This window comes from Pontibacter arcticus, assembly GCF_003284895.1.
GTDB classification, from domain to species: Bacteria; Bacteroidota; Bacteroidia; order Cytophagales; family Hymenobacteraceae; genus Pontibacter; species Pontibacter arcticus.
The window spans coordinates 1-57671 of the sequence record NZ_QMDV01000006.1 but is presented as its reverse complement, the minus strand read 5'-3'; the positions used below and the strand labels follow the sequence as shown (position 1 = coordinate 57671).

49 protein-coding genes (1 of these 49 running past the window's edge) are annotated in these 57671 nt (G+C 44.2%); 13 read left to right on the top strand and 36 right to left on the bottom strand.

Features of this window, described 5'->3' with window-relative positions:
• The 15 genes from traM to DP923_RS16090 form a co-directional block, all read right to left on the bottom strand.
• A protein-coding gene (traM, locus tag DP923_RS16160) for a conjugative transposon protein TraM (RefSeq protein ID WP_112306931.1) crosses the window boundary here: on the bottom strand, window positions 1–1118 show its 5' portion. It extends 64 nt beyond the left edge of the window; 1118 of the gene's 1182 nt are visible here — the first part of the coding sequence; the start codon lies at window positions 1116–1118; its stop codon lies beyond the left edge, outside the window.
• A complete protein-coding gene (locus tag DP923_RS16155; protein WP_239021068.1) occupies window positions 1105–1491 on the bottom strand; it encodes a hypothetical protein in 387 nt (128 codons plus the stop codon). The genes traM and DP923_RS16155 overlap by 14 nt, the downstream gene beginning before the upstream one ends.
• Entirely contained in the window at window positions 1469–2077 is a 609-nt protein-coding gene (gene traK, locus DP923_RS16150; protein WP_112306929.1) for a conjugative transposon protein TraK, read from the bottom strand. The genes DP923_RS16155 and traK overlap by 23 nt, the downstream gene beginning before the upstream one ends.
• A 16-nt stretch (window positions 2078–2093) precedes the next feature.
• Window positions 2094–3089, bottom strand: a complete 996-nt coding sequence (locus DP923_RS16145) for a plasmid transfer protein (RefSeq protein ID WP_112306928.1) — start codon at window positions 3087–3089, stop codon at window positions 2094–2096.
• A 4-nt stretch (window positions 3090–3093) separates the two neighbouring features.
• A complete protein-coding gene (locus DP923_RS16140) occupies window positions 3094–3717 on the bottom strand; it encodes a hypothetical protein (protein ID WP_125047767.1) in 624 nt (207 codons plus the stop codon).
• 15 nt (window positions 3718–3732) lie between these two features.
• On the bottom strand, window positions 3733–4404 hold the full coding sequence (locus DP923_RS16135; RefSeq protein ID WP_007661346.1) for a hypothetical protein: 672 nt from the start codon (window positions 4402–4404) through the stop codon (window positions 3733–3735).
• Window positions 4379–6823 carry a TraG family conjugative transposon ATPase gene (locus tag DP923_RS16130; RefSeq protein ID WP_112306926.1) on the bottom strand — a complete coding sequence of 815 codons (2445 nt, stop codon included), beginning with the start codon at window positions 6821–6823 and terminating at the stop codon, window positions 4379–4381. The genes DP923_RS16135 and DP923_RS16130 overlap by 26 nt, the downstream gene beginning before the upstream one ends.
• Before the next feature lie 48 nt (window positions 6824–6871).
• Window positions 6872–7174, bottom strand: coding sequence for a DUF4133 domain-containing protein (locus DP923_RS16125; protein ID WP_112306925.1), 303 nt, complete (start codon window positions 7172–7174; stop codon window positions 6872–6874).
• A 3-nt stretch (window positions 7175–7177) separates the two neighbouring features.
• A complete protein-coding gene (locus DP923_RS16120) occupies window positions 7178–7471 on the bottom strand; it encodes a DUF4134 domain-containing protein (RefSeq protein ID WP_025603778.1) in 294 nt (97 codons plus the stop codon).
• A 24-nt stretch (window positions 7472–7495) separates the two neighbouring features.
• Window positions 7496–7906: a hypothetical protein gene (locus DP923_RS16115; RefSeq protein ID WP_112306924.1), complete on the bottom strand. Its 411-nt coding sequence runs from the start codon at window positions 7904–7906 to the stop codon at window positions 7496–7498.
• Between the two features lie 155 nt (window positions 7907–8061).
• Window positions 8062–8556: a hypothetical protein gene (locus DP923_RS16110; protein WP_112306923.1), complete on the bottom strand. Its 495-nt coding sequence runs from the start codon at window positions 8554–8556 to the stop codon at window positions 8062–8064.
• 71 nt (window positions 8557–8627) lie between these two features.
• On the bottom strand, window positions 8628–9257 hold the full coding sequence (locus tag DP923_RS16105) for a ParA family protein (protein ID WP_112306922.1): 630 nt from the start codon (window positions 9255–9257) through the stop codon (window positions 8628–8630).
• Between the two features lie 20 nt (window positions 9258–9277).
• Entirely contained in the window at window positions 9278–10855 is a 1578-nt protein-coding gene (locus DP923_RS16100; RefSeq protein WP_112306921.1) for a relaxase/mobilization nuclease domain-containing protein, read from the bottom strand.
• A 253-nt stretch (window positions 10856–11108) separates the two neighbouring features.
• Window positions 11109–11546 carry a plasmid mobilization protein gene (locus DP923_RS16095; RefSeq protein ID WP_112306920.1) on the bottom strand — a complete coding sequence of 146 codons (438 nt, stop codon included), beginning with the start codon at window positions 11544–11546 and terminating at the stop codon, window positions 11109–11111.
• 793 nt (window positions 11547–12339) lie between these two features.
• Window positions 12340–12621, bottom strand: a complete 282-nt coding sequence (locus DP923_RS16090; protein WP_112306919.1) for a hypothetical protein — start codon at window positions 12619–12621, stop codon at window positions 12340–12342.
• 609 nt (window positions 12622–13230) lie between these two features.
• Here DP923_RS16090 and DP923_RS16085 point away from each other — a divergent pair.
• On the top strand, window positions 13231–13755 hold the full coding sequence (locus DP923_RS16085) for a hypothetical protein (RefSeq protein WP_112306918.1): 525 nt from the start codon (window positions 13231–13233) through the stop codon (window positions 13753–13755).
• Window positions 13756–14306: 551 nt separating this feature from the next.
• Here the strand turns inward: DP923_RS16085 and DP923_RS16075 are convergent.
• The 7 genes from DP923_RS16075 to DP923_RS16035 form a co-directional block, all read right to left on the bottom strand.
• On the bottom strand, window positions 14307–14825 hold the full coding sequence (locus DP923_RS16075; RefSeq protein ID WP_112306916.1) for a hypothetical protein: 519 nt from the start codon (window positions 14823–14825) through the stop codon (window positions 14307–14309).
• 383 nt (window positions 14826–15208) lie between these two features.
• Complete coding sequence (locus DP923_RS16065; RefSeq protein ID WP_112306914.1) at window positions 15209–16150, bottom strand: ArdC family protein; 942 nt, start codon at window positions 16148–16150, stop codon at window positions 15209–15211.
• Window positions 16151–16394: 244 nt separating this feature from the next.
• Window positions 16395–16859, bottom strand: coding sequence for a JAB domain-containing protein (locus DP923_RS16055; RefSeq protein WP_025603952.1), 465 nt, complete (start codon window positions 16857–16859; stop codon window positions 16395–16397).
• Window positions 16860–18012: 1153 nt separating this feature from the next.
• Window positions 18013–19134 (bottom strand): hypothetical protein, encoded by a 1122-nt coding sequence (locus DP923_RS16050; protein WP_112306912.1) that lies wholly within the window; start codon window positions 19132–19134, stop codon window positions 18013–18015.
• 146 nt (window positions 19135–19280) lie between these two features.
• Window positions 19281–19442 carry a hypothetical protein gene (locus tag DP923_RS16760; RefSeq protein WP_165838219.1) on the bottom strand — a complete coding sequence of 54 codons (162 nt, stop codon included), beginning with the start codon at window positions 19440–19442 and terminating at the stop codon, window positions 19281–19283.
• A 71-nt stretch (window positions 19443–19513) separates the two neighbouring features.
• Window positions 19514–20137 (bottom strand): Fic/DOC family protein, encoded by a 624-nt coding sequence (locus tag DP923_RS16040; protein WP_112306910.1) that lies wholly within the window; start codon window positions 20135–20137, stop codon window positions 19514–19516.
• Window positions 20137–20547, bottom strand: a complete 411-nt coding sequence (locus DP923_RS16035; protein WP_112306909.1) for a hypothetical protein — start codon at window positions 20545–20547, stop codon at window positions 20137–20139. The genes DP923_RS16040 and DP923_RS16035 overlap by 1 nt, the downstream gene beginning before the upstream one ends.
• A gap of 522 nt (window positions 20548–21069) precedes the next feature.
• On the opposite strand from DP923_RS16035, the gene DP923_RS16025 reads away from it, so the two are divergent.
• Entirely contained in the window at window positions 21070–21324 is a 255-nt protein-coding gene (locus DP923_RS16025) for a hypothetical protein (protein WP_125047765.1), read from the top strand.
• Between the two features lie 466 nt (window positions 21325–21790).
• Here DP923_RS16025 and DP923_RS16020 read toward each other — a convergent pair whose 3' ends face one another.
• The 9 genes from DP923_RS16020 to DP923_RS15980 form a co-directional block, all read right to left on the bottom strand.
• Window positions 21791–22996 (bottom strand): DUF3800 domain-containing protein, encoded by a 1206-nt coding sequence (locus tag DP923_RS16020; RefSeq protein ID WP_112306906.1) that lies wholly within the window; start codon window positions 22994–22996, stop codon window positions 21791–21793.
• A gap of 78 nt (window positions 22997–23074) precedes the next feature.
• Window positions 23075–23764 (bottom strand): recombinase family protein, encoded by a 690-nt coding sequence (locus tag DP923_RS16015; RefSeq protein ID WP_112306905.1) that lies wholly within the window; start codon window positions 23762–23764, stop codon window positions 23075–23077.
• A 167-nt stretch (window positions 23765–23931) separates the two neighbouring features.
• Entirely contained in the window at window positions 23932–24774 is an 843-nt protein-coding gene (locus DP923_RS16010) for a tetratricopeptide repeat protein (RefSeq protein WP_112306904.1), read from the bottom strand.
• 55 nt (window positions 24775–24829) lie between these two features.
• Entirely contained in the window at window positions 24830–25465 is a 636-nt protein-coding gene (locus tag DP923_RS16005; protein WP_112306903.1) for a hypothetical protein, read from the bottom strand.
• A gap of 233 nt (window positions 25466–25698) precedes the next feature.
• The gene (locus tag DP923_RS16000; RefSeq protein WP_112306902.1) at window positions 25699–27282 is read right to left on the bottom strand and encodes an ATP-binding protein; all 1584 of its coding nucleotides are present in this window, start codon (window positions 27280–27282) and stop codon (window positions 25699–25701) included.
• A 4-nt stretch (window positions 27283–27286) separates the two neighbouring features.
• A complete protein-coding gene (locus DP923_RS15995) occupies window positions 27287–29284 on the bottom strand; it encodes an AAA family ATPase (RefSeq protein ID WP_112306901.1) in 1998 nt (665 codons plus the stop codon).
• Between the two features lie 5 nt (window positions 29285–29289).
• A complete protein-coding gene (locus tag DP923_RS15990; protein ID WP_112306900.1) occupies window positions 29290–29505 on the bottom strand; it encodes a DNA modification system-associated small protein in 216 nt (71 codons plus the stop codon).
• Window positions 29506–29515: 10 nt separating this feature from the next.
• The gene (locus DP923_RS15985) at window positions 29516–31855 is read right to left on the bottom strand and encodes a DEAD/DEAH box helicase (protein WP_112306899.1); all 2340 of its coding nucleotides are present in this window, start codon (window positions 31853–31855) and stop codon (window positions 29516–29518) included.
• 2 nt (window positions 31856–31857) lie between these two features.
• Window positions 31858–33831 carry a site-specific DNA-methyltransferase gene (locus DP923_RS15980; RefSeq protein ID WP_165838218.1) on the bottom strand — a complete coding sequence of 658 codons (1974 nt, stop codon included), beginning with the start codon at window positions 33829–33831 and terminating at the stop codon, window positions 31858–31860.
• A 359-nt stretch (window positions 33832–34190) separates the two neighbouring features.
• Between DP923_RS15980 and DP923_RS15975 the strand changes: the two genes are divergently transcribed.
• From DP923_RS15975 to DP923_RS15960, 4 genes are all read left to right on the top strand, one after another.
• Window positions 34191–35804: a hypothetical protein gene (locus tag DP923_RS15975; RefSeq protein ID WP_112306897.1), complete on the top strand. Its 1614-nt coding sequence runs from the start codon at window positions 34191–34193 to the stop codon at window positions 35802–35804.
• Window positions 35805–35898: 94 nt separating this feature from the next.
• On the top strand, window positions 35899–38085 hold the full coding sequence (locus DP923_RS15970; protein ID WP_165838217.1) for a TonB-dependent receptor: 2187 nt from the start codon (window positions 35899–35901) through the stop codon (window positions 38083–38085).
• Window positions 38067–38852: a DUF4249 family protein gene (locus DP923_RS15965; protein WP_112306895.1), complete on the top strand. Its 786-nt coding sequence runs from the start codon at window positions 38067–38069 to the stop codon at window positions 38850–38852. The genes DP923_RS15970 and DP923_RS15965 overlap by 19 nt, the downstream gene beginning before the upstream one ends.
• A gap of 135 nt (window positions 38853–38987) precedes the next feature.
• Entirely contained in the window at window positions 38988–39938 is a 951-nt protein-coding gene (locus tag DP923_RS15960; protein WP_112306894.1) for a hypothetical protein, read from the top strand.
• Between the two features lie 31 nt (window positions 39939–39969).
• Here the strand turns inward: DP923_RS15960 and DP923_RS15955 are convergent, their stop codons facing one another.
• The 3 genes from DP923_RS15955 to DP923_RS15940 form a co-directional block, all read right to left on the bottom strand.
• Complete coding sequence (locus tag DP923_RS15955) at window positions 39970–40944, bottom strand: nucleotidyl transferase AbiEii/AbiGii toxin family protein (protein ID WP_112306893.1); 975 nt, start codon at window positions 40942–40944, stop codon at window positions 39970–39972.
• Entirely contained in the window at window positions 40941–41657 is a 717-nt protein-coding gene (locus tag DP923_RS15950) for a type IV toxin-antitoxin system AbiEi family antitoxin domain-containing protein (RefSeq protein ID WP_125047762.1), read from the bottom strand. The genes DP923_RS15955 and DP923_RS15950 overlap by 4 nt, the downstream gene beginning before the upstream one ends.
• 1012 nt (window positions 41658–42669) lie before the next feature.
• Window positions 42670–43056, bottom strand: a complete 387-nt coding sequence (locus tag DP923_RS15940; protein ID WP_112306890.1) for a Fic/DOC family N-terminal domain-containing protein — start codon at window positions 43054–43056, stop codon at window positions 42670–42672.
• A 554-nt stretch (window positions 43057–43610) separates the two neighbouring features.
• Here DP923_RS15940 and DP923_RS15935 point away from each other — a divergent pair.
• Window positions 43611–44522, top strand: a complete 912-nt coding sequence (locus DP923_RS15935) for a HamA C-terminal domain-containing protein (protein WP_165838216.1) — start codon at window positions 43611–43613, stop codon at window positions 44520–44522.
• Between the two features lie 42 nt (window positions 44523–44564).
• Window positions 44565–47090 (top strand): DEAD/DEAH box helicase, encoded by a 2526-nt coding sequence (locus DP923_RS15930; protein ID WP_165838215.1) that lies wholly within the window; start codon window positions 44565–44567, stop codon window positions 47088–47090.
• A 157-nt stretch (window positions 47091–47247) separates the two neighbouring features.
• On the opposite strand, the gene DP923_RS15925 is transcribed toward DP923_RS15930, so the two are convergent.
• Window positions 47248–48258: a helix-turn-helix transcriptional regulator gene (locus DP923_RS15925; protein WP_112306887.1), complete on the bottom strand. Its 1011-nt coding sequence runs from the start codon at window positions 48256–48258 to the stop codon at window positions 47248–47250.
• Window positions 48259–48679: 421 nt separating this feature from the next.
• On the opposite strand from DP923_RS15925, the gene DP923_RS15920 reads away from it, so the two are divergent.
• The 5 genes from DP923_RS15920 to DP923_RS15900 all read left to right on the top strand — a co-directional run bounded on the left by DP923_RS15920 (window position 48680) and on the right by DP923_RS15900 (window position 57130).
• Entirely contained in the window at window positions 48680–49897 is a 1218-nt protein-coding gene (locus tag DP923_RS15920; protein WP_112306946.1) for a reverse transcriptase domain-containing protein, read from the top strand.
• The gene (locus DP923_RS15915; protein WP_112306886.1) at window positions 49869–52478 is read left to right on the top strand and encodes a sacsin N-terminal ATP-binding-like domain-containing protein; all 2610 of its coding nucleotides are present in this window, start codon (window positions 49869–49871) and stop codon (window positions 52476–52478) included. Before DP923_RS15920 ends, DP923_RS15915 begins: the two co-directional genes overlap by 29 nt.
• Window positions 52479–52492: 14 nt before the next feature.
• Complete coding sequence (locus DP923_RS15910) at window positions 52493–53317, top strand: hypothetical protein (protein ID WP_112306885.1); 825 nt, start codon at window positions 52493–52495, stop codon at window positions 53315–53317.
• A gap of 62 nt (window positions 53318–53379) precedes the next feature.
• Entirely contained in the window at window positions 53380–55626 is a 2247-nt protein-coding gene (locus tag DP923_RS15905) for an ATP-dependent DNA helicase (RefSeq protein ID WP_112306884.1), read from the top strand.
• The gene (locus DP923_RS15900) at window positions 55616–57130 is read left to right on the top strand and encodes a tetratricopeptide repeat protein (protein WP_112306883.1); all 1515 of its coding nucleotides are present in this window, start codon (window positions 55616–55618) and stop codon (window positions 57128–57130) included. The genes DP923_RS15905 and DP923_RS15900 overlap by 11 nt, the downstream gene beginning before the upstream one ends.
• Window positions 57131–57455: 325 nt before the next feature.
• Here DP923_RS15900 and DP923_RS15895 read toward each other — a convergent pair.
• A partial coding sequence (locus tag DP923_RS15895) for an ATP-binding protein (RefSeq protein ID WP_165838214.1) occupies window positions 57456–57671 on the bottom strand: 216 nt, incomplete at its 5' end.

Sequence of the window (57671 nt, the reverse complement as noted above, 5' to 3'; positions counted from 1 at the left end):
CGGATGGCTTTGCCTGCGGCGCGGGTGGTGGTCTGAGAAACCCTTTCCAGCATCGAGTAAAGCATTTGGCTGGCATTGTCAGGTGAATCCTCAAAAGTAAATGACTGACCACTGCTCACATTCCCGGCAAGCTCTTTTGTAAAGTCCCTGAACTGTGAATCCGGGACATATAGCCCAGCCAAGCCGTCGTTGTCGTAGATACTCAGGTCTACCGGGATGATTTGGTTGCCGTAGAGTATAGAGCGGATGGCTATCTCAATTCGTTGGGCACTGAAACCGGAAACAGTGCCGTAGAGGTAGCTGCCTTTCTTTATTTCGTAGTCCCGCACATAGATGTCATCCAGTAAGCGAATCCTGATCCTGCCGCCTTGCATCACCTTCAACCCTTCGTCCAGAATAGCTCTGATAAACTGCTCCTTACTGTCGGCTGTAATGGTATTGAAAAAGGCTTTATTCGTATTTTTGCTTTTGGTCACGGGTAACGGTGTCGGCTCTTGCTTCTCGGAAGCCGGTACATGGGCTTTCATCGGCTGTGGCCCCCTACGAGAAGGCACAGGTTCCTCTCCTACCCGGCTCAGGCTGTCAATAAACATCATCTGCTCCCGGAATAGCCGCATTTCCTCTTCATATGCCGATTCAACTTTTCGCATAGGTCGGGTTGACCGTCCAGGCACAGAGGCAGAAGCCGATGCATAGCGCTCTGAGCTGAGGCGCTGCCGCTGGCTTACCCGCTCCATAAACCCCTCCGGCTGCTGATCCGATAGGATACGGTTATTGAGACTGTCGAGCATCCGCCGCTCCTCATCCGTGTACACGCTGCCATAGGCAATGTCCCTGGGGTCTACCCTATCCTCCCCGATTTCCTGTATGGCCGAGTAATCGGTCCTATACTTAAACTCGTCCCGAAAAGCCGAGAACTTATCCTTCATTTCCCGCTTTCTCAGGTTAGCATCCGGAAGGGAGGTATTCAGGGCTGTTGTCTCGGTGAGTTCTACTTTCGCTTGTGCGGCGGTGGCCGCCGGTGTCATGTCCAGCCACAGGTAATTAAGCAGGACAAGGAAAGGGAGTATGATGAGCGGGATGGCATACCTGGGATGCCGAAAGTTAATTCTCTTCATGGATGATTCGGTTTAAACGCTGATCAATATCTTTGAGAAAAACACTGTCTTGGCCACGCAGGCTGTCAGGATCCAGCTGCCTGGCCGTGTTGTAGAGCTTTATCAGCTCCAGCATATCTGCGGTACTTGACCTGCCTATAGTCATCTTGTCGCCAGAAGTATCAAGCTGCCTGTACAGCTTGCCAACCGACACGGCATAGTTTCCCTGGTGCAGGTGCCGGACAACTAATAGCCCCATGACAGCCACAGACAGTAAAACCTGCATGGCTAGCACCACTGCTTTAGGATTCGAGGCACAGTAGTTCCTGACACTTTCCCTGAGGTATGCAAGCCTTTGCTTTATGTTACCGCTAAAAGGATTTCTTTTCGACATACTCCAAGTCCTTGTTCATGACCGTTTTCCAGTTCTTTATCAAAAGTCCATGGGGGTTGTTCTCTGTGCGCGGCACTTCCTCAAGATCCCCCTCTGTGACAAGAAGTCTTTTCATCACAGAGGTCTCCCGCTCAATGCGCTGTGTGGCGTAGTAGGTAAAGTGCCTGTTTTCGTCCACTTTAACGCTATCGGTTTTGATCGTCAAAACCGCAGAGCTTGCCAGGATCTGGTTATAATAGCCCTTCTCCTTCAAGTTGTTGTATTGTGCCAGACCGGATTCATCCACCAGGTACATGGCCTTGGAGATGTTATTCTTAATGTAGGCGTCATCTGGAGGTAGCGTGAAGAAGAGCAGGTGAAACATGTTCACGTGCGACTTGTACTCTACTGTCCGGTTTACCCCCAGCTCGGTCTGTTCCACCAAGAGCGGCACCGAGTGGTCGATCACATAGATCTTCTTCCGTTGCTCCTCGGCATAACGAAAGGCAAAGGCGCAAACCGTACCTACTATAATGATGGAGGTGATAAAGCAGCCGATACTCACGGCAAATGCCAGCTTCATTTTCTTTTCGAGGTTGTTTATCATAGCAAGCGCTTTAAGTTTATTTTAGAATTCCTCCGGCAGCCTTCGCAGCTCCTCCTGCCATTGTACCAATGGCATTACCCACACCCGTGGTGTGCACGATCCAAGTGGAAATAATGGGAATGGTCAGCATGGCCAATCCTCCCACAATCAAGGCGACGATGTAGAAACTGATGCCGCCCGAGGGAAAGGAAACGTAGGCAATGAACATCTCTTCGTTGCCCAGTACCGCTTTGAGGATATCAATTTCCTTCATCAAGCCATACTTGACCAGCACAAAGGAGATGGACATAATGATATAGCCAATGCCTGAGTACAGCCCCACGGAGATATAGCGGGCAATCCAGGTCAGGTAAGAGTCCCGAAAACCCGGCAGCACGCTAAGGGCAAAGGAAAACGGGCCTAGGATCACCAGGATGCCCGCAAAGATGATCTGTAGGAAATAGATAATGTAGGAGCATACCTGAAAGATGCTGATCACAATCCACTCCACCACCATCATCGCCGTAAAGTGCAGCTTGGCCATCAGCATCAGGTAATAGCCTTTCATTTTGTTAAACAGGGGTTGCAGGTCGATCCCCATGGTTTCGTACCAGCTCGCGTCACTGGCCTCGCTCTCAATCCGCTCAAACTCAGCGCTGCTCTCAGAGAGTTTTCGGGCCACACTGTCCACCAGCGCGAGGCGTTCCCGGTGCAAATCCTCCACCTGGTCTACCTGTGAGCCGTACATGCCTTTTGCCTGATCATTCACCAGCTGCAGCGGCAGGTTCACAGCGTCAATAAATCCTGGCCAGAAAACAATCACCAGCGTCAGGGCGAAAGGGCGCAGCAAGGGCATGATGCGAAGCGTTTCATCCCCGGCCATCATTTTGTAAGCCTCCAGGCCGAAGTACAGCAGCATGCTGATGGCGCAAAGGGCCTGCGCATCATACAGGAAAACACTCACCAAATCCTGTATATTGAGAAAGAGCCCGTCGAACAGGTCAAATATGGCTTTATCGATCAATTCACGCATGGCATCAGTCGGTTAAGTCCTGACTCGTTTTAAAGAGAGAGATGAGTCGCCTGAAATCATTCCTCAAGGCCGTAAGCTCTGAGATATACACCCGCAGCTGCTCCCCTTTTTTGGCATCGTCCAGGTAAGCGTCCAGGATGATCCCGATGTCGGCGTTAATTCTGTCCCGCTCGGCATGGATGGCCAAAATATAATCTGCCTGCACCCCGGCCTGCACCGCCTCAGCATTCATTCCCAATAGGGCAGTGTTAAGTTCATCGATCTTCTTTTTATACAGGAGGTGGTATCCTTTATTCAGGGACCTGTCGGCAAACTTGAACATCTCCTGCTCATATACCTGGCTTACTGCCTCCTCCTGCGCCTGGGCCTTCACCCTGTTCTGGTTCAGCAAAGCCATGGTAGGGGCAAGCTGCAGCATGTTCCGCCTGTCAGGTCCTTTCCTGTACTTGTTATGAAACAGAATAAAGTACCATTTCGGGTTGAACTTTCCCCAACGGGTAACAACCTCCCGCTCCAGCTGGTACCTTGTGTTTTTACTGTTAACTGGCTGCACGCCTTGCCCCAGGGCATCTGTAAAGAGCACAGGAAGCAGGGCCAGGCACAAAGCAGGTACACATAACGTCTTCATAGCAATAGAGATAATTTACTTCTTGATTGCCTTGTACTCATCCATCAAGGAGCGGATGATCGCCTGGCTGTTGTCAGGGTAGGCAAGTCCCATCGGGTTCATGGTCTTCAAAAGTCCCGCGTACTTGGCCACACGCATCTTGCGCGTAATGGAATAGGCCAGGCCCCGCATCACCCGCAGCTCGTCCACCACATGGCGGATCAGGGTGAGCCTGTCGGCATTGTTCATTAGGTTCACATCCGTGCCGATGACAGCTACCTGGTAGATATAGGTAAACAGGTCAGATGTCCGGTTGAGCAGCTCCAGCTCTGTCTTGGCAGCGATCAGGAGCAGTTCGTTATCACCGCGCGCCAGTTCCATCATTTGGTTTTGGTAGCGGCCTATGTCTGCGGCAATTTGGGAGGCATAAATAATGTTTTTACTCTGCCCGATAATGGATTGCACAGATTTAAGGGAGTTGTACATCTTTTCCTCCAGCTCCTTGATCTGCGTCATCTTCAGGCTGATGGTCGTCTGCAGGGCCGCAATCTTTCCTTCGTTTTCCTTAATGTCGTTTAAGGCCGCCTGCTGGGCCGTGTGGTTGACAACAAGTGTGGAGACGACCGCCGGGTCAAAAACAACCTGCTGGGCTAGTACATGACCTGTTACCAGGCTCATGAAGCTAAGCGTGTAGAGGTACTTTTTCATAGCTGCGTTGCAAAATCAGTTGAACAAATTCATTTAACTTGAGCCCCGAGGCCCTGAAGTCTGCGACAAACCTTTCCAGGGCTTCCCTGAAATCCCCATACTTGCTCAGGTACACTTGCATGGCCTCTTTTTCCTGGCGCTCGGTGGTAAAGGTCAAATACTCTTCCAGCGATACCTCCACGCCGTACACCTCACCGGTGGCCCCGCGCTTGATGTAGACTTCCTTGAAGCGGCCCCGCCCCTCTTTGTTGTCGAGGCTGTTGATGGTAAATATCTTCTTGCGCTCCACCTCATTGATAGAGAGCAGCGCGGCGATCTCATCGAAATTGTCCTTGAATTTGGTCTGGTCCAAAAGGCAGATGGTGTCGGAGTTGTTGATGATAGAATTCTTAACCACAACATTGCCGATGATATCATCCAGCTCCTGTGTCACGACCACGGCCTCTCCCCAGAATTTGCGGACCGTTTTATAGACGTAGAGGATATAGCCGGCCATCAGCGGAGAGGCAATGGCCTTCCAGGCCTCCTCGATGATGAGCGCCTTACGGTTCTTCTTGTGGCGCATCTTCTGAAGGAACACATCCATAATGATCAGGGTGGTGATCGGGAAAAGTACCTTATGCTCCTTGATGGCATCAATTTCGAAAACAATAAAGGGCTCATCAAAAAGGGTGGTATCCATCTCGTTGTTCAGGATCTGGCCATATGCCTCCCCTTTGCAGAACTTTTTGAGGATAAACCGATAACTAGTCAGGTCAAACTTAATGGACTCTTTTTGTGTGATCTCGTCGATCTTTCTGATGGAGAAGTCATAGAAGGACTGGAAGGAAAGGTAGCTGCTCTCCAAGCCGTTTTCAAAGTAGTATTGGTAATAGGAAGTGATAACGGAAGAGAGGACGCTGTCCTCAATTTGGCTGACAGTGCCCTCGGCACCTTTCCAGAGCAGGCCCACCAATGACTTGAGAAACTCCCGCTTCTCCTCGTTGAATTCGGCAGCAGAGATCCGGAAGGGGTTCATGGTGATAGGCTGCTCCTCGGAGTAGGTAATGTAACGGCCCCTGTAGTAGGCACACAGGCCGGAGTAACTGTGTCCGGTATCCACCAAAATAACATCTGTGTGCTGCAGGGCATACTGCCGGATCAGGTGGTTCATGAAAAATGACTTCCCTGCTCCCGAAGGCCCCAACACGAACTTGTTACGGTTATTCATCCGGCCTGAGAAGATGGGCCCATCACTCGTGTCAATCGTGATAGGAATCCCCTGCCGGTCCGTGAAGTATACCTGAAAGCTGGATGACTCACTTTGCAGCAAACGTTCTTTAAAAAGCAGACATAAGGCCGCGTCTGAAGTAGTCAAAAACTTATCATATACTTTAAGCTCCGAACTATTGCCGGGCAAGGCACACCGGAATAGCTCGAGTTGGTTATAGGCGTTTCGGGAGGGAATAATGCCAATGGAAAACAAAGCGCTTTCCAGATAGTTAGCGGCACGGTCTATCTCCTTTTCTCTGGCTGAAAGCAGCACGCTGTAATGTCCGTACACGAGCAGCTGGTTATCCTTGGCGATATCGGCCATCACCTGATCAATATCCTGTACACTTAAATCATTGGCCGGGTCAGGCATGGAGAGATGTTTTTTTCTTTTGGCCTGCAGCCTGGCCAATTCATGGCGCTGATCAGGGATTTGGATCACCTGGTTGTACACCAGGCAGTCACAACCTGGCACCTGGTGCAGAAAATGCATCAGGTCTACCGGGAGGCTGTACCCTATGTGAAGCGCTGTGTTTGGCTTAAGGTTGGACGGAAAGTTGATCTCATCTATGTCCACAAGCGAGATACATCGGATAACGCTATCACCGACTTGCAGGCCTTCATCTGAGGCAAGAAGGTTATTGAGCGCATAAACCTCATCGGAAAAGTTGAAGGCAAGCATGCGTGAAATAAACTTCTTCACCTCTATCTCTTTCAGAACATAGGGCTTGAAAAACCTGCTCTCCAGTATGTCCAGCACTTTGGCAACGTTCCGCTGGAATGCCTTGAAGTCTTTCTCGTCATATGTAAAGAAGCTGGAGCGCCGCACGTCCCTTGTTATAGTCAGGTATGTAGAGACGTCCAGGTACTCTCTTCCTGCAAATGTCTCCTGAAATTTCTGACTCAGGAGGTCATCCGTTTGCTTCGGCACATAGCACTTCCTGGCTAGTATGTCCGTTTTCTGAAGAGTGTAGCCTGCACCTATAATCTTGACGATGTTGGCAAAGGTCTGGTGGAAGAGATGGTAAGCCTCCACGTCTGCGCAGTACTGCAGGGCAGGATTTTGTACTTTGATGATAACCGAATAATCTCCGCGCTCATGATATAGAATATCATGGGCATGACGGTCTATGCCAATGTATGGCAGACCAAACCGCTGCTTTTTCATGGCTGAGAAAAGTGATGACGTTAAAGTTGTGCTGCCAGGGCCAGGCTCCTATCTTCGTGCAGAACGCCTCCATTGTGCAGGCATGATGTATACCCCTTTGGACTTCGCTTTATGATGCAACCCTTTCTTCTGCTGCATAGCCGTAAACCCCATACCGCCGAAAGTCACGATCACCAAGGCTACCAGACCTGAAAAGAAGTTGAGCGAAACAGATATAACAACTGCCGCAAAGAAGCCAGTTAGAACGGAGGCCAGACCCCAGTAGATATATCTACCTTTGAAGGATTTAAATACAAGGGGTTTTTGCAGCCCCTTGTAGACATTAAATCCTCTGTTATCTTCGGGAGCCACGGCTTACAAGCCGAAGAAGGCTTTGATCACTACCCCCACCACCATCAGGAATACGCAGGACCCCATCCATCCCATGACAGCCTTTTGTGTGTCCTGGTCCCCGGAGTTCCACTTGATGTACACCCTAACTCCCCCAATCAGGCCAACAATAGCTCCGATGACCAGGATTAGGTTGCCTACAGGGTCAATGTACGTTTGGAGTTCAGAGGCTCCGGCATCAATGCCTCCGGCCCCTTGAGCAAAGGAAGATGGGACAGCGAGGACTACCAACACGAGCATAGCAAGTAACTTTTTCATAATCTCTGTCATTGAGTTAAAAATTTATGAAGAAAAAGGTATTGCGTTTGAAAGTCGCCTGGCGTTCTGAAGGAACTCCTCTAGGGGTATCCCCTGCCCTATCACGGGCATGGCGACACTATTCTCAGAGGCCGTCTGGTGCGCAAAGGCATGCCCGTCGGCTGCAATAGGATATTCTTGGAGACCGCTATCCAAGGGTTGCTCCTCCTGCTCGTAATCCTCATAATTCTCCTCGAATTCTTCCTCCAGGTAATCCTCGTCCACAATGTCTTGGGGTGCCTCTGTAGTGTCTACTAAATCTGAAACACTGTATTGGGCCACCATATCTGCGGCTACGCCTTTTGCATTTCGAAGGTACAGGTCAAATAACAGGTTACCTGCATAATAAAGCACATAGAGTACTGCTACCGTAGTAAAGAAAACGCCCCAAGACATAGCTATATAATTTAAGTTAAAACATCGATTTACAAACTAGACATTCCTACTTTAACTATATAATCGATATGAAATACAGTTTTATACTTATACGTATATTTTAAGATTAGATTATTTATTTATATACTTTTTTTGCCTAATGTTATAGACTCAGTTTAGTTCAAGAACTTGTTATCTGTCCTATCACGGAGCCTTTGAATCTCCTCTTTATGCTCTTCAATGAATTTAGCAAACAGGTAGCTTGCTAGCACATTGATTTTAATCCCTCCTTTTTTCTTCAGCAGGTCTAGCACTTCATGTATATGCACGTCCACATAGACTGTTTTGGAGGTAAAGGTAAACTCCTCCTTCGCCTTATCGAGTTCAGCAAGAAGTTGCTCAAAGCTTAAACCTGACGCTGCTTTACCCGAAGCCTTTGCACCTGTCATTTTCGAGGAAGGAGCCTCCTGCTTTTTGCCTGCTGTAGCGTTAGAAGAAGCCTTAGGCTTTTCACCGGTTTTGCCCGATTTTGAAACTGCGGGCGCCGTCTCTTCTCTTTTCTCAGGAACTGGTTGAACAGCTTTCTCTTCTGCATTTTTCTGCTGGGGAGCCTGTCCTATGCTTTGCTTAAAGCTCTTGATGTCAAACTCTTTGTTACCTGCTGTAGACATGAATATTATACGTTATTTGATTATAATGTTTCAATTATTGAATATTAATATAAATTTATTTGAAGAATCTTCTATTTTGTCTCCAAATACTCATTATATATATACCCAAAAGACTTGTCGAGCACCCCTCGGATATCCGAAGAGATCGATACGGTATCTATGCGTTGAAATCCTACCCGGTCTGGCAGCGCCGGAGCTACAGTGCCGAACTGCGTCAGCTGCTCATCTACTGCAGCTTTCAATTCATAGTTCACGGAGGACTTCAGGCGGTTTGGCAGGAACACGATCTTTACCTGTGGGTTAACATGCTTGGCCACCTGAACAAAGAACATGGTGGACTCAAAAGTCATCTTCTCATAGGCGAACGGACAGACGATTACTTCAGCGTCCTGGTATACAGCAATGAGCTCGTTCGTATCCAGCCTGCCAGGCATGTCCATAATAACATGCCCCCCTTGCAGACTATCAATATGCACCTTGTATTTCGGGTACTCCTCTACCTCCATCTTGATAACCTCGTACAGTGGGTCATTGGCATATAGCTCCTTCTCCTTCTCCCATCTGGAGTAGATGGAGTCCTGAAAGTCCATATCCAGGATGATCACATTGTCCTTTTTCTCTAAGGCCAGATAGTTAGCCAGCAGTATACAGGTGGTGGACTTGCCTACCCCTCCTTTTTGGTTTGCTACTACAATTTTCATGTATTAATCGTCTATGTGTATTATCGTTTTCGTTGATTCTTTCTCTTCCTATTCTCTCCCTGATCAGACCCGAGGTTTGACTCCATAAGGTAAAGCATGGAAGCCGCCAGTTGACCGATGGCCCTGGAAGACTGGGTCCATGCGTCCTGCAGCCTTTCCTCTCTCGCCCGATCACTACCCTTATCAAGCTCAACAACCTGCACAGCTTGAAAGTCAGGCCTCTCTTTTGTCAGATCTGCCCAGGCATATACCCGTTTCTGCTGATGATCAACCAGGAAGTGCTTTCCGTCTGCATGAGCGATGCTCCAGCCGCAACTGTCCAGTATTTCCTGCAGCGGCCTGCCGCTGGCAAGGCCGCTGTGCAGCTTGGCGGCCACCACCTCCTTCTCCAGAGGGTCAGAAGCCTTCGCAACCGACAGATCCGACAGCTTTACAAAAAACAGCCTGGCAAGCAGTCTCATATCCCTATCGCTCGTCACAGCGTACTGCCGCGCCTCCTGCAGCCTTTCTTGATAAAGCAGCGCCCTGACATGCGCCTTATCAAGCACCAGAACAGGGATGCTGCCTTCTTCATCTCCCTTGATGCGGATCTCTCCCTTTTTGTTGACAAGGAGTCCTATTGTCTCCAGCTGTCTTTTAAAACCAGTGTAACACAGCCCCCTGTCTGTAGAAAGCTTGGCTATGAGTTCCCGTCCAGCCTGTATTTTCTCTTCTCTGTTAACACCGGAAAGCAGCTCGTCGAGCCTCATCACCTGGGAACCCTTCAGCACCTGTTTGCTGGCATGGTCGAGAATGGTGTAGCCATAGGGAGTGCTCTTCCCCTTTGCCTGGTGCACCACCAGCTCTATCCCGAGCTTTTCTTTTAATAGCCCGGAGAACTGCTCCACCGTTAGGCCTCGTTTATACTTGCGGAATATGGCTTTCAGCTGTCCTACACGCGTATCTGGTGCTTTATACTTCGCTATCCTGTCAGCAACTTCTTTGCTTGCAAAGACATGCACCACTGAACCGTACTTAATGAGCTGATACTGCCCATCCTTCTCCGTGACTTTCACGCCTTCTCTTTCGAACAGCAACTTAAACTGAGCTTCTGAGGAAAATCCATATGCCAGCGCTTTCGTCAAGTATGCTTTTACCTCGTATGCCACATCCTGCATCAGAATCTCCTGCATCACTTTCTGAGACCTCACGTTTTCATACTTGTCGTTCACCTTCTTCCCCTCTTTGCTTACCCTGGTAGACACCATGTGTACATGGTTGTGCGCAGTATCTGAATGAAAGTAGATAAGGTAGGGGTTATCATGGTACCCCATGCGCTGGAGGTACTGCTCCGCGACTTCCAGGAGTTCCCCCGCACCCTTCTCCCTTCCCTTGCAGGAAATAATGGCATGGAACTGGGACTTTAGCACGGATTCGTTAGTGTTTGCCACCAACGTCATGTACCTGATGTAATCCTCCTGCTTCAAGCTTCCCGCTGCCAGGTTCAAGAAACCGAAGTTCTCAGCCTTGAGCAGCTGAGCTGCACCCTGTGCTCTTTTCTCTTCATTGTAAACAACGCCATTGAACCCGGCAGCGGCAGAAAGGATTTTCACGATCATAGCCCACTCATTAACGCTTCAAAAATATAACAAATAATAACTTTAACATAAAAGTTACTATATATTATTTAACAATTTTAAACTATTACATTTTACTTAATAATCATTATTTGTTATTTATAATATAAAGCTTAAGAATTAATAGTTAATACTTATTAATTCTTACTTATTAATTCTTACTTATTAATTCTTACTTATTAATTCTTACTTATTAATTCTTACTTATTAATTCTTACTTATTAAATAATAAATATTATTTAAACTTTTTAAACCTTGCAGCAGCAATCCGAAGAAAAGAGCGAAGCGCCTTGACCAATTCTTTTTCTATGATACTAAACTCTATCATGTGTCTGTTAAAATCGGCAAGAAACTGCAGGTTTATCATATTGTTTGCCTTCAGGTAATTGACATACCTGGCTACCTGATTTATATTGTTGCCAACCCTGCTGATCTCTGGGCCGAGCCTATCCAAAACCGCGATTAACTCTTTAGGATTAGCAATAAAATCGTCAGGCTGCGCCAGCGCCTTCTTCCGCAGGTAAACAGACAATGATTCATGCCCTGCAGCCGTCACCTCAGCCTCCAGTTGCCTGTATTCGCTATCAGAAAAGGTCAGCTTTAACTGTCTGGCTCTCTTTAATTCAGGCGATAGTCTTGGACGCCCTCCCTTTGCTTTCTTAATATCTTCCATACATTCTTTGCTCAATAAAAGACACGAGTTGCGAGTGGATTTCCCCCTTGCTGATAGCTACGCTGAAAGCAAGGCAAGAGGTTTTGAGGGACTCAAAACACATCTTGCAATACAAAGCCCACCATACACCAAAAGAAAGAATTCTAGGCAAATAATACAAGGAGAAGGAGCTAGGAAGAGATAAGATTACAAAGATGGAGCATGGTGTAAGCTAGGGAGAAACAGGGGAGTATGGATCATAGCTACTCATTACAATAAAAAGCTCCAGGCGCTAAATTCAGCGACAATATATTTATTAACTATTATATATTATCTAAAGTTTAATAAGCAATAATTATCACATATTATCTAATACATATTAAATAATAATTATTATTTACGGCTGTTAATATTTGTCATTTTAAGGCAAGCAGCTTAATAGCCAAGTTAATGGTTTGAGACGAAAAGCAGAAAGAGTCAGAGAAGGGTAGACAGGTCAATAGGGGAGAGGTAAGGTTCCAGAAGCCTTCGGCTCTTAAAAGCCCGCACGTGGCAAATACTACTATCGCTATTACATGAACTTATCCAAACCTCTGCAAAAAAATCACCCATGTAGTATAGGCATACCTTGTACTCTCCATCAAGGCGGTTTGAAAGAAACTGCCCCTCATCCCATACCGCCTGTGCCCTGTCATTAAGTGAAAGAATACTATTGAACTCATATAGATTCATAGGAGAACAAGCTAGAAGTTGATTAATAGAAAAGTAGGCAATAAAAGCTTAGCATCTTGTGCTTTGTGAAGCTATCATTTAGTTATCCTTCAGCAGGTACCGATTTCTTGATCGTTTCTTGAAGTAAGGCAAAGAGCTTGATCGCATCGACATCCAGTAGTACCGCCAGGTCCAGCACCTCACTTACGCGGAAGGAACGGGGATCGTCAATCTTGTTTCGCAGTCGCTGGTTGTTTACACCTAGTGCTTTGGCCACGGGAGTATATGGCACGATATCAAACAGCTCAGAAAGGGAAGTCAGCTGCTCATTCTCGAGCATACGCTTACCTAACTCAAACTTAGGGCTCTTATCTTCAATTTGCATTGTCCTATAACTAACGAATACTGGTGGTTTATTTTAAGATAAAACATCTAAGGATAGATGCCTACAAATATATACGTAACATATACAATTTGATACTAAAAGTATTTGATAAGTTTATCGTCTATTCTTCTTGTACTTGTTCCTCAAGAGCAATCAAGACAATAGTAGTAGGAGGGAGGAAGATTAGATGCTCTTGTAAGCCACAAGTACTCTCAAAAAGCAACTGCAGTGTTCGTCAAGCCTTTGATAAGATTGGAGAAATGGGTAGAATAAAAACAAGCATATTTAGATAAAGTAGAGGTACAAATTCTCATAAGCAACTTTATGATAAACAGGAGCAGCTAAAAATATGTAGTCCACGCGTGCTAAATGTTTTACAACTCGCTTCGCTCAGCTAGAGGAAAGGTTATTTTAAGGAAAGGTGGGTATAAGCTGTTGACCTATCTGATCGGGTCCCAGCCAAAGTATCGCTACTCGTGTGTTTGATGAAAAGTTGCTACTTTATTTCCAAAGGTATCTAACTCTTTTTAATGTTTCTATATAGCCTATCACCAGGATTATATATGAATTGGTTTATATTTATATCTTAATATAACTAACTACTTTAGCATGGACTACAAAAACATTTCTACACTTATTCAATTTACATCGAGAGATATCGAGGAGATTAATACTCTTTCTGGTTTCAGAGAATATTTAAAACCTTATAACCTAGTTGTTGAAGAATTAGACTCAAGTAATTTTGCAGATATTCCAAGTCGTGAAGTGCCAAATAATGATGAATTATACTTCGCAAAGGTTCACTTTGTAGAGCTAAGGGGCCATAGACCCAACCCCTCAGCTCTACATAATTCTATCCGAGCTTTATATATGAGAACAGTTCATGGCCCATGGATAGCATATGAACTGGTTTCGGAAGGTTTTTCTAATCAAGTATATGATTGTACAATAGGCTTTAGAGCTTTTGCAGAGCCAGTAGATGATGGATACTTCAGGTGTAAGGCTAACGGTAATGTATTTAGGTTCTCTTACTATCCTGATCTTAATAATTATTTTGCAATTGTTGCAGCAAACAGGGAGGATATTGAGAACACCGGCTATTCATGGAATAAAATCATAGAATACTTTAACTAAAAACATATAGACATTGGGCAGCTTCCCCTCGTAGGAGATCCTAATACCTGTTGTGAGAACAATTATAACTGACATTATATAGGCGTTGTTCTAGGTTGAATTAATATAAGTTCAACTAAATTAACAGCTTATGACAGCGCAATGGAAATTCATTGAGAATTCGGACAGAGATCCAAACAGGGGGTTGGTAAAGCTTCTTAACCTGAGCAACAAAGAGAACAATTTGATGGGACTGCTTTACAACAGGGGTGATTGTACCTATGAATGGCAGATTTATGAGACTAGGAGAGGGTGTCTCCGGTACCCTATCATTGGAATTGCTTCGTCACTAGAGGAAGCTCAACAGGCCATCATGGATTACTGCTTCATGTGGCGCCCCTCCTACAGACTACTATTGAGAGAAGAATAGTAGACGTACTGCAAACAGAGCGTAGCCTAATAGGTTACACTCTGTTTTAAATATAACAGCCCTTAAAACGGGCTCTATCTAACATGATAGTAGTATAACGCAACGCTCCACACGCTGATATCAAAGAGGTCGGTTCGGGGAGCTAATTATTTTTAATATTACTTACCATAGCATTAATAAACATACTGACTTCTTTCATTGAAAGACCATCAATATCAAAGACTGATACTCTAACGTATGGTTTTCTATTCAGAAAGTCTACCATAATAAATGCAGAACCTGTTGAATTAGAAGGGAAGTTATGGTTTTGAAGCTCTGCTATTTTATCCCTTATCTCCATGATTGCAGAACCTATTTGAGCTCGAGAGTAATATCCAGATTCTGGCTGGCCATATATTTTGCCATTTTCTTTAAAAATATTAATCTTATACTGGTCAGTTACTTCATCATTATCATCTAGTTGTATTTTGAAAACTGACCAGTTTCCGGTTTCACCACATTCCTCACATTGGTGATTCTTGAAGTTGTTCATTTTGGAAATTAACTCATCACGAGTCATTTCATCAATCTTTATCGCCGACCAAAAATTTGTTGTTTCAGGGAGTCTTAAAGACTTACATCTTCTGCAGGCTATTTGATAAATAATATTGTGATAATACATAATTTTTGAAGTTTAAGTATCGCTTAACCATCGAATATAATATATATATAGTTACTATATAAAGAAGTGGGTAGATAATTTCCTGCCCTGCGAAAGTACCAAAACCTTACCCTTCGATTCCAGCGTTTGGGGCGGGTTTCTTCCATAACTGGTGTTATGTTAAAAAAGATAAGATTTAAGAATTATTAAATATTGCAGCTATAGGATGAGTAATCAGCTGAACTCATCCTTGCAATTAACCCAAAGATACTACAGCAAAAGGAATCCCGCCGAAGGCGGGTCGCCATGGCTGAATTTCGACTTCCAAATTTCTGCCATGGCGACCCGCTCAGTATTAAAAATGAAAGATCTTGCCTGGCTCCCAGACAAGATCTTTCTAAAGGCTATGCTGCCATAGTTGTTGCTTGTGCCCCCAGGTTACTTTCTGCCTGTAGGTTCAGGATATAGCTGGCCGCTTTAAAAGCCTTTGTGCTTGCATAGATGATCATGGTCTTATCGTCTTTAAACTTCTTCGCCCATCCCTGCAGGTAAGCCACCGAGTTTTCAAAAACCTCCGCTTTGATACCAGTAAAGGCGTTGAGGAAACTTGCTCCCATTTCGGCTATCAGTTCCTCCTTAGAGTAATTTATGTCGCCAAACCGGGCCGCCTTCTCTTCATCAGCAAAACGGTTAAGCCTGGTTTGATGGCCTGTAGAGTGAATCAGTTCGTGAAACAAAGTCGCGTGATAAGCTTGAGAGGAAACAAAGCTGCTCAGCTCCGGCATCTGTACCGTATCATTAAAAGGCGCATAGTAGGCCTGGGAGCCTCCGTGCAGAACGTTCGGGCGTGGCATAGGGTATTGATCCACCACCTCCTGACAAGCCTCTATTACCTGCAGATCGGTACGCTCATGAACAGAAGGGAGGGCAAACTCGATTCCTTCCACTTGATCAATATTGAATACCGTCCAAATAAAGGGGATAAATCTTCTCTGATACACCTCCTCTGTCTCTCCTGAAGTGCCTTTATCCTCACTAGTATCACTTTTGGCGTAAACTTTCCAGTAGATGATCTGGGTTCCTTTCTCTCCCTTCTTTACATGCCCGCCCAGCTCTTTAGCCTGTTTATAGGTAAGAAAATAGGGCGTCCTAAAGCTTTTCTTATCAGTCAGGTAGTTCAGAAAGAAAGCATTGAAGCCTTCATAATAGCGGCCAGATACATAGTTTTTAGGCAATCCGTAAGATGTCCATGGCTTTCTCCAGAATACCTGGCCTTGTTCTAATTGCTCGATGACCTCATTTGTTACCTGATCTGCCAGTTGAATGAATTTTTGATAAGCGTTCATAACTTTTAGCTTAAGAAGGTTAAACAAAACTTATATTAATATATACTAAATGTATACATTTAGTTACATTTCGTATTTAAAATTTATCCACAAAATAGAGTTTTTATTTCCCCTTATGTTAGCGCTAAATTGCTTGTATGGTATTGTAGAACAGGCATTACTACAGAAAGAAAAAAAGAAAACCCGCCGTCAGGCGGGCCGCTATGGTTGGTTTACAGCCGAGATTTGAAGGAGTAAGGGACTTTTATAAAAGTCCCTCGTCTGCAAAAGAATAATAACCCTCATTGGTAAGGATGATGTGATCTAGAACAGCAATATCAAGTAAGTTACCGCCCTCCTTCACCTTTTTAGTAAGGCTAATATCTGCACTGCTAGGCTTTAAGTTGCCCGATGGGTGATTATGAGCTAAAACGATCCCACTGGCATTGGCCTTGAGCGCAGCGACAAAGATAAGTTTGGGATCTGCCACCGTACCGGCCACGCCACCGGTAGAAACCTCAAATATTCCCAGCACTTTGTTTGCCCTGCTTAATAACATAACCTTAAATTGCTCGCGGAACTGTATGCTGCCCTCATCCCATAGCTGTAGGAAGAAAGTGTAACTGTCTTTAGAACTCGTAATCTGTGGGCGCTCGGAGGGCTTCACCTGGGGATGGTAGCTGAGCTTTACCTCTGCAATCTGGCTGACGGTTGTTGAAGTCTGTTCCATACACACAAAATTTAAAGGGGTTAATATAAAAGATATATTAATATATACGATATGTATACATAAAGTTACGTTGTGTATACATTATTTTTTATACTTTTAAATTAATTTTGGCAGCCCTGTATATGGAATCTTTAGGCTTCATAGCTAGTCATTAAAGCACTGTATATGTTTTATCCTTTTTTGTGAAGAAATTGTGTAATTTTCGCCGCACAAGTCTCTTTCTCTTCCCTTTTGTTAAATCTTTATTGTTCACGAACCCCTCCGACATTTCAAATTACTATCTATAAGGAAGTATATAGAAGTATATATATTTAGTGGCAATACTTGAACGGCTGCACGGATTAGAGCAAATGGGCTGCATTATGGGTGTGACAATACTTGAATGACCTACTACTACTGAGGCAATACTTGAACAGCTTTGGAAAAGCGTGGCAATACTTGAACGGCTTGAGACAATACTTGAGCAGGTAAAACAGCTATTATTGAGGGAAATAGCCAATTTGTGGCGATACTTGAACGACTTGAGACAATACTTGAATGGGTTGTGGCAATACTTGAACGGTTCCGGCTACTGAGGCAATACTTGAACGGCTCTGAAAGAGTGTGGCAATACTTGAATAGTAGATATTCCTTTGGCTTAAGAAGCCATCCATAAGGTAAAAGATCGATTCGATACATTAAACCCGCGGCTTCATATGGCTTGCAGTAACGCAACCTGTCCAGATACCCTCAGAAAGAACACCTGTAGCATGCTGGAGACATTCGCAAGGAATTTCTATCATCATTATTCAAGTGCCTTCATTAAGTCTCTGTACAGTAGAGACAAATCGTTCCTGCGCATAATGTCGATTCTCTCCACATTGCACGTTATAGAAGAATTGACTGCTCAGCTTGTCATACACTACTCCGATAACACTGCCTCTTTGGTCACCTAATCCTGTGAGCGTACCGCTTACTTCTACATCTTCTCCAAGCTTGTATTTTGCAAAAGTCATATCTCATCCATATATTAGATTGGCTCTTTATGTTTCGTATGCGTGGCAATACTTGAATAACAGGCTGGAACTCTTGCTTAAAGTCCTTCTGAGGACAATGTAGGGAGTTTCCATCCGGACTCTAGCTTTGCCCTGCGTGACAATACTTGAACAGCTTTTTAATTATCGTCGGAGAATAGACCTCCCCGAATAAGCTTTTTCGCCATTGCCAATGTGATATCCTTGTTGTGCACCTTAAAGTATGCTTTGCAAAGCTCATTTGCCTTGTGTGTCAGGTCTGCGTCCGAATTAGTCAGCCAACGCTGAAAAGTATCTTTCTCTCCTGTGATCTGGACATGATTCCCATATGTATGTTGGAAAAGATCCCGCATACGCTCCAGCAGAGCAATGTAAAAGTTATGATCCTCCTTCGCCTCCATCACCTCGTGGTATACGGAGAAGTCCAGACTAACCCAGTAGAGCTCCTGGTACTTTTTCGTTGGATCCCCCTGAACAAAGGTGTAGTCGAAAGGCAGCTTTCCCTTCTCCCGAATGTAGTCCAGCACCCTCTTCACACTTTTCTTCTTGAACCGAGGTTCCTCTGACTCAATATGGGCAACCGAGGCCAACAGATCTATAGGCAACTTCGTGATGCGTTTACCTGAGCTAAGCAGCTGGTGACGCGTCTTGTAAAGGAAAATGTACAGGCTCTTGCGCCCGTCGCCGCCACGCCCTTTTCCTACATGCTTATAGCCGTTGGTGTCGATGGTATAGTACCTGCGGAAAAACCCTTCCATAAGCTCATCCGATATTCGGACATCGTAAATCTTGATGGTGTTGGTATGTCTGTCGATGCTAACCTTAATATCCTTGAGAATGGCAAAGTTCTTCAGCTCTATCACCTTATCCTGATGCTTATACTCGTAGGAACGAGAGAAGATGATGTTATTGCTCAGCATGTGGAATAAGGCATAGTCAAAGGTTGTCTCAAACCTGTGACCGAAATATTCCGGCACTTCCGCTTTGGGGTTATTTTTGAACTTGGGGTGCACCTCACATAAAGTCTGCTTGTTACGTCCAGTCTCTTTGCAGAACTCCGAAAGCGTGAACCTCGTGAAACCGAAAAGGTCCTTTTTCATTTTCCTCGAAATGAAGACGATGAAATCTTTCACAATACCGGCATCTTCATCAAAGGACTTCTCAATGTCTCTGATGTTATCGGCTACGCTCCTGTCAATCCTACTCAGGAAGTAGGTCGGATCGCTTAAAAGGGCCTCAGAGGGTTTGTTCTCGTGTTGCATAAGTTACTAAAATACAGGTACGAATTGGCAACTCAGCCACTGGTACAGTCCTTCCTCGTCCTTATAAGGAACAGGTTGGTAAAAATCTTTGGGTAAGTTAAATTTTTTCAAAGTTAACAATGTACAAAATATAAGTCTTTACAGAACTAACCTTTCTCGATTCGGATGCTGTACCCGACCTTCTGCAGCGTTTCCTGGGCTTTGATAAGCCTTGCCAAAAAGGTTTGCCTATAGCTCCCCTTCCCACGGCCAACGCCCTCATCCAGCTCTGCCAACTTCTCCCAGGTAAGGTTTGTCTCCTTAAACATAGCCTTCACCTCTGCGCTGATGTGGGTCTTAGGATCACACGCTGCGCATGTCTCGCCTTGGTTGTTCTCACTCATAGTTTGAACCTGATAGATTGCTTATTTGATAACTCGACAGGCTCAAGGGCCTCCTTAAACAGCGGGTAAAAAGGGGAGGGGCCTTTGTTTCCTGCGGCAAAAGATGCCTGCTCTGCCTGTTGGTACTGCTGTGCCGAAACCTTGCGCCAGTCTATTTCATACCCCGCCTGTCGGGACAAAAGGGAAAAGAAAACCTTTAGTGTTCTGGTGTTTCCCTCGCGGAAGGGGTGAATGGCATTCAGTTCCTCAAAAAAATAAGATCCCTTCAATAGGAACTGCTCCCTATCCAGTCCCTTTAAATACCCCGCTGCCTTCAGCTCCTGGAGTAAGTGGTTGGCATAGGGCTCAATCATACGTGGCGCGGCATGTACAGCATTGCCTTTGGAGATCATCACACTCCGTAGCTCCCCTGCCCAGGGATAGACGGTGCCAAAGGTTTCCTTGTGGATCAGCTGCCAAAGCACTAAATTAAACTTTAGCTGGCTGGGCAGTTTACCAGGCAAAGCCAATACATTATGCCTCCAATGAGTGAGCTCTAATTTGCTTAACTTAGCTGCGTCCCTGATGTCAAAATGATTGATCAGCACACTGGTGCCGGGATAGCAGTACCTGTCGTTCATTACAGATACTTTAAGTTGAACACCTCATTCATCTCCTCAGGCGTAATTTGCCCGTTGATATACAGTTCGTCCAGCACCTTGTTGAGTTCCTCCTCCTCGTAGCCCTCGCAAGCAGCTATGTGGTTTGTCTGCCCGAGTTGCTCCCTCCGTTCCTGGCGAACCTTTTCCGATACCACAGGCCTGTCTCTGTACTGAGATAAAAGCTGCTGTACTTTCTGCTCCCTGACCTCCTGCTGCACTGTCTCCAGGCTTCTGATCAGTCCGTTGAAGTACTCTGCTATAGTTCTGTGATTGCGTTGGTTCGTGGCTTCTATGGCTTTGATGAAGTACATATCGTCCACGTTGCTCTGGTCATAGTTTTCCAGTATGATCGTGGTCCCGTTCTGTAAAATGCCTTTTACTCTGTTCATGCTAACTCAAGATAATGCCTGTACTGGTATACAAAATAGGCTTATCAAATGTAACATTATATTGTTACTTATACAAATTAAATTATCCTTTCACTTCTGTCTCAAATTCCTACATTTTCATAAGACCGCTAATCACTAACATATCTAAACTAGAGTCATCTAAGGCTGGAAGCAGTTCATCAAAAAAGGCACTTTGTTCATGTAAATAAGTTGATGCAAACTAAAGATAGCGGTAAATTATTCTGTTGTTAAATCTAACAGTGATACCATGAACTGTAATTGCATTAGGGAAATCAAAGAGCAGATAGAGCGGGAACTTACTATGAAAGGCAAGAATGTTGTGAAGGTGACTGTGCCAACAGAACTTCTCATATGCGAGAACGAGAGGGGGGTGCAAGAAGTCAAGGCGGTGACATTCTCAGAGTTACACGTTCATCTCAAGGGGTTGGAACAACATCAGCAAGCCATTTTTATACATTGCTACTGTCCGTATTGTGGTACCAAAATTCTGTGATACCAGAGATGCCAAAGATAAAGTTAGGCAAAAACACCCTACCCAAAGACGGACAGCATGTCAAATGGCTGGTATGGATAAATGACGTAGAGGCTATCTGGAAAGAAGGGGAGTACCTTGCAAAAGAGCAACTGTTCATCAGAGGGCCATTTAATGGGAATTACAGTTCATTATTAACCATAAGCGATGAAGACTTCGATTCCGCTTGGCACGTGCTGAGATGGGAGGCTGTGAACAGCAGCATCACAGTGCGAGGTAAGTAAGAAATATTTTCCAAAGGAGGTTTACGGAGACATTTTTATTCTCAAGGAAATATAAATTACATACCCAAAGAGTTGATCAATGTTCTGAAGGTCCGGCAGACTAACTTTATAATAGCGTTATTGAGTTCATACTAATAAAATTGCTTAAAACAGTTATTAAAAGGCAAGCAGACCTGATAGCTAAGACTCTTTGTCAAACCCTACAGTTCCCAGAAACAATGCGAAGAAAGTCTTCCTAATAACAGGAGGGAATCATTGCACCAATAAATCTTAAGCTATTATTAGACCACTGGCATTATACATTATAGTCAAGCATCTAAATAAAAGAAATAAATAATATTTATTATATATAGTTCAATATTTAATGCGTAATAATTATTATTCATTATCTATTAAATATTACTTATGTGCTTTGTCTCTAGTCTTGATGATAGTCACTGAACATAAGTAATTATATTATTGAGCCTTATCTAAACGAAAGGCTTCGCTGAGCCTCCATTAAAGAAGCATGCTTCTCCTTATCCAGTGTTTTGATCAGCTCATGCAAAAGCGAATAAGCAGAGTTTGATTGAAGCAGATCCACCTCCTGCACACTATTCACCATCAACTTTCGGTTACAGATATTGATGCGGTTAAGCATCGGAACAATGCTGTTGAGGTAACGGTTATAGAAGCCAGCAATATCTTCCACGCCGTCAGGAAGCTTATAGCCTGACTTACCTTGGATACTTGCGATCAGCACCCCGTTGTCGCGCAGGTGTTGGACACAAACCCGCAGCTGCTGCTCCGAAAAAGTCGGAAATCTTCTTTTTAGCTTATCGATGATCTCCCGTTTCTCGATGAGGCGGTCAGGAGCGGTGCGGAACATCAGGTACAGGTACTGCAACACGGCAAGCGCCTCCTCCGAAAGGCTGTTTCTGCCAGAGAGTGCCTCTTGTGCGGACTCCGAGGCTATTCTTCGTATAAGGTGGTTCTTCTGCCGGTCTTCGGGAGTAGGGGAGAGGAGATAGTCTGTTCTTTCAAAAGGGAAAAAATCAATGAACGTACGGTCGTGCAGCAGATCGAACAGGGCGGATGCCTTTTCATGGCTGTGACTGGTGCAGTAAATCTTGCCCAGGCAGCCAGAAAGAAAATCTGCCAGCTGCACCAGGGGCTCCTCTGCCTTATCCTCCACCAGGCGATAAGAGCGCTCCGGTGTAAACAGATCCCGTTGGATAACCTTAGTTTCAATGTAATGGTGCAGGCTGCGCCGAAACTCTGGCCAGCCAAGCTGATCGGCATGAATCGAAAAAGCAGTGAAGTTTTTGGGAAACTGCTTGAGAAAGATTCTGTTGAAGTATTTATAGAACACATCATTATAATCAAAACCTGCTCCCTCCAGCTTGCTCTTGTTGATGACCATCCCCAGCACCACAAAGTCCAACTGGCGCAGCTCCCTTAATACCTCCAATCTTTTTCGGAAGCCCTTCTCATCATTGGGGATACGGCTGGACTTGATGGGTTGGCCTTGGAAGAAGCGTTGGCTGATCGTATCCCTTAGCAGCCGGGCCTGCTCCAGCTTCGTCTCATCCAGGAGAACAGCTGTCAGAACAAAATGGGAGAAGGTACCGGCTTTATCCAGGTTTAGGCTGGCGTTTCCGAATTCGTCCAGAAAAATATGTACATGTTGCATAGGAGGAGGATAGGGTAATAACTCTTATGCCACATAAGATACAAAAGATGAAGCACTTTCAATATAAATATAGTAAGCCTAAACTACGCTGGTGAGGGCATCCGTTTGAAGCTGCCCTTGTCGGATGTGAAGCCGCTGAACGGTGATGGCAAAGAACTTCTTCCCCCTGCGGGTGGTGAAGCCATGGCTGTTAAGCCGGTCAGCAATTTGCTGATAGGTCATATCCTTTTCCCGATACATCTGGATCAGTTCCGTGGCCTGTCGGTTGGCTTTGTGCGATGCTGCGTTCTCCTGCCGTATCTGAAGTCCTTTTGTCCTGGCTCCCTGGGTCAGGTTCTCAGGCGTACCCAAGGCAAAGCCCTGTAGCTTCTTTTGCTGGAGCGCGGCTCTGGTCCTGGAGCTGATTAACTCCCGCTCATGCTGGGCCAATACGGCGAAGATTCCGATGGTCAGGGTATTGGCATCGGGCATATCCACAGCAAGAAAGTCCACGTGGCTGTCACGCAGCTTAAAGATAAACCCGGCGTTACGACTGAGACGATCCAGTTTGGCAATCAGCAATTGGGCCTGCTCCCGCTTGGCCAGGGCGATGGCCGCCTCCAGTTCCGGACGGTCGTTGCGCTTGCCGCTCTCCACCTCAATGTGCTCGGCAAGTAGTGTGTCGCCGGGCTTGAGGAAGCCCTTCACCATCTCGCGCTGTGACTCCAGACCCAGCCCACTCTGGCCTTGCTTCTTTGTGGAGACCCGGTAGTAAGCCACGTACTTCATCTTCGCTACTCCTTATTATATAGGTGAAACTCGGGTCAAAGTTAGTTATAACATTTTACAAACGGACATTTATAAAGTGTTATACACAAAAATTCACATAGATAAATGTGTTTTCATTTAAAAACTTGTGAAGCCCAAGAGGGGAGAAGGAGAGCTGAGATACTTTTTCATTTTTCAAATGACACCCCATACTTCTTCACGTGTTGCTCATTTAAGTGCTTGAAATCTGACATATCTTTACTATAGCCATCTGTATCCCCTAGCTTTTCTTTGGCTCTAGCGCTTAATGCATAGGACAAAGGGTGGCTCGGGAAAAGAGAGATTAATTTCGTGGCACCATCCAATGAGCCCTGAAAGTCATTTACTGCGAATTTTGCTTCTGCACAGCTTTTTAATGCACCAAATAGCATGGGCTTGTATGCTGGATCCCGCTTAGCTTTACTTTCTTCTATTTCGATGGCTTTTTCCAAATCTGCAATGGCTTCCTTAAAGTCATATAACTCGGCTTTGGCCTCTCCTCTAAATTGATAGGCATATGAGCTGTTATCATTTAAGGAAATTGCCTGACTGCAATCTTCTACTACACCGGTGTAGTCTTTGGCTTTCTTCTTGATAAGCGCTCTTGAGACAAAATTATCAGATGTGGGAGCAAGCTCTATCACTTTCGAATAGTCATCAATCTGGCCAATAAGATCCCCCAAAAGCCCTTTACAAAGCCCTCTTCTATAAAAGGCGTCTTCTAGCTTTGGATTGAGCTCGATCACTTTTGTATAGTAGATAATTGCTTCCTGATAGTTCTTAATATTGAGTCTGAGATTCTGGGCGTGATTGTTCAACGCCTCGATGTAATCTGGTCTCAACTGAATCGCCTTCAGGTAAGACTCGCTCGCTGCTGTATAATTCCTCTGCTTATACTGTAAGTCATTCCCTTCCTGGAAGTAGTGCTCTGCTTCCATTACATAGCGGTTGCTATCACCCTCTTTTAAGAGTACAAAATCATATATTCCCATGTTTCCTTCAACTATTTCCTAAAAGCTGGCACCCAGGCAAAAGCCGATCTTGTGCCTAATTATCCTCTACTTTTAAGACCTCCGTTTTTTGCTCTTTACAAGCTTGCTTTATTATATCCACAACCTGCTTATACTGCTCATCCCTAACAAACTCAAGTTTAGTCGATGCCAACAGAAAAAAGCCCAGATGGCGAAGCACCTCTGCTTTCATGATCCGCTGCTCAGGGTCATTATCATCCAAGATACCCTCCAGTAGGGCCAAGTTTGTTTTCCATATCCTCTCCTCCCGAGGTGAGTTCACCAAGGCTTTACCTCGGCGTACACGATCATTGAATCTCCACCACAACTGTCTCCTCAGGTATAGCTCATCTTCCTTACTGCGGCTAAGCTTCCTCCTTAGTGCTTTGTCGTAATCCGTAATGGATAGGAACCGCACTGAGGGAATTTCCTTTTCACCGGGAAGCAGAGGCATAGGAAAGTACTCGCCTACTTCTTCCGCTTCATCTATCCAGAACAATTCTTTACAGGCTGGGCACTTAGTGATCTGCGGGAGCTCCGGGAGCATCGGTGCTTCCATCTTTCCATCAGTATAGTAAGCAGCGCCAAAGGTATTGCCAGAGTAAAGGACCTGCTTTTTCATCTGGTTCCCACACTTGGGGCACCTGATAACAATGGGTAGGGAGGGCATCATAACATTCGCATTTTAACCTGGCAGCCAATACTGCTCCAGCTCCCAAAAACACTCCAGATCAAACCGATGTCTAAGGGAACTGATCAACGTGAAATAATCCGCTTCATTAGTTTTGGCTCGACCAAATAAGGGTAGGCTGTCGTATCCTACTATAAAACCGCTTTTATCTCTACTTCAATAGGAACAGGAAAACCTGTTGGCTGCCACTTGGTTAAATTGAGAAATCAGTATTCTTAAATAAGGTGACTTACTTTAATCTTTTTATACTTTTTGCCCATACCAAGCGCAATGGCAGTTGGGTTTTTCAGTAAGATCTCTCCCTTTTGAAGCCCGGATATGGCTTGCTTTATCTCCTGGAACTCACCACCAGACACCCCGAAAAGATCCTTTATAACCCCATCATTAATGGACTGCTGCTTCATGATGAGCGGGTACTGCGCATTGGCATAGAAGTCAAAGTGCTCGCTCTTAAAGCTATCCATGTTCTGTGTAGCAAGTATAATACTTAGTCCTTTGTTACGGCCAACCGCAATCAGGTCACGGAGAGGTTTGTTATCAAAGCCCAGCATGTAATGTGCCTCATCAATGATAGTGAAATGCCGAAGTTCCACCAGGTCATTCTCTACTGCCTGTTTGGGGAGTTTCTCATAAAGCGTATTAAGCTTCGAGATAATGAAGTAAACTATGGCTTTCGCAATAGGTCCCTCCTTTGGAAAGCCATCCATTTTGATAATCAGGCTTTCCTGCACCAGGTCTAGCCGATCCTCTTTTATGAAAAGGTTACTTCGGATCAGTTGTTTCAGCACAGAGCTGATACTATCATCTTCATCCTGCTTTTTGTCGGGGCGTAGGCTATTGTAGGCTTTCAGTATCTGCTCAAAATCAATAGGCGCATTGCCGTTCAATTTGTATGCTTTGATGATAGCCTCTGCCAGGCGGTTGTTCATATTGGCGCTGATACGAGCGCTATCAATGGCCATCAAGGCATTGGATAGTTCGGTAGAGTAGAGGTTGATCTCATTTTGTGTCTTACCCCTAAAATCTTTAAAAGGGTTGAAGGGTAGGGGAGATACGATAGGGTCCAGGATAGCTGTTCTGTCCACCTCAAAAAGCTGCAGCCAATCGTTGTTGGCCGGATCCGAAAACTCTCCTTTATAGTCGAAGAGCAGGAAATTAACCGGATAAGAAGTATCGATGGAAATAGAGCGGAGCTCGTGGATTAGCACCGCCAGTGTATTGGATTTTCCAGAACCGGTGGTGCCCGCAATCAAAATTTGCGTGTTGGCAATATTAGTTGAGTTAAGGTCCAAATGCGCCTCCAAGTCGTCCTCGTAATGGCCGATGTGTAGGCTTAGGCTTGGGATACTGCCATAGGCGTTCTGGCTATTCTGGTTTACTTGTGCGTTTAGCCAGTTGTTCAGGTTATCTCCGTGAAGCAAGAACTCCGCTCCGCGCTTTACCTCATAGTTCACAATTTTGCGCATCGTGCTGGGGTTCTCAATATCAATATCAGTTTGCTGATACCGCAGCTTGAGCACCGCCGACCACAGGGGTTGTAAGTTGTTACGCTGAAAGACCGTGTCATGCATGGTGCCGTTGGCAGTCAATTTCATGTCCAGTATTTCCTGCTCTTCGCGTTTGTCAGCCATTGAAAGGCCTGCGATGAAGCTGACACGCAGCAACATGTTCTGAGAGATTGACACAGCTTTCTGCTCATGCCACTTCTTTAGGCTAACCTGCTCCTCCACACGCTCTTTTAAGCTGCCTAAAAGCTCATGGATGCCTTCCGCTATTTTGATGTTATTAAATAAGATCATGGCCTTAGTCCTCTATTGTTTTCCCAAAGTAACCCTCTGAAATCTGCGTACACTGCTCTTCCCTGTCCCGCTGCAGCGTAAACACTTTCGAAACATAAGCCTCAATTTTAGCCAGATCCTTTTCAGGACGTATTTCGCTGTCGGAGCTCAGAAGGATTGTCTGGTGTGAAAGCTGTGGGAAGTAATTCTCCAGTAGCGTGGTGCGGCTTGTCTCGTCCAGTACGCCCATCACCGTGTCTATCATCACAGGCGGGTCGTAGTCACCGTATTCGTGCAAAGCTTTGAGTAGTACCTGTACCACTACTTGTTTCGAGGCAGTGTTCAGTTGATTTAGGTATATCTCGTTGCCAGCCTTGTGGTAAATTTTAAAGGTAAGGTCTTTCAGATTTTCCGATAGCTCTACTCTGTCAACCACATCACGGTAAGCGGCCAGGTTAAGGTTCAGGTCGTTTTTCATCTTTGCCTCAATCTGCTGCTTTTTAGCCTTTAGTAACTGGTTAGCCGTATCCTCAAAGAATGGACGTAGCTTTTGCAGGGTATCATATTTAGGGTCAGGCTCATGGCCCGTTTGGATGTCGTATTGGTGCAGGCGCTTTTCTATCTGCTTCAGCTCATCGCTTAGTTGTTTCTGTTGTAGCTCAAGTTGCTTGATACGGCCTTCGTTGTCTTCGTAGTGCTTCAGTAAAGTATAGTCGCTTCCGGCAATCTGCGCCTTCATTTGCTCAGCCTGGGTTTGAAACATTTCTATCTGAGGTATAGAAAGGTTTAGTTCGAGCTGCTGCTGAAATAGCGCGGGAAATGGGTTTTTATAAGGATTGTTAACCAGTTGCTCCAACGACTTAAGCTCTGACTGCTCCAGAAATCCATATTCGTTGTTTTCCGGGCTTACTTTTTCAGATGCCATCACATATCTCACCAAATCGCTGACAGACAGCGAGTGGGCCCATAGCTCCTGTTGCTGCAGGTAGTCGGCTACTTTGGACACAATTTTCTCAACCAGTTCGGGACTCGCCTTTTTACTAGGCTGCTCCGATTCAGTGTTCTTCTTAAAAATAAGCGCTATTTCCTGCTTCAGCGATGCTGCCAGCTTCGGAAGCGCCACATGAGACTCTATGTTTTTGACAAACTCATCTACCTCCGAGTGGTACAGGCTTTCCTTCCGGAGAATGGATTCCACCTGTGCCTTCGCCTGTTCAATTTTGCTTTTAAGCGTTTCTTCCTGGTTCATGCCTGTCTTCAGGCTCTCGTAGAGGTGTTTATTACTCACCGAATACTCCAGGGCCTGCTCCAACTGCTCCTGTAAACGCTGCCCCTCAGCTTCCTTTGCTTTCTTCTGCTCCAGCAGGGTCAGGTATTCCTTTTTCTCGTTCTCTATTTGCAGGCGCTGAGCGGTATACTGCTGTAGCAGGTTTTCAGACGCTCTGGACAGGCTCATGTATTTGTTAAAGCCCATCACGTTTTCGATGTTCTCCCGAATCACCCGGTTTAGCTGATCTTCCTTCAGCAGGTTCCCAGCCTCCATGGCATCAAACAGGAAGTATCGGCTCAGTTCTTTAGGGAGGTTGGCCTTGATGATCTTGTTTACCTGGGCTTCCTGCTCCATACGCTGCGCATAGGGGGTAGCCGTGCCGTATTGGAAAATGCTGCCGTTCATGTTCAACTTCACACTCTCTACTGGCTTCCCTTCGGGATTCAGGGCATAGGTGCGCGTGAGCACATACTGTTGCTCCTGGTTGATTACCAATCCGCTAAAGTGCAGTTCCAACGTAATACGCTCTTCCTCTTTGCCGATAGCACCGGCATTGAGCAGCTGTTTGAACTCTGTGGAGGTATTGATGTGCAGGCCGTACAGGGCACCATAAATAGCCTCGAAAAAAGTGGTTTTACCGCCTCCGTTCGCTCCCCCTATCAATATGATAGGCCTGTCTGGCTGCACAGCTATGTTCAGGTCCAGGTTGAGGTAGGTTTTATAGTTGCGGGCTTTGATACGCTTGATGAGCATGGCTTCTACAATTTAGCTAAGGCTTTCTCAATGATTTTCTCAATGGCTTTTTCGTCCATCTCCTTATTGCTGATCTTGCGATCGTGGAAGCTTTTGAGAACCTCCTCCTTCACCCAATCGAAATCGAGCTGATGCTCAGTACAAAGGGCTTCTATCATGTTTACATCCTCTTTGCGGATGCCGTAGTGCACAAATGTGGTATCTAATCCTTTTCGGGCCATCAGTTTAGGGTTATGCCAGTTCGGCAGGGTTTAAGAAATTCCAACCAGTTAAGTCATTTGTATCTTCTATTCTGTTGGAGCAGTACCGGAAGGTTATCACGCCGCCAAGCTCTTCCCGTATCAGGACACCACCAATAAGCTGGCGAGCTGGGTTGGTGGCATTTTCCTGCTCCATGTACGCCACCAAGGCATTGTGCTTGTTGGGGGCCTCCTGATCAGATCTTCTTGTTTTGGTGTCGAACAGGCCGATCTTACCAGACTTGAACTTGACGATGAAGTCCACATAGAACAGGGCGAGCTCCCCCTGTAGGTTGGTGTAAGGCACCGCAAAGTGCTCTTTCCCCTGGTCACCGTTTTTGTACCACCAGTCTATATTATTAGCATGCTGTGCCAGAAAATCTTTGAATTGCCGCTCCGGATCGGAGGCGTTTATGTACTCAAAGAAAGGCTCCAGGGCATGGTGCACCGCATCCGCGTGCACGTAAACCTCGCTGTAGTAGCGTAGCTCCGGCACTTCCCAGGCTTTAGTTTCCACCCGGCGATGCTCGTTTCCTCGTGCGGCCTGCCAAGCCTCAAAACGTTCGAGCGCCTGCGCAATGAGTGGCACCAGCAGGGCTTTGTTTTGCGGGTACAGGTAAAACTTGCGGGCATCCGTTTCAAAAAGCCCCAGGTAATACTCGGCGAAGTGCAGGAGTGTTTCGCGAAGCTTTTTCCAGCTCTTGGAGCGGTTCAGGCGGGTGATGTTGTCGTAGCAGAAGCGGTCGAACATAGTCTTGAACTCGGCCACGGTAATGGCAAAGCGCTGCACCTGGTTTGTCTCCAGCACAATAGCGTTGACCTCGTAAGGGTCCAGCTCAATATCGGTGGGTATTATGATCTGATGCTCATCTATATCAAACTCCCAGAGGTTCTGCCGGAATGCCTCCCTGTTGAGCAAAGTCTGCTGCTCAATCTGCTCCGCTGCCTGGGGCGTGAACAGGTCTAGGTCGGGAAGTTGCCTTACCCCAAAACGCTGCGCCATCAGGTTAAAGAACACCGTCTCAAAAGCAGAGCTCAGCACACCTTTGGATGGACGGTCGTTGATGATGGTAGCCGAAGCAAGCGTGTCAAAAAGCATATTTTCCTGTTTTACCCGCTCGGCATACTGCGGCAGAAAGAAATCGGCATCTGCAGGCACCAGGTTGATGCGGCTGCTCTCGATGTTGGTGTACACGTAGCCGTAGTTCAGATCGTCGTGCTGGTAATGGCGCTGGTGCGGCATACGCAGGATGCGGCCTACTGTCTGCACCCCAAAATCCGGGCTCTGCACGGTGCGATAGCTTACCAGTACGGCAGCACGCGGACAGTTCCACCCCTGGGCAATTGCTTGCTTAAAGATCAGCACATCCTGAAATCCGTTGGGCTCTTCTAACCCGTCTTTGTCTTTCTCGCCAGACAGCCACACAGCCAGCCTACCGTTGGAGGTACTGATACCATACTCCATGTCGAGCAGCCCCACCAGTGTGTCGCGTATAGATTTGTCTTCTGCGCTGAGGGAGGCGTTGTCGGAGGGGAGCTGAATGAGCAGGAGCGGGTTTAATTTGTTCGGCCCCAACTCGGCTTCATACAGCTCTTTGAGTTCTTCCTTCTTAGCCATAGCAGTGCGCAGCAGATGCACGTGCACGTTCTCGCCATTTTGCTGTTCGGGATCCAGGCCGATATTCAGGCGCACACCCTTTTTAATCATCTGCTCGTTTACCACTTCCTGCCGTGAGATAAACACGCTGCGCTGCGGGCGCGTGGCCGGTGTGGCCGTAACCAAGATTTCTATCTCCGCTTTGATGAGACGGCGCACCTGCACGGCCTGAGCTCCTGTAAAGGCGCTAAGGTGTGCTTCGTCAATCACCAGTATAATTTTAGTGCCGTTGGCACGGGTTTTCTCCAGCAGGGTTTCCAGGTTGGTGCTGGTCTCGTTCTCACGTCGCCATATTTTCTTCAGGCTGTCTACGCTGCTCCAGTTCACGAAGAGCAGGTCTTTGGGGTGGAGCACCGGACTGGCACTCAGGTTGCTCAGGTCGATGCAGTTGAGCTTGCTGGTATCGGCGTAGAGCTGCTGCAGGCTCTGGAAACTCTGGATGTGCAGCGTGTTAGGCGCAAACCAAATAAAGGCTACGTTGTCGTGCAGGCCGGGCTGCAGGGGCAGCTCATCGGTGAGCCGCTCCAGGAAGGAGGCCATCATGACGGTTTTGCCGGAGCCGGTAGGGGCCTCTAAAAGTATAGGGACTTGCCGGGCAGGCTGTCCCAAGGCCTCATAGGTATGGGAAAGCAATTTATCTACGGCCTTCTCCTGAAATTCTTTAAGGATATACATGCTTAGGCTTCGGCTTGGGTGGTGGCAAACAAATCTGCTTCGGCAGCCTCGACTACCGGTGCGGTAGGAGACTTTCTATCCAGCTTCAGTACCCGGAAAGTGGCTTTGTAGGCATTGTAAATAGCCTCTGGTAGCGGCACTGCCTCTATTTTGTCGGCTACCTCCCAGAAGTCTTCGGCCAGTGTTTCTTTCTCAGGACTGAAGGCATAGAGGCGCACAGGCTCAGCCAGGCTTTGCAGGCCTTTGATGTAGCCTATAAGCTGCTCGCATACTTCGGTTTGCTGGCGGCTGTGGTATACCACTGTCAGGTGCTTGCCTTTGCCGTTGCTGAACAGGCGGCATTGTGCCGGGTTAAAGCCGTTGGCCTCCGTTAGATCGATATAGCAGTCTTCTTTGATGCAAAGTAGCTCGGTGCTGTGCTGGGTAAGCATACGTTTATGAGGCTCAGTAACCATGCTTGGTACAAAGCCGCTCTTGTAGTAGCGAAGGTTGTTTTGGGTGAGCCCCGCCACCTCCTGGCCTTTAGAGTTGGTATAGCCTTGTATCACGCGCCTATTACGCTCATAGGTTACCTCCTCGCAAATGTTATTCTCGTTATTTGTAACAAGTATACATTGCCGCTTGCCGCCGTCTTCTGCGTTGAGCTGCATGGTAGCGTGCAATGTGGTGCCAGAACCTGCAAAGAAGTCAAGGATGATTTTGGGATTAGGATGGATTGCCTGTAAAAAGTATTTTGAGGCGCTAACAGGCTTTGGGTATGGAAATTCGATTTCTAAAGTTTTAAATAACTCGTCATCGCTTGAACCATTATTATATATCGAGGGTGTATTCTCGAATAAATTCTCTTCTAATAAATACTTTCTTCTTGGTTGTGTACTTTCATCATCTCCAAAAAGGATAAGATTTCTTTCGAGCAAACTTTCCATTGTCTTTGAAGGATTCCTCCACCCCCTCGAAGGAACAGGACATGCTCTTCTTGTAATTGGATGGGTTAATGGAATGTAATAATCATCTGGGGCTTGTTCTTTATTTGGCCAAGCCATCGACACAGATTGATATACAAAGCCGTTTTCGTCAATAAACTTATATGCTTTCTCACCTCCAGAAAAATCTTGTCGGTTAAGCCAGGATTGAAATTCTTTGTTAACAAGCTCTAAATCATAAGTGACTTTAAAATCATCAAGAGCTTCCTTAGAAAAGTTGAAGGGTTTTATTACTTCTTTTATGGCATCAGGAATTTCAGTTTTGCCAATTTTTGAATATAGTTTCTTCGCTTTATTAAGTATTTGTACAGCGTTAGGTTTTGACCTACTTAAAGCATTTTCAAGCGCAGTAAATGATTGCTTATCTTTTGCATATATGAGGACATATTCGTGCATCGTAGCAACTCCCTTAGCATCACCTTTGGGATTTTGCTTATTCCAGATAACAGCACCTAAAAAATCCTCTTCTGAAAATATCTCTGTCTCCAATAATAAGTTTAGTGCATCAAATTCATTTTCATCAATATGAATTACCATTACACCTGTTTTACTTAGTAACTTCTTGGCAATACTTAATCTTTTGGAGATAAAATTCAGCCATAAAGAATGTTTGAAAGGGTGGTCTTTCAAAATCCACTTATCATTATAGCGAAATTCGTTTTCCTTTCCGGTGTTGTAGGGCGGATCTATATAGATGACGTCTACTTTACCTTCGTGGGTAAAGGTAAGAGCCGTTAGGGCGTGCAGGTTATCGCCTTCTATGAGGATGTGGTTGGGGTGCTCTTCTCCGTTTACAATAGCTTTCGCTGCTACTTCCTCCAGTACAGGCAAGTGCTGGCGTAGCTGTTCCTCCACTGCCTCAGGCTTGTCTTCCCATACCAGTCCGTACTTTTTCTGGTTCAGCAGGTCAATTAGGTAGCTGCGCTCTTCGGTGCTCAAGCTTTCCAGGCTTTTGAGTTTGTTTATCAGCTTGTGTTTCTCTTCTTTTCTCATCAGGTATGTCCAACTTCTCGGTTTCCGGCGGGCTAGCCGGTAGCGGTAAATAAGTTTATGTTTTAGCAAGTATAGCCAGTGCCCAAGGCAGTAGCCCATGTTGCACCATCTGTTGCCAAATATAATGAATTATAAATGTTTTAGGGCTATGGGAGGTTGAAGTGCTTGGCTAAACCTGCAGTAAAGTTCTCCAGAGGCATTTCTTATATAATTACAGCTACTATGTACTAAGATGAGCAGTTTAAAATGAAACAATCAAAATTTTATATATAATAAATATAACATATTTTTGCAGTACAATTTAAATTGGCTGCTACATAGGCTCCATCTGATTGAAAACAAATCTTAATAAATACATAATGGTAACAAGAAAGCTTACGGCACTGGCACTCTGCTGCCTAGCCCTGTTCTCTAGCTGCGACAAAGACGACAGCAGCGCAGAGGTGGAGCAGCTCGAGAAAGAGCTGATCGCGGAGAAAGGGAAAACAGTTGTGGATCTCAGAAAAGAGGGAGACAACCTCATCATCGTTTACAGCAATGGCACAACCAGCACAGTCCCTTACACTGATGCCATGAAAGGCAACATCGGTGGGCAAGATGGTAAAGACGGTGTTGGCATTGAAAGCATCACCTACAACGAAGAAACCGGTATGCTCACCATTAAACTCACGAATGGAGAGGTAACTGCGTTTAAAATTACCGCCAATGGCACTGCATGGGATGCTGTGCTGGTGGGAGACACCAACGGCAGTCTGTTTATTACGGAGGCTTTAATGGGCTCTGTGCCAGTTTTGAAGGCTGAATACAATGACGCTTACCAGCTGACATACCTGGAGAGTAACCGCGCCGTGGATATGCAGACACGCAAAGCGTTTGATCTGACCAAAACTTATACTAACGGCACTCTGGATAAGCTTACGCTTAATAAGTATGCAACAGAAGACATAAAGGATCAACATGCCTACGAGTATGTATCAGAACGTTACAATACTCAGGTAACTTTTGCAGCGTTCAAGCAATACACCTTTAAAGAACAAAACGGAGACGGGACATTTGCATTCTACATGTATGATGGTGAGCGCAACGGGGAGCACCGCTATAGGAAATATGCCAAATGTATTTCCGTTCCGTCAAGTAGCGCAGAATATGATACATATGAGGTAATAAGAAAGCATAGCGACACCGAGTACTATTACTATCAGAGTGCTCACTCATCTTCAGAAGAGAGAATTTATGCCCTTAACCACATCATTACCATCCTGCCAGATGTGGCAGCCGGTGATCTTAGAGCCTCGGTTGTCAGTGATGTGGAAACAGACTCTCAAGGCCGCGTTATCAAAAGTTATGAAGGCAGCGCTGAAGGAAGCCAGTCGACTAAGTACATCAGCTATGAGTACAATGCCGCAGGCCTGGTAAAGACCTCAAAAACCTATCTGAGGAATGCACAGGGCAACTGGAGCACAACTGGGGAGATTGATAGCTATACTTATAATGCCGAGAATCGACTTACCTCAGTTACTCGCACCTTCACAGATGGTTCCACAGCAGAAGTGCAAAAAGCGGTATACGACAGTAATGGCAACCCGACAGCAGTTTGGGCATGGCAGCCAGCGGTGTATGACCATAGCTGGAAACTAGATGTCCCTACCGGACAGTGGGTGCCAACATCCAAACTAATCCGTGCAGCGGGCTTACACAAAGTGGCTGATATCGAGTACGAAACTGCTTATAAAAACTTCTTGGGTAACACCATCACAGCGCTGGTACCTGAGCTGGAAGGCTACAGAATTGTTAATGCTATTAAACGAGTTACTGTACCTAACTCCTACACGTTCGCAAACATAGAGTATAAGGATTTTAATGAGAATGGCTATCCGCGTAGAATGAAGATGGACGCTTCATACATTGAATCTGATGACACCTTCAGTATAAACTATGAGGTAGTGCTGAATTACAAAGTGAAGAGCAAGTAGCAATTAATAAAAGATGCCCTCTGCCATTAGGCAGGGGGCTTTTGTTGTTATGAGGGGTGCGGTATTATTCATTTTTTCTCTGTTCATCCCAGCCTTGCTGTATGGTCAGGTGAAGGGCACTGTTTACGATAGTGACACAAAACAGCCTTTGCCTGAGGTGTTGGTTAGCACCACAGTAGCCCATACAGTCAGTGACTGGAGGGGAAGTTTCTCCCTACCGGCCAGTGTGCCTGCCGATAGCAGCGTACTGCTTCGTTTCAGCCACCCCCGCTATCAAGACACCACTGTACGCGTTCACCAGCCTGCCACACTGAGGCTGTATCTGAAACCGGGGGCGATTAACTTGAACGAAGTTGAGATTGTCGCTGCAGAAGGTGTTGGACTTGAAACCGTTACCCTTGCCAGAAAAGAACTGGAAATCATAAACAAGCCACTCGGCGAAGCAGACCTGATAAGGGCACTACAGTATAAGCCAGGGGTGCTGCAGACGGGTGAGATGCAAACTGGCCTTTTTGTGCGAGGCGGTAAAAATTCTCAGACGGCCATGCTTCTGCAAGGCATCCCTATCTTCAATGCTGCCCACCTCCTGGGCATCAACAGTTCCCTTGATCCGGATGCGTTTGAATCCGTGACCCTCACCTCGGGAGGCTTTGCCGCGAGCGAGGGCGGCTGGCTGTCAGCTTACCTGAAGGCTGTGCCCCGCGCCACGGAGCCTCTTACCCATCAGCTGAAGGTTGGAGCTGGTGTGCTGAGCTCGGAGGTGAGCTATCAACGGCACCTGCCGAAGTATAAGACCAATGTGTTCGCGAAAGCAAAGTCATCTTACTATCAGCTGGTGGCAAAGGCTTATGAGCAACTTCACCGTAAGGACGAGCAAGATAACCCCCTGCCGGACTATGCCTTTCAGGATATGAACCTGCAGGTGCACACCACCTTGCCGAAAGGCAGCCTATCGGTGGCTTTGTTCGGAAGCCAAGACAGGTACGACGGCACTACAGACCGCTTCTCGCTTGCCTCTGACTGGGGCAACCGCCTGCTGACTGCCCGTTGGAAACACAGATTCGGGCCCACCTGGCTGGAGCTCACCCAAGGGTACAGCCAATATGCTTTCTCCATGGAGCACCGGCGACAGGAAACTCAGTTTCTCGACCAGACGACCTCCGGGCATTTCTCCAACCTGCTGTTTGGTCTGCCACTCAGTAGCCAGGGATTTATTGAAATGGGAGCGTTTATGCAGCATATGAAAGCCTCGATGCATTCACTCCAGCAAGACAGGGAAGGCCGCTTGCTGAATGAGACTGCGTTTAGAGAGAAACTGCCCATCAGCGGCCTTTTTGTACAGACGCAGACTACTTTAGGTAAGCTGACATATGCTGCCGGGGCACGTTTGTATCAGCATGAAGAGCAGCTATTGCCAGCACCGCGTTTGAAAATAGGGGTTGCTGAAGACAGTTGGACCGCTAGTTTCTACTATGACCGCACCTACCAGTTCCATCACCAGGTAAATGTGCTAGGCATCAACATGCCCTTTGACTTCTTCCGTTTCACTTCAGGTAAACTGCCTGTGCAGCGATCGGATCAAGTGGGGCTGTCTATCAGTAAACCTGTAAAGCAGCATAAGTTGGCTACAAGTATTTACCACCGTTGGCTTAAAGGCCAGCTCTACTATGCCAACGGAATGGATTTGCTGACTGACTTTGAGCAGCGCTTCCAGCCGCATGCAGGCCGGGCCTATGGTGCCGAACTGGAGCTGCAGGCCCAGTGGTCTCCGCTTGCAATAGATATTAGCTATACCTTAGCCTATGCTAAGATAGCACTTGAAGATAGACACGGTCGTAGGGAGTGGGTGTATCCGGTGCAAGATGTGCGACATCAGCTTTCAACAACGATACAATACAACCTTGGCAAAAGTTGGCAGCTTTCAGGGCAGTGGTTCCTGCAGACAGGCAGCCCCTATACTTTTCCGGTGGGCATCATCCCGGCGCAGGGCATGACGCCCGGAGAAGCGCCTAGAGTACTTCCTGCTTTCGAACGGTTTAATAACATAAGGACACCAATACGACACCGGCTTGATGTAGGGGTGACCTACAAAAAGCAGCATAACAAAAGCACCTCCGAATGGAGCGCCGGGGTGTACAACCTATATAACCGCGCCAACCCTTACTTCCTGTACTTCGACGTAGCCCGAAAGGAGGACGGCACAGGTAAAATCACCGCCAGGCAACGGTCCTTGCTTCCTTTAACACCAACCCTTCGGTATACATGCACATTCGACCTATAGCACTTATTCTATTTCTATTGATGACTTCCTGTGCCTTGAAGGAGGAGGCTGAGCTTGTGATGCCGGCAAGTCCGGCCAGGCTTTTCGTGGAGGGGTACCTTGTGCCTGGAGAGCCCATCAGGCTGAGCCTGATCCGTACCAGCAGCTTTCAGGAGGACCTGTCGCTGCAGCTGGTTTGGAATGCTCATGTAGAGTTGATGCTTCCTGATACAGTTATCCGATTGCAGAACATTTTCTACAAGGATAAAGTCAGCGGAAAAATGGTAAACTATGCCAGCCCTTACCGTTTACCTGCTATCCTTCCGGAAGACTCCGTTCGGCTACGCATCATTACTGTAAACAATGCCGATACACTTTATGCCGCCACTGAAACCGTAGCACCAGTTGTGATTACTGATTGGGTCTTTAACGGCACTCAGATCAGGCTGAGTTTTACAAATGGACCTGATGCCAGGCACCGCTTCTATGGCGTCTATCTGGAATATGAGCTAGCGGGGCAAACTATTAGAAAGTCGGAATATTATGATTATTCACTCTCCAGTGAGCCAGAACTGAGCATCCGTTTGGATGTTCCCGACGGGAAACAACCTTACCGTATTATACTTTACCGCATCACCCCTGACAACTATCATTTTCAGCGGGCGCTGCAGCAGGCTTCCCGCTCAAATGTTGATCCCTTCGAGCCCCCAGTTGTGCTGCCATCAAATGTTCAGGGAGGGCAGGGGATTTTTACCTACAGTACACAAGACACGTTGGTCATAGAATAAATTTATAACTGGTGCTTGATCATCAAGACACACATTGTTCCCTGACAAGACACTAACAGAGGAGATAAGATGAGCTACCCGCCTATCGAATACAGGCGAGAAGGTGTATTGATAAGCTAAACCTACTTTTACTGTATGCATATTATATATCTTGACCAGTTTGCAACAAGTGGAATGTTTGATTCAACAGGAATTCCAGAATGGGAAGAGATTCGAAGCTTGCTACATACTGGGGTAACGATGAATAAGATTATTTGCCCGATGTCAGTTGAGCATTACCTAGAGACATCTCAAAAAGACTCTGCTAGAGCCGCTCACCTTGACACTGAGTTTTATAAACTATCTATGGGCTATGCTTTCAAAGCAGAACCGTTTATTACCTCTCAACTGATGATATCCGCTGTTAGGAAAAACAACATAACAATCAGAACCTTTCTTCATGACAAGATTAAGAAGGGCATCTTAGAAGATGAGGGGAATTACCAGGCATTACACAGGCAAAAGATTGAATTCAATATGAAAGCTGCGGAAGCTACTGTGGTGGCGCATCATATAAGAAAGATTGCTAGACATAAAAAAGTCGACAGCAAAGTAGGTCAGAGCATTCTTGCAGCCTCCAGGTTCATCACCTTAAGTCACTTCCTTGAAAGGCTCAATGCCCTACTGGTGCATGGACATATTATTATTCGTCCTGTTTCCTTCCCTTCAGGCGACATTCCTAATTGGATAGACTCAATTATTTACCAACTAACCAACAGACACAGAATGACTAAAAAAGAGTTGAAGACTCTAATTTCACATTTGAGGAAATTTGAATTCACTAGAATTCCAACACTTGATATTAGAACATCTCTTAGCGGACTCATAGCTGTTAATAATAAGAATGAAAACCCGAATGATCAGATTGATATTGGCAGGATAGCAACGGGACTTGCTTTATCAGATATTCTACTAACCGACAGCCAACGTAAGAGTGAGATTCAAGAACTGGGGCTTGATAGTAAATACAGAACTAAAGTCTTTTCTGGGAAAAAGAAAGATCTGGAGCAGCTTATTGGGGAGCTTAAAAGTATAGTTGCCATGTAGCCGATCCGTTTGGCACTACATTAGGTCTGTTTTAGCTCTCCCTACTCCTAAGTATCTTGAGGCGTGTAGCGACTGTTTCCAAGTCAGCAATTACTGCCTCTGGGTCAGGAAGTGTGCCATACACGAGGGAGCGGAATTCCTGCTGGTAGGCCGTCTCTAAAGAATTCCAGGCTCCTCTTACATTGGCGAATAGCAGGCAGGCATCCAGCGGCTGCATGGCCCAGTCCCCTTGAAACTCGCTGTTGCGGGCATCATCGGCCTGTACAGCCTTGATCATTTGGAAGAAGTTCTCACTGTGCAGGAAAGCAGTCACTACAGGTGATTTTAGCATGGCGTGCAGGTCGTATACATGGCGGATCTTGCTACCTAACTCATCTACCGGTTTTTCGGCATAGGAGGCACGCACCAGGGCCAGTACTTTCTCTGTGAAGGTGCGCTCCAAGCTCACCACATTTACCTCAAAAGGCTCTAGCTCGTATTGTCGGATCATATCCAGCAAGCCACGTTGAGCCATAAACTGGCTGATGTAGGTCTTGATCGGCATCAGCTGGTGCGGATTGGGGCTGGCAAAGGAGTTGATCTCCACCAGGATCTTGTCGGTTGCCTGGCCGTAGTCTCCCTGCACTGAGGCCCCGTAGTCGTGCAGCGTTTTGCGGAAGCGGGAGCCTTTGCTGGTCCTGTGCGGGTCATCTACCTCCACCATGTCCTTTGTGATCTCTTTTGAGATTTTACGGATCAACTGCATGACCTGGTTGTTAGTCATGCCTTCGTCGGCATTGATGGCCAAGTCGATGTCCTCGGAAAAGCGCTCAATCAGGTTGTAGGCCTTGGATAGCGAGGTGCCGCCCTTGAAGATGGCTTGCTCCACGTAGGGGGAGTGGGCCAGGCGGTAAAGCACCAGCGTCACCCAATAGTCTTTCTCCACATATACGTCCCTAATCTGCAGGGCCTCTGCAGTGGCCGTAATGGCATCCCGAAACACCTCCGGGTTTTGGTGCAGGTTCATATAATATTCCAGTCTTTTCTGTTGGGCAAAATGCTCTCGCTAATGCCCAGTTTGTATTTAGTCAGCGGGTTTAGTGACTGCCTTAGTCTGTCTGCTTCCTGTGCGTAGCCCAGCTGCTCCAGTAGAGCTCCCAGCAGGGCACGGGTAGCGGGATTGTAGTCTAGTGCCAGCTCTATGAGCCGATCCATGTCGCGTTCGGCTAACTCTTTGATATACTTAAGCAAAATGAGGATAGTCTTCTCGCTGTTGCGGTCCGGAATCTTCTTGTAACCGCGCATTGCGTCCAGGACCTGAAGCTTGTCGATGTCAGACTCCTTGAAGCTGGTGGGGCTTTGAACATAACGGATTTTGGTTTTCCCGACGTTCGCTACCCGGCGCTGCTTGCGTGTCATCAGCGTCACCTCCTGGGGAACCTGCGTGGTCAGGCCCAGCTGGTTGTAAAGCCCCAAACCGCTCTCGTACCCTTTGACTTTGCCTTTGGAGGTGCTAAGACTCTTGATGATCTCTTTTTCGGATGGTCTCACTTTCCCGAAAACAGTTTCCTTAGGCTTATAGTAGCGGCCTTTTGCCAGCCGGTTGATCACCCCTTGCTTGGCCAGGCGGCTGAGCGCCGCAGCCAAGGCCTCCAGCTGGCTGTCGCTTACCTGAAAGTCGGCATAAGTCAGCAGCTGACCGGGCTGGGCCTGTTCAATTCTTTCCCGGACTTGCTGCATGATGCTCATAATTGTTTCTGCCTTATGCAATTCTTCTATAAAGGTAAATCTTGATGTCTACTTTGTCAAGTTTTTTTGTTATAAAACTTGACAAAGTAGACATCACATTGCAGTTACTTATATTTTAAATTGCAGTTTCTTATAAATGGTCTGAGTTATTGCTTAATTCTTTATTTGCAGTCTCTGTACTTGAACTTTTAGATTAATAATACCTACAGTAACCAGTTTATTGTATAAAGCGAAAGAAGGATGCACAAAAGCAGACACGGAACAAAATCTAACACTAAAGACTGAACAGCCCTGTAGGAGCTGTTGGAGAAAAGCCTGCTTAGTAAAGAAGGAGAGAAAAAAGCAACTATCTCTGTCTACAAAGGCCGGAATGTCGGATAAATGTCTGATATATTGAACATCAGCTTCAAAACACTGATAAATAACCAATTACTTATCTTTGACTACTAATCAAGATATGGGTTAAATAATTGTAAATCAATAATTTAAATACGATTTAATTCCCGAGTTCACGTTATATTAGGAAGATCGTCTACTAGAATGGAAAGCCTATGGGCTTGGTGCGGGACTATTATGCCAAGACAAATGTGCTGCAGTGAAACGGGAAGCTGGTAAGCGAGCGGCCAGACGTGCGGCAGGGCACCAGCATCTCCTATAACGATCAGGGGCAGAAGGTAGAGGAGGCGATTTATAAAGATGGCCAACTGACAGGAAGCGTGCGTTGCTGGGGAGATGACGGGAAGGAGATCCTTAGTAAAAAGATATATAGGACTGTGACGGTGCTAGAGCCGCAGGTGGGTTACCTGGTGAGCTACTATAACCCGGGCAACAGCAGGACCCTTATTCCTGTGACTCTCCCGGAGAACACCGTGCGCTGGTACTATGAGTTCACCGCCTATCGCAACAAGGCGGACGTGGAGGCGATAAGGAACACTTTTCAGCTTGCCTCAGACTATCTATATTCATTGATCAAACTGGCTTCCTGAAGCTGGCTACGGCCGCTCTAACGCCTCCTGCCGGCGGCGACATCTGCAACGTGTCCCTGATAGAGGATATGGCTTAAGCTTAGAATTTTATTTTTGCGCACTGCCTCAAAGCCTTCACGTAGAGCAGTGGCATAGTTCTGCACCTCCTTAGTAGCGGTACTGTAGGCATAGCCTGCCTGCAGTTCGGCTTTAAAGAGTTCATCCTGTGTGGTGATCATGTTCTCAATGGCTGTACTGTCCCGCGCTTCCTGTAGAGTAAGCGTGCTGATTAGTATCTGTTCGTTGGGAATAGTCGCGGTGCCCCCCTTCAGCTCGGCCAGATAGCGATGTGCTGTTGTTGCCTGCTTTACTACAGCTTTTGTCTCTACTTCAATGGGAACAGGTAAATCAGTTGGCTTCCACATGACTAAGTTGAGAAAACAATGTTCTTAAATAAGGGCGAATTACTTTTAACTTTATATACTTTTTGCTCGTGGCAAGTGCAAAATATTATAATAAGGAAAATATTTAGAATCAAATATAGAATTTCAGGTTCGATAAGCTTATAAACAATAACCAATAATTTAAAGATGCATTATCTAAACTAGCAAAACTTATCAAGTCCTATAGTTGAAAGACAAATTCATATTTAACAGTACAAGTATAGCTATGAAATCATATATTGCTCTATTAACACTTAGTGCAAGTGTTGTTGAGAGTAACACTTGGATTGTTAATGTGCACTGAAGTACTTGCCACAAATATGAAGAAGATCGTAGGAAAATCTAAATTCCTATTTTTAAATACAATGCAATAGAGAACATGAGCTTAGTGAGTTTTGAATTCAACATTCATAAACTCAAGGCAAAATAACAAATAACTTAAGCTATTATGGGTGATGATGAGAAAACTCATGCCCCTGGAATATTTACTTCTAAGATCTTTCATTCAGTCTGTTTCTAAATTCACCTTTCTAAATATGCCAATAAAAGAAGATACTATTCACGGATTGTTAGCAAGCACAAAGGCTCTTCTTAATAAGATGTATTTTATTGAAGATTCATTTGATCTGGGAGTTAACAATCGATGTATTGGAACTTGCATTAATTATAGTGACCTATTAGAAATGCAGGATGAGTTTATTGAAGAGCTTGTAGCTACAGTGCTGAGGTACGTTTATTCTAAGAGAAAACAAAATCAGATGAAAGCTCATCTGATTAATAACGAAGAAAGAGATGAAGACAATGCTTTCAGCATTCTACAAGCAAGAGCTAAAAGTAAGTTCAGAAAAGCTGATGTTAAAGGTCAAATCTCCGAGCTCCTAATTTACAACCTACTTCAACATCACTTCAAAGCTGTACCAATCTTAAGAAAAATGCCTCTTACCACCAATCCTGAGCTTGAAAGAAATGGAGCAGATGCAATACACCTAGGCGTTGAAGGTGGTAAAGTAAAAATCTACATTGGTGAATGTAAAACGTCAGATAGGGAAACCGGTGCTTTTAATTATGCTCTTACCGAGTCTATCAAGGATGTAATCTTACATTACAAGAGCCATAGAAACGAAATGAATTTGTATGTATATGAAGACTTTATCCCAGAAGAACTAGAAGACTTCGTTCAAAAATATTTAAATGGAGATATTACTGATGTTCAAGTCAATCTTGTATGTATGGTATCTTATGGAAATAAGGATACCATAACAGGCAATAGTAGAGAAGAGAAACTTGAAGATACTATTGAAAAGGTAAGGAATGCCGTACGTAGTATCAACCGTGACATTCTCCATAAAAAAATTGATTCTGCTCTCAAACCAAGAATTCATGTTTTAATCTTTCCCATAAATGAAATGAATTCATTACTTGAAAAATTTTCAAAAAAAATAGGCTAAATGGTATTGACTGAAAATGAAGTTCGGTTGATCAATCGAATCTTGACACATGACCTTGAGGCTTTCGCAGCAAAACTTAAGCTAATCAATAAAGAAATACCACAACTAGAAGAAAAGCTCGCGGTCCAACTTCTGAACCTTGCAGAAAGACTTTCTAGAAGAGCTATTGGTGATCAAGAAAGAAATATATGTTTAACTATTTGTGGGTTGGTATGGGAGCACAAAAATAAGGCTTGGGATAACTTACCTTCATTTCTTATGCAGGTACTTTCTAGACTTGGTTTAATTCCATCTGCTAGAATGGTTGATCTTAATTATAATATAGAAAATCAAGAATTTAGTAACCTTGGAAGTCTTATTGCACAATTTGCATTTGAATCAAAGCTACTAGAATGTGAAACACAGGTAATAGATGATTACTTTATTACACTCTCAACTTTTCAGAAGAGAATGTGGGACTTAATTGATCAAAAGAATAGAATCGGAATCTCAGCTCCCACTTCAGCCGGAAAATCATATGTATTAGCTAACAAAATTGTTCACCACCTCCATTTGCATGGTGGTAGCTGCATCTATGTTGTCCCAACGATTACTCTGATCAATCAAGTTAGCTCTGATTTAAGGAGGCTTATTAATGAACTAGAGTTAAACATTAATGTAGGGCAAACTTATTCTGAAAAGCATATTAGTAAGCAAAGTTCTAATATCTTAGTTCTTACCCAAGAAAGAGCACTCTCTGCAATAAGTCAAGGAGAAGATTTTTTTAAAAATTTAGAGCTTTTAATTATAGATGAAATACAAAATATTGAAAGGGTAGCAAACGAAGACAATGACAGATCAAGGGATCTTTATAATTTAATCAGAGAGTTTGAAGATAATCTAACTCCCAAAAAAATTGTTGTAGCTGGTCCTAGAATAAAAAACATTGACGAAGTAGTAACAGAACTCTTTGGCAAAGAGGCCCAATCGATAAATAATGATTTACCTCCAGTCCTTAATCTGTCATATTCATTCATATATCAATCTGGCAAAGTACTCTTTCGACAGTATTCAACAATATCAAAAAAACCTAAATCAATAATTGTTGATAATTTCCCTGTTAATCCTTTAAAATTCTTTAATAGTGTTCGATATAATGACTCTTCATTTACATTATTGAACTCTATACTAAATAATCTTGATCCAAACGAAGGGAACATAGTTTTTGCTCCTACAAAAGCATCTGCAAATAGTATTGCAAAAAATATTAATGGAGAGGCAAAACTAACAAAAGAGCTAAATTCATTAATTGAGTACGTCTCTAATAGTATTAGTCCCAACTATTCATTGGTTAGCTGTCTAAAAGGCTCAACCTGCTATCACCATGCTAATGTTCCAGGTTTCTTAAGAACTGTAATTGAAAAAGCTTTTTCAAAAAACATTATCAAAAATATAGTTTGCACCACAACGCTTATGCAGGGTGTTAACCTACCAGCTAAGAATATAATTGCTAGGAATCAAAGTTTAACAACACAATCACGAACTGGCGCTAAACTAACCCCTTATGAGTTCGCAAATTTAAGGGGACGTGCAGGTAGATTGATGAAAGACTTTGTTGGTAGAGCCATTGTGCTTGATGAAAACTCTTATGAAGCCTCCCAAGAAGGAGATGCAGTTCAAACAACTCTCTTTGAATATCCTGAAAAAAAGTTATCTTCTGGATATGGAGAAAGATTTATTGAAAGCAAAGAAGAAATTAAGCAGGCACTTTTAGCCGGCTCAAAGCCAGCCGATGAAAATTCATTTAACGACTTAACTACGCATATCAGGCATATGGTTCTCAGATATGGAGACAAAGTATTTTATATGTTAGAAAAGACCGGAATAACAATTTCATCCCCTGAATTTGACATTGTCAACACTCAATTAAGAGACCTTGCTATTCCTGCACATATTCTTATTAAAAATCCTCATTGGGATCCTCTCGTTTTAAATGATTTATTCCTTAAAATCTCTTCAAGTAACTTCAAACTTCCATCTTCACCTTTTGCTCATGACTTTGTAGATAGCTTAACTGAAGTACTTGAATTAGTAAAAGCTACCACTCCTTATTATTATAACAAATATACCAAGATTAGAAGCGACAAGGTTTTAAGAAAATGTTTGATTATTGCTCAAGATTGGGGCAAAGAAATTCCTATACGTACAATACTTTCATGGAAGGGAGAGCCTTCAGATGAAGATATTGACCATACACTTGACTTGTTAAATACTGAAATAACTTATCGACTTCCTAAGCTGCTGCACCCTACTTTTTCGATGCTAGAACAGGAGAACCCCTTGTTATCATTTATGGAACATGGAGCATATAAGCCCGAAACACGGAGACTAATTGAGTTTGGTATATCTAGGGAATTGGCAATTAAAATATCTTCTTTGCTAAAGATAGAAGGAGCACCAACCCAGAATAGTGAACTTTCAGATTGGTTTGTTAAGAGTGAGCTCGTTAGGATTTATGAAACTAATGCTTTAAACCATTGGGAGAACATTCAAATTGAGCCCCACATTGAAGGTGTTTTTTATCCCTAGATTTACTGATAATGGAAACAAAACGCTAAATTAGAACTGATTGTATTAAGGATGAATAGTCCAATTCGGTATTTTGCTTGAGAGCTCCTGCAAGATCATCTTTACGCCCCATTTAACATAAGGTAAATTATAAGACGACAAATATATAGCATTATTTTTAGCAATAAAGGTCTAATGCAGCTTTCAAGTTATCTGCGGTTTCATTTTTCAGCCACTCAGGGCTTACTACCTTTACGTCTTTGCCATAAGAAAGGATAAGGCGCTTAAACTCAAAGTTAATTACTAGATCTAGCTTCACCTCTAACAACTCAGGATCCAGCCATTTAGTGTGTTGCGATCCATGGATAGGCTTATTCACCACATACATTCCGGCCCTGCCTCTTAAATGCAGCACCACAGGCTCAGTAGTAGCTCCGACAGGTTTCGTTACGCCGATCATTTCATCAAAGTACTCAAACCAATCAATTTCTGTGTTGGGATGATACTTTCCGTCAGTCTCAGTGATGCCTACAATCCTATCAAGTGCGAGATTCCAGTTATAGAGTCCCTCATCAGGATTATAGCCGAACAAGAACCACCTATTGTTATACTGCTTCAGGTAATAAGGATGTAAGATAACATCATAAGGTGCATTATTCTCAAATGGCTGGTAACTCACACACAGCACCTTTTTATAGAAAATCGCATTATGCAGTTCCCCTAAATACTCAATACCTTTTAAATATTGGTTACTGTCAAAGTCAATGATTACTTCTTCTTGATCAGTTGTAATGCCTTGACTTAATTTAGGCAGTATTTCGTGCACAAATTCAAACTGCGGCATACCCTTAAATTGCGCCAAGATGGCCATGGCGCTACGTAGTTGATTTATTTCTACTTCATTTAAGGGCGAGTTGTCTATCGAGAAAGAGGGATTTGCATACCTATAGTATACCCTTTTGTTATCCCTGTGCTTTACTAAGTCTATACTCCATCCCTCTCCGCTTTCCATGAAGGCAACATCCTGAAAAATCTGCCTGCGGCTTATCCCCTTAGATTCTGGGTCAATCTCTAGGAGGACCTTGTTACATTCATCAATGAGATCCTGTATAAAATAGCGTCTGCCAGTATTACGGAAACATTTATCCAGCACTTTGTAACGGATCAATGCATTTTTATTAATAGCCATAGACTTCTGCTTTGAGTGCAGTTCGACTGCACAGGTACCTGTTCTCTTTGTGATGTAAATGTTTTACAAACCATCTGCAAAATAAAAATAAGACATTACATTTGTGCAGTTGTACTGCACAGTTTCATTGTTACTTTACAACATGTTCTTTGAATGCCTGCTCTAAGATTTTGATTTATGCCAGCTGTCGCGTAGGAGCAATCCTACGTGAAAATCGGCTGGTACCCTGTAGCAATATGGGGTGAAAGTTAGAATCGTCATTGTATCAGTCTGCATTGACATTTACTAGCTTTTTGAGTCCACTTATCATGACTTATATTTTATATTTATTATATAGGATTTATAAGCTGTTTTAAGTAGATTGTTAAATCATAAACAAAGAAAATACGAGCAGGCATTCAGGGGCATTTTAGCCAATCAGATGAAATTAGCAGAGGAAAAAAGCCAGCACATCCTTACAGCATTTAGCAACTTAAAATCCAAGGAAGATTTTCTTGAACTTTTAAATTACACAAAAATCATCATCTATGGTGACAAAGCTATTCCTTTCACGCTGAAGCAGGTTAATTACTATAGCAATCCCAGAATAAACATAGAACGTTACGCTGCTTTTACAATCAAAAAAAAATCTGGTGCTACAAGAGTTATCCACGCTCCGACAAAGGGATTGAAGGCTATTCAAAAATGCCTGAACCTAATCCTGCAAATTGTTTATGAACAGCACCAACATAAAGCAGCGACAGGCTTTATACCCTCTAAGTCTATTGTAGATAACGCTCTGCTCCATGTAAGAAGCATTTATGTTTACAATATCGATTTAAAGGACTTTTTCCCTAGTATTGATCAGGCAAGAATATGGGGCAGGTTAAAATTCCCTCCTTTCAATCTTAATGACAAAACCGGTAGGCTTGAAATTGCCAACATAATAGCTTCCTTATGCTGCCACGAGATGGAGGTTGAACGCATCAAACCAGATGGATCATGGCAAAAAGAGAAAAGAAATGTACTTCCACAGGGCGCTCCCACCTCTCCTACCTTAACTAACATAATTTGCCAGCAATTGGATTTCTACTTGACCGCTGTTGCCAAACGCTTCAACTTAAAGTACAGCCGTTATGCTGATGACATCACCTTTAGTTCGCATCACAATGTGTACCAAGAAGGAAGTATATTCTTGCATGAGCTACACCGGATTATAGCGGCCCAAAATTTTCATATAAAGCCTAGTAAGACCCGCCTGCAAAAGCAGGGGTATCGCCAGGAAGTAACAGGCATAGTGGTTAATGAGGATGTGAATGTACCCAAGCGGTTTGTAAAACAGCTGCGCATGTGGCTTTATTACTGGGAACAGTATGGGTATGAAAGAGCTTATACTTACTTTTTACAGCAATATAGTGCAGATAAAGGTCATACCAAGAAGGGAAGGCCTGACATGGCCAATGTCATTCTGGGCAAACTTAAATACCTTAAGATGGTAAGAGGTGCGGATAATCATATGTACCAAAAGCTGGCATATCGATTTGAGCAGCTTTCTAAAGAGAATTTAAATCAAGAGGACAGGCCTGCTCATTTAAATAAGGTACTAAGTATTCTAATTCATAAAGGATTAGATGAAGCAATGGATTTTTACAAAAGATAAACGACTTATGTCCACAGATTTTACTCAGCCGACTATCAAAGACCTAGTTCTGCAGAACCAAGAGGCAATAGCTATAAAGGCTATTTCTGAAAAAATCTATACTCTAATGCAAAACATTAGAAATGGGAGTTCTGATTCTGACTATCAGAGACGCTGGGTATGGGAACTGCTTCAAAACGCTATGGACACAACCAATAGCGAGAGGGATACAGTTGTTGAAATAGAAATTAACAAAGAAGCCTCCACCCTATCATTTAGGCACAATGGTAACCCATTTATGGTTGACAACATTACTTACTTAGTCAATCAACAATCATCAAAGCCTAGGAAGATCAGTGTGCATGAAAAGACAAGAACCATTGGGAAGTTCGGAACAGGTTTTATTACGACCCACCTACTTTCCGAAAGGGTAACATTGAAGAGTACCGTTAAAGCAGGTTCAAGTGGTCATAAAGAGTTCGAATTATTGTTAGACCGTTCTGGCAACAGTGAACAGGAACTCTATGACGGTGTAAAAGCAGCCATGAATGTTTTACTAACATTGGACACACTTCCTGATGTTACTGATTATAACCCGAATAAAACTAACACTGAATTTACCTATCACTTAGATGATAGTGGTACTGCAGTAGCCGAAGTAGGTATCAATGACCTCCGAGTATGTTTGCCTTACACCATGGCTTTTGTTAGAACAATAGCCAAAGTTTCTATCAATGAAGATTTAATCTTTAGCTATGCAGGAGCTATAGAACTAGATGAAGGCATATACCTTCATCAGATTCGTGTTTCTGATAGCGATACACAGAAGCAAATCCTTACCATTGAGAGCAATGAGAAAGATGCTACCATTGCGTTTGAGGTTGCCAAAGACGGTAATAAGATACAATTTATCGCCCCAGCTGAAGAATGCCCTAAGCTATTTTGTAATTACCCGTTTATTGGAACAGAAGAGTTCAACACTCCAGGAATTCTTAACAGCTCTAGCTTTAATATTTATCAGGAGAGAAGAAATGGTATCATTTTGAAAGATGCCGACACCCCTGAAATACACGAAAACAAGGAACTACTTAAAGAGTGTAATATCCTCTTTCTTAAACTCTTAAATTTCATTGACCAAAGCAATTACCAATTTCAGGACACTTTTGTATTAGCAGACTTTCAGCAACCTAAAGATTATGAATGGTTATCGAAAAAATGGTATGATACTGAAATCCTGAAGCCGGCTCATAATGCCTTGCTCAATGCTAATATTGTTGAGATAGAAAGAAACGGACTCGTTGAGAGAACCCCGATTATCAAAGATAAAGCTTATGTAGATTTCCCATACCATAAAGATGCAGAAGTAAGAGAGGCTATCTATGATCTTTGCAATGTTAATCAGTATTTTATTTTACCTTTAAAAGAGAACATTCATCATTGGCACAAGATAAACTGGTGGGAAGAGAAATACGACCTTAGTATAAAAAATCTTGTTAACTGGTTTTCTGCTTGCGGCCATATCAACAGTGTTCAAAAAACTCTTGGTCTCACAGAAGATAAGCTACAATATTGGCTTGACAGATTCTATACTCTAATTAATCGGGAGGAGAGCATCATTAATCTCGTTAACCAGAATAAACTCAAAATATATCCTAACCAAAACGGGGATCTATGTACTAAAAACGCCGTCTTCCTCGATGAAGGAGATATTGATCCGGAGTTGAAAGATATTTTACTTGCATTAGGGTATAATTGCAGAGCCTTCCTATTAGAAGAGAGCTTATTAATTCAAGGCGCTATTGCAATCGATAGAGAGAAGCTAATTGGAGCTAAATTCATTGCACAACAGATAAGAGAAAAGGTTGCAAAATTCAATGCAGATAAAGTAAAAGGGACATTTCTTTCTTCCGAGACTAAGGATGCCTTTAGAAGGCTGTTCACGTGGTTTGTTGAGAATCCTACTCAAGCCAGCGATCTGTTCGAAGACCTCTATCAGAATAAAGAACACAGATTATGTGACGAGAAGGATATCGCTATGTCGATGGAGCTTAGCATGAAAGCAACTAGTTTACTGGAGAAATATGGGGTTTCTAATTTTGAGGAGCTTGAGAAGATGATATCCCCAAAGATTAAGAAAGAGTCCTCGCCACTAAATCCAGACCACTTATTAATTAGTTTGGGAATTACCTCTGCAGAGGACTTAGAAAGGGCCAAACAGGAAAATGCAAATAATAAACCAATTTTAGAAGCTTTACAGCATATATCCGCTGCAGATATAGAGCGGTTTAAAAAGGTGATGGCGATCATAAAGAGAGCAGTTACAAACGTACAAAATCACTTGCAGTCACTTCAAGATTATGACTGTACTAACTGGAGCCAAGATAGCCTTACAACAGTGAGCGGTATAATGAAGAGTGGAAAGGAAATTAATTTAGTTATTCGACCAGCGGACGGAGGTCAGATTATCATTTTCTATCCGGAGGAGGTTCAAGCATTAGAAAAAGCAAACACCGAGCTTTGGTATGATGATGAAAAAGAACAAAATATTTACTCTTTTGGCAGGTTCCTTAAAAGGACTAAAGTAAATAAGTTACCGGTGTAAAGAGTAAATGACTTATGGCTACCAATAAAGATCAGCTACTTCAACTTATTGAATTTGTACAGGAGATTTCTTCTCAACCAGGGAATGAATGGTTTAAAGGTAAACTGATAGAAACTTTAATAGGAAACGCTACTCCCAATAACAACATAGAAAAAGAGGTTATTGCGGCTTTAAGCACGAACATTGAAAGTATTCATAAATATTTACTATTAGACGTTGTACCAATCATAGACTATTCAGCAGTAGAGGACGATATAATAAGGAACCAGTTATACCGTGACTGCTTAGAAATGCTTAAGTACAGATTAGGTAAAATCAATAACCACATTAATTTTGATGAGTTCTGTCGCTACGCACATTTACAAGCTGAAGAATTGATAAATTATTTTTTTTACATGAAAGTAGATGGCGATATAAGCCAAATCACTAAATTAATTAGCATTAATAAGGCTAAACCTGAGCCTCCTGAGCACTTAAGTCATATTGCATATTACACCAAATTGAATGCCTTTGCCAAGCTTAGTAAAATAGATAGTAAAACTAAAAGCACGCTTATCTTTATTAACAACCTACGGAACGAGATGAGTCATAGAAATTCGTTACAAATAGATAATGAAGATCAAATATTATGTGATTTCGAAATGAATAAATTATCTGGCTATGTAAATTTTTCATCCTTATCCCCAGCACAAACTGAATTATATAACAAGGGTAAATTTATTATAAATAAACGCTTACAAGATTACGATTCCATATATGATGCTTTGAGAGTACTGAAGGATAAAGTAGTTGCACTTCTAATTGATCAAAAGCTAAGCAAGAATGCTCAAGTTATCTAGCTAACAAGTATGCACCTCCACAGCACACTTGCTCCGCACTTTTGTTTTGTAATTAATAGAATATGAGCATTTTCCACCACTTCCAGCACCTTACACTTAGCAACGACCAGAGAACAGCCTTAGAGAAAATCAAAGATTTTCTTGATAGCGACACCCAAGTATTCATGCTGAAGGGCTATGCCGGCAGTGGAAAAACAACCATTCTAAAAGGTTTGGTGGAGTACCTCGGCGCAGAGAAGAAAAACTTCGCCTTAATGGCACCAACAGGTAGAGCAGCAAAAGTTATCCGGGAGAAAACTGGCCAGGAAGCCTTTACCATACACAAAAGCATTTACAGCTACGATGAACTGGAAGAGGTACAAGTGAAGGATGAAGACGGTGGACAGTCATTCCGCTACTTCTTTAAAATCAGAAACAACACAGATGTTGCTAATAAGGTCTTCATTGTAGATGAGGCCTCCATGGTGTCAGACGCCAAGAGTGAAGGAGAATTCTTCCGTTTTGGCACAGATCACCTGTTGTCTGACCTAATGACCTACACAGGTGTGGCCTCTAGAACTATCGGTGCAAAGGTTATTTTTGTAGGCGATCCCTGCCAGCTGCCTCCTGTTGGCGACAATAGCTCAAAGGCATTTGACGATGTCTATCTGAAAGATAAATTCAGGGTAAGCATTGATGGTGCTGAAATGAAGGAGGTAAAGCGACAGGGTGGCGATAGTGGTATCCTGAGAGCGGCAACCAAAATCCGCCAAAGCATCTCTTCTCAATTCTTCAATGATTTTAACCTGCAGGAAAACGGATCAGACATCCTTAACCCTACCTATGAGACGTTCCTGAGAACCTACTTCAGCACAGGTAATCCAAAAATTATTATTGTCAGCAAAAACAAGACTTGCTTAAAACTGAACCAGCAGATTAGGAAACACCGGTTTGGCAGCGAAGACTTACCCATACAGCAGGGTGATATTGTAATACTGGGTGCGAATAACTATCGTAAAAGCGTGTTTAACGGGGAATTCGCAGTCGTAAACCAGGTTAGTCCAACTCCTGTTAGCCGTGACCTCACCTTCTACCCTAGCAACAAAAACACAAAGTACCACAAAAGCCCCAAGGGTACCATAACTGTTACGCTCGCCTGGCGGCACGTCGAACTGATTTTTCCTGACGCGGAAAGCTCTAATAAAAATGTTTCGGGCATGGTGCTGGAAAATTTCCTGTACGGAGATAACTACCTTACGCCAGAGGAAACACAGGCACTGTACGTTGACTTCAAGAACCGGAATGCTGGCTTAAAGCCCAAAACCGACGAATTTAAAGAAGCTATTTTAAACGATGAATACTTCAACTGCCTTAAAGTAAAGTATGGTTATGCCGTTACCTGCCACAAAGCACAGGGCGGTGAATGGGATTACGTATTTACTGTATGGGACCACGATAATAGAGAGAACTTTAATTGCTATAGAGATCCTCAGATCAGGGCAGGCAAGTCTAATGAGCAGTTTTACCGCTGGGCTTATACTGCTATTACCCGCGCTTCCAGGAAGCTGTTCGCTGTTAACCCACCTAAGTTTAGTTCATACTCGACCATGGCTATCATGGGATTACCAGCTGTTTCTGCATTGCAGGAGTTAACGAATACCCCGGTAGCAGCAGAAGAAGAGATTGTTCTTGATGGAAGTATGTTGGCTAAACTCCAGCAGTTTAATCTTACCGATCAGCCGTTGCAGGTTCAGGACCACTTCCTGAAAGTGGATCATATTCTTGCTAAATACTTCATTAAGCTGACAGGGTGGCAAAGGAAAAATCTGGAAGTCTTCTACTTATGTGAAAGAGAAGGCAAAACCTGCGGTTTAAAAACATGGGTGAACCAACAACTCCTCTTCAACGGAAAGTATCAAAAACTGCCTGCCTATACCAACGATGAGTCTTTTTATAGTGAGGTAGAAGGTATACTGAAAGTCCTTCCCCCTATCACTGTAAAACGAAATAGTTCCGAGACAATTCTAAAGCGTCTTGAATTTGAATTTGAACTGGAAGAAACGTACCCATTTGTACGCATCCTATTTGAGGACATCGAATCGCTTTTGAAGCCAACCTCTGTTCAAGTAGAACAGATAGAGCATCTGCAATACAAGGAGCGCTATACTTTTAAACGCCAAACAGAAAAGGCAGTGCTTGATTTTGAGTACAATGCCGCCGGCTTTTTCGGCAGAGTAGTTCCCTTACAGAACCGCATCAACAGCCAGCGTCTGCTTCAGGAGATTACCACACTACTGCAATCACTAAAACAAGAGCAACATGCCTGCTAAAGAAATAAAAGAGTTACGCCAAACCGGAAGATTAGAAGAAGCTCATGCCATGGCTAAGGCTGAGTTAGAGGCTGAGCCTGATAATCTATGGGCAAAGCGCAACTTGAGTTGGGTACTGTATAGTCAACTGGACAAGGCTGCCAATAACCTCGACCAATTTCTGGCAAAACTAGAGGAGCTGGAAACACTGGAGCTGCCAGAAAGCGAGGAAATGCTGTATGACAATCTCTCAATTGTGATTGCTAAGGCTGTCCGCCAAATAACCGGGCAACAAAATGTAAATATGAGTAGCTTGGATGCGCTGTTTTCAAAAGTAAGTACACTTCCACTGGTAAAACCTTCCAAATGGTACTCTTCTCTATTCCAGGCATTCCATAAGGGCTACAAGGATACTGACAGATACATTGCTTTTGCTGACTGGTGGGGACTGGAAAACTTCAGAGAAGAAGACTATCAGAAGGAGAAGATGCCTGATGGCAAAGAGATGATGGCAATTGCTGAACAGGCGTATATTGCCTACTCCAAACAACTCTTACCAAAGCATACTATGTTTGGAGAGGTGATCTTTGACAAAGAGAAGGTAGAGGTATTCATGCCCAAACTGGATCAGGTAGTGGAGAGCTATCCAAACTATGTCTACCCTGCTTACTATAAGGCTAAATTACTGCTAGCCTTAGGAGATGAAGAAAACCTGCTTTCTGCTATTCTTCCCTTTGCTAAAAAGAAAAGGAATGACTTTTGGGTGTGGGATGTATTAAGCGAAGCCTTCAAAGACGATGAGGAGAAGGTCCTAGCATGCTACTGCCGTGCTCTGACATGCAATAGCCCCGAAGAAATGCTTGTGAGTCTCCGTCAGAAAATGGCTACCATCTTTATTAATAAAGAGCTTCATAATGAAGCCAGAACCGAGATAGAGAAGATCGTGGCTGCGAGAACTGCGAAAGGCTGGTCTGTTCCTAGTGTACTTACTGGCTGGCAGAATACCGAGTGGTACAAACGAGCTACGATAAAGAAGTCGAACTACGACTTCTACAAGAGGTATGTTGATGTTGCAAACAGCTTACTGTATAGTGATGTTGAGGAAGAAAGCGTGCTTGTATCTTTCGTCAACTCAGATAAAAAGATGCTGAATTTCATAGCCTCCGAGGACAAGCAGGGCTTCTTTAAATATGAACGTCTTTTAGACAAGGTATATGTTGGAGACATCCTAAAAGTACGTTTCCAGGGTGGAAGCAAAGACGGGCTGCACAAAGTACTCACTGCCTCAAAAGGCACTAATGAGAGTCTAAAAAAGAAGTTCTGCAAAAAAGTGGAGGGAGAGGTAAGAATATCAGAGGGTAAGGAGTTTGGCTTTGTAGGAGATGCATTCCTTCACCCTACAGTTGTGAGTAAAAATAAGCTTGCTTCCGGCATGATTATAAAAGGACACGCAATGAAAACCTTCGATTCTAAAAAGGGACAGTGGAGCTGGAAGTTAGTTAATATTGATAAAGATATAGCTTGATAAAAGCTACGTTTCAGCACCTTTAATTACTAATATATTTAGTAATTAATTTTAATTATCGGAATAAAAATCCTAAAGTTGCGTACTAGCTAATAATATTAGTAATTATGCAACATGAATAGAGATTTACTATCACCCTCAGAAAGGATAAGCTTTATTCTGCTTGGCTATGACACTGAAACAAAGTTACCCCTCTTCGGGGCACGTGTCCCGGCGGGCTTTCCCAGTCCGGCAGATAGATATTCCGGTGATGCTGACCCCCAATCCGGTGATACTGACCCCCACGAGATAGGTTTTGTTTTTAGCGTCCGATGGACTGACAATTTTACTGCTTTTTTCTCAGACTTTCACCTCTTAGCTCGATTCTGTAGGAGGAGTGTACCAGGCGGTCGAGAATGGCGTCGGCTATGGTTTCTTCTCCAATCACATCATACCAGCTGGCCACGGGCAGCTGACTGGCAATAATGGTAGAGGCTTTGGCATGGCGGTCTTCGATGATCTCCATCAAATCCAGGCGCTGTTGCTGTTCCAGGCGCGTCAG

What these genes read in the sequence shown, in the direction of transcription:
- DP923_RS15980 (WP_165838218.1), bottom strand. Translation starts at nt 33,831, where the DNA reads ATGAGAAAAGAAGAGAAACACAAGCTGATAAACAAACTCAAAAGCCTG.
- DP923_RS15990 (WP_112306900.1), bottom strand. Translation starts at nt 29,505, where the DNA reads ATGGCCCGAAAAGGATTAGATACCACATTTGTGCACTACGGCATCCGC.
- DP923_RS16130 (WP_112306926.1), bottom strand. Translation starts at nt 6,823, where the DNA reads ATGAAAAAGCAGCGGTTTGGTCTGCCATACATTGGCATAGACCGTCAT.
- DP923_RS16010 (WP_112306904.1), bottom strand. Translation starts at nt 24,774, where the DNA reads ATGGGAATATATGATTTTGTACTCTTAAAAGAGGGTGATAGCAACCGC.
- DP923_RS16155 (WP_239021068.1), bottom strand. Translation starts at nt 1,491, where the DNA reads ATGTCGAAAAGAAATCCTTTTAGCGGTAACATAAAGCAAAGGCTTGCA.
- DP923_RS16105 (WP_112306922.1), bottom strand. Translation starts at nt 9,257, where the DNA reads ATGAAAATTGTAGTAGCAAACCAAAAAGGAGGGGTAGGCAAGTCCACC.
- DP923_RS16760 (WP_165838219.1), bottom strand. Translation starts at nt 19,442, where the DNA reads ATGTTTAAGGAGACAAACCTTACCTGGGAGAAGTTGGCAGAGCTGGAT.
- DP923_RS15955 (WP_112306893.1), bottom strand. Translation starts at nt 40,944, where the DNA reads ATGAACCTGCACCAAAACCCGGAGGTGTTTCGGGATGCCATTACGGCC.
- DP923_RS16040 (WP_112306910.1), bottom strand. Translation starts at nt 20,137, where the DNA reads ATGAACGACAGGTACTGCTATCCCGGCACCAGTGTGCTGATCAATCAT.
- DP923_RS16035 (WP_112306909.1), bottom strand. Translation starts at nt 20,547, where the DNA reads ATGAACAGAGTAAAAGGCATTTTACAGAACGGGACCACGATCATACTG.
- DP923_RS15915 (WP_112306886.1), top strand. Translation starts at nt 49,869, where the DNA reads ATGAAGCAATGGATTTTTACAAAAGATAAACGACTTATGTCCACAGAT.
- DP923_RS15910 (WP_112306885.1), top strand. Translation starts at nt 52,493, where the DNA reads ATGGCTACCAATAAAGATCAGCTACTTCAACTTATTGAATTTGTACAG.
- DP923_RS15940 (WP_112306890.1), bottom strand. Translation starts at nt 43,056, where the DNA reads ATGTGGAAGCCAACTGATTTACCTGTTCCCATTGAAGTAGAGACAAAA.
- DP923_RS15905 (WP_112306884.1), top strand. Translation starts at nt 53,380, where the DNA reads ATGAGCATTTTCCACCACTTCCAGCACCTTACACTTAGCAACGACCAG.
- DP923_RS16090 (WP_112306919.1), bottom strand. Translation starts at nt 12,621, where the DNA reads ATGCAAATTGAAGATAAGAGCCCTAAGTTTGAGTTAGGTAAGCGTATG.
- DP923_RS16140 (WP_125047767.1), bottom strand. Translation starts at nt 3,717, where the DNA reads ATGAAGACGTTATGTGTACCTGCTTTGTGCCTGGCCCTGCTTCCTGTG.
- DP923_RS16110 (WP_112306923.1), bottom strand. Translation starts at nt 8,556, where the DNA reads ATGTCTACAGCAGGTAACAAAGAGTTTGACATCAAGAGCTTTAAGCAA.
- DP923_RS16115 (WP_112306924.1), bottom strand. Translation starts at nt 7,906, where the DNA reads ATGTCTTGGGGCGTTTTCTTTACTACGGTAGCAGTACTCTATGTGCTT.
- DP923_RS15995 (WP_112306901.1), bottom strand. Translation starts at nt 29,284, where the DNA reads ATGCTCATCAAGCGTATCAAAGCCCGCAACTATAAAACCTACCTCAAC.
- DP923_RS15920 (WP_112306946.1), top strand. Translation starts at nt 48,680, where the DNA reads ATGAAATTAGCAGAGGAAAAAAGCCAGCACATCCTTACAGCATTTAGC.
- DP923_RS16020 (WP_112306906.1), bottom strand. Translation starts at nt 22,996, where the DNA reads ATGCAACATGTACATATTTTTCTGGACGAATTCGGAAACGCCAGCCTA.
- DP923_RS16095 (WP_112306920.1), bottom strand. Translation starts at nt 11,546, where the DNA reads ATGGAAGATATTAAGAAAGCAAAGGGAGGGCGTCCAAGACTATCGCCT.
- DP923_RS15960 (WP_112306894.1), top strand. Translation starts at nt 38,988, where the DNA reads ATGCATATTATATATCTTGACCAGTTTGCAACAAGTGGAATGTTTGAT.
- DP923_RS15925 (WP_112306887.1), bottom strand. Translation starts at nt 48,258, where the DNA reads ATGGCTATTAATAAAAATGCATTGATCCGTTACAAAGTGCTGGATAAA.
- DP923_RS16145 (WP_112306928.1), bottom strand. Translation starts at nt 3,089, where the DNA reads ATGCGTGAATTGATCGATAAAGCCATATTTGACCTGTTCGACGGGCTC.
- DP923_RS15950 (WP_125047762.1), bottom strand. Translation starts at nt 41,657, where the DNA reads ATGCAGCAAGTCCGGGAAAGAATTGAACAGGCCCAGCCCGGTCAGCTG.
- DP923_RS15965 (WP_112306895.1), top strand. Translation starts at nt 38,067, where the DNA reads ATGCACATTCGACCTATAGCACTTATTCTATTTCTATTGATGACTTCC.
- DP923_RS15975 (WP_112306897.1), top strand. Translation starts at nt 34,191, where the DNA reads ATGGTAACAAGAAAGCTTACGGCACTGGCACTCTGCTGCCTAGCCCTG.
- DP923_RS16100 (WP_112306921.1), bottom strand. Translation starts at nt 10,855, where the DNA reads ATGATCGTGAAAATCCTTTCTGCCGCTGCCGGGTTCAATGGCGTTGTT.
- traK (WP_112306929.1), bottom strand. Translation starts at nt 2,077, where the DNA reads ATGATAAACAACCTCGAAAAGAAAATGAAGCTGGCATTTGCCGTGAGT.
- DP923_RS16135 (WP_007661346.1), bottom strand. Translation starts at nt 4,404, where the DNA reads ATGAAAAAGTACCTCTACACGCTTAGCTTCATGAGCCTGGTAACAGGT.
- DP923_RS16005 (WP_112306903.1), bottom strand. Translation starts at nt 25,465, where the DNA reads ATGATGCCCTCCCTACCCATTGTTATCAGGTGCCCCAAGTGTGGGAAC.
- DP923_RS16075 (WP_112306916.1), bottom strand. Translation starts at nt 14,825, where the DNA reads ATGTATTATCACAATATTATTTATCAAATAGCCTGCAGAAGATGTAAG.
- DP923_RS16065 (WP_112306914.1), bottom strand. Translation starts at nt 16,150, where the DNA reads ATGAACGCTTATCAAAAATTCATTCAACTGGCAGATCAGGTAACAAAT.
- DP923_RS16055 (WP_025603952.1), bottom strand. Translation starts at nt 16,859, where the DNA reads ATGGAACAGACTTCAACAACCGTCAGCCAGATTGCAGAGGTAAAGCTC.
- DP923_RS16000 (WP_112306902.1), bottom strand. Translation starts at nt 27,282, where the DNA reads ATGATCTTATTTAATAACATCAAAATAGCGGAAGGCATCCATGAGCTT.
- DP923_RS16050 (WP_112306912.1), bottom strand. Translation starts at nt 19,134, where the DNA reads ATGCAACACGAGAACAAACCCTCTGAGGCCCTTTTAAGCGATCCGACC.
- DP923_RS16120 (WP_025603778.1), bottom strand. Translation starts at nt 7,471, where the DNA reads ATGAAAAAGTTACTTGCTATGCTCGTGTTGGTAGTCCTCGCTGTCCCA.
- DP923_RS15935 (WP_165838216.1), top strand. Translation starts at nt 43,611, where the DNA reads ATGCCAATAAAAGAAGATACTATTCACGGATTGTTAGCAAGCACAAAG.
- DP923_RS16025 (WP_125047765.1), top strand. Translation starts at nt 21,070, where the DNA reads ATGCCAAAGATAAAGTTAGGCAAAAACACCCTACCCAAAGACGGACAG.
- DP923_RS15985 (WP_112306899.1), bottom strand. Translation starts at nt 31,855, where the DNA reads ATGTATATCCTTAAAGAATTTCAGGAGAAGGCCGTAGATAAATTGCTT.
- DP923_RS16085 (WP_112306918.1), top strand. Translation starts at nt 13,231, where the DNA reads ATGGACTACAAAAACATTTCTACACTTATTCAATTTACATCGAGAGAT.
- DP923_RS16015 (WP_112306905.1), bottom strand. Translation starts at nt 23,764, where the DNA reads ATGAAGTACGTGGCTTACTACCGGGTCTCCACAAAGAAGCAAGGCCAG.
- DP923_RS15900 (WP_112306883.1), top strand. Translation starts at nt 55,616, where the DNA reads ATGCCTGCTAAAGAAATAAAAGAGTTACGCCAAACCGGAAGATTAGAA.